The organism is Marinobacter xestospongiae (assembly GCF_023156385.1).
Lineage (GTDB): Bacteria > Pseudomonadota > Gammaproteobacteria > Pseudomonadales > Oleiphilaceae > Marinobacter > Marinobacter xestospongiae.
Window position 1 is genome coordinate 57,672 of record NZ_JAKZAK010000021.1, and the last position, 50,764, is coordinate 108,435.

37 protein-coding genes and 1 riboswitch (1 of these 38 running past the window's edge) are annotated in these 50,764 nt (G+C 61.6%); of the genes, 31 read left to right on the forward strand and 6 right to left on the reverse strand.

What is annotated here, in order from left to right; translation table 11 throughout:
* Both MLD24_RS15350 and MLD24_RS15355 read left to right on the forward strand, forming a co-directional pair.
* Nucleotides 1-480, forward strand: partial view of a substrate-binding periplasmic protein gene (locus tag MLD24_RS15350; RefSeq protein WP_248167722.1) — the 3' portion only. It extends 261 nt beyond the left edge of the window; the window shows 480 of its 741 coding nt (coding positions 262-741); the start codon falls outside the window, past its left edge; its stop codon occupies nucleotides 478-480.
* Between the two features lie 185 nt (nucleotides 481-665).
* Complete coding sequence (locus tag MLD24_RS15355) at nucleotides 666-1,412, forward strand: substrate-binding periplasmic protein (protein WP_248167725.1); 747 nt, start codon at nucleotides 666-668, stop codon at nucleotides 1,410-1,412.
* 49 nt (nucleotides 1,413-1,461) lie between these two features.
* Here MLD24_RS15355 and MLD24_RS15360 read toward each other — a convergent pair whose 3' ends face one another.
* Nucleotides 1,462-3,282, reverse strand: coding sequence for an acyl-CoA dehydrogenase C-terminal domain-containing protein (locus MLD24_RS15360; protein WP_248167728.1), 1,821 nt, complete (start codon nucleotides 3,280-3,282; stop codon nucleotides 1,462-1,464).
* Between the two features lie 233 nt (nucleotides 3,283-3,515).
* Between MLD24_RS15360 and MLD24_RS15365 the strand changes: the two genes are divergently transcribed.
* From MLD24_RS15365 to MLD24_RS15375, 3 genes are read left to right on the forward strand one after another with little or no spacing between them, the layout of a single operon-like run.
* Nucleotides 3,516-4,067, forward strand: coding sequence for a DUF3833 family protein (locus MLD24_RS15365; protein ID WP_248167731.1), 552 nt, complete (start codon nucleotides 3,516-3,518; stop codon nucleotides 4,065-4,067).
* Nucleotides 4,068-4,089: 22 nt separating this feature from the next.
* A complete protein-coding gene (locus tag MLD24_RS15370; protein ID WP_248167734.1) occupies nucleotides 4,090-5,190 on the forward strand; it encodes an efflux RND transporter periplasmic adaptor subunit in 1,101 nt (366 codons plus the stop codon).
* On the forward strand, nucleotides 5,187-8,333 hold the full coding sequence (locus MLD24_RS15375) for an efflux RND transporter permease subunit (protein ID WP_248167737.1): 3,147 nt from the start codon (nucleotides 5,187-5,189) through the stop codon (nucleotides 8,331-8,333). Before MLD24_RS15370 ends, MLD24_RS15375 begins: the two co-directional genes overlap by 4 nt.
* 42 nt (nucleotides 8,334-8,375) lie before the next feature.
* Here MLD24_RS15375 and MLD24_RS15380 read toward each other — a convergent pair whose 3' ends face one another.
* Nucleotides 8,376-9,656 (reverse strand): EAL domain-containing protein, encoded by a 1,281-nt coding sequence (locus MLD24_RS15380; protein ID WP_248167740.1) that lies wholly within the window; start codon nucleotides 9,654-9,656, stop codon nucleotides 8,376-8,378.
* Nucleotides 9,657-10,051: 395 nt separating this feature from the next.
* Here MLD24_RS15380 and MLD24_RS15385 point away from each other — a divergent pair, with 395 nt between their 5' ends.
* The 20 genes from MLD24_RS15385 to MLD24_RS15480 all read left to right on the forward strand — a co-directional run bounded on the left by MLD24_RS15385 (nucleotide 10,052) and on the right by MLD24_RS15480 (nucleotide 33,011).
* A complete protein-coding gene (locus MLD24_RS15385) occupies nucleotides 10,052-11,929 on the forward strand; it encodes an MFS transporter (RefSeq protein WP_248167743.1) in 1,878 nt (625 codons plus the stop codon).
* Between the two features lie 358 nt (nucleotides 11,930-12,287).
* Nucleotides 12,288-14,174 carry a tRNA uridine-5-carboxymethylaminomethyl(34) synthesis enzyme MnmG gene (gene mnmG / locus MLD24_RS15390; RefSeq protein ID WP_248167746.1) on the forward strand — a complete coding sequence of 629 codons (1,887 nt, stop codon included), beginning with the start codon at nucleotides 12,288-12,290 and terminating at the stop codon, nucleotides 14,172-14,174.
* Nucleotides 14,175-14,180: 6 nt separating this feature from the next.
* Nucleotides 14,181-14,816 (forward strand): 16S rRNA (guanine(527)-N(7))-methyltransferase RsmG, encoded by a 636-nt coding sequence (rsmG, locus tag MLD24_RS15395; RefSeq protein WP_227173030.1) that lies wholly within the window; start codon nucleotides 14,181-14,183, stop codon nucleotides 14,814-14,816.
* Between the two features lie 69 nt (nucleotides 14,817-14,885).
* On the forward strand, nucleotides 14,886-15,680 hold the full coding sequence (locus tag MLD24_RS15400; RefSeq protein ID WP_248167749.1) for a ParA family protein: 795 nt from the start codon (nucleotides 14,886-14,888) through the stop codon (nucleotides 15,678-15,680).
* A 39-nt stretch (nucleotides 15,681-15,719) separates the two neighbouring features.
* Nucleotides 15,720-16,595 carry a ParB/RepB/Spo0J family partition protein gene (locus MLD24_RS15405; protein ID WP_248167800.1) on the forward strand — a complete coding sequence of 292 codons (876 nt, stop codon included), beginning with the start codon at nucleotides 15,720-15,722 and terminating at the stop codon, nucleotides 16,593-16,595.
* A 289-nt stretch (nucleotides 16,596-16,884) separates the two neighbouring features.
* On the forward strand, nucleotides 16,885-17,283 hold the full coding sequence (locus MLD24_RS15410) for a F0F1 ATP synthase subunit I (protein ID WP_227173032.1): 399 nt from the start codon (nucleotides 16,885-16,887) through the stop codon (nucleotides 17,281-17,283).
* Between the two features lie 19 nt (nucleotides 17,284-17,302).
* Complete coding sequence (gene atpB / locus MLD24_RS15415) at nucleotides 17,303-18,175, forward strand: F0F1 ATP synthase subunit A (RefSeq protein WP_227173033.1); 873 nt, start codon at nucleotides 17,303-17,305, stop codon at nucleotides 18,173-18,175.
* Nucleotides 18,176-18,286: 111 nt separating this feature from the next.
* Nucleotides 18,287-18,538, forward strand: coding sequence for a F0F1 ATP synthase subunit C (atpE, locus tag MLD24_RS15420; protein ID WP_099614295.1), 252 nt, complete (start codon nucleotides 18,287-18,289; stop codon nucleotides 18,536-18,538).
* 72 nt (nucleotides 18,539-18,610) lie between these two features.
* Nucleotides 18,611-19,081, forward strand: coding sequence for a F0F1 ATP synthase subunit B (locus MLD24_RS15425; RefSeq protein WP_227173034.1), 471 nt, complete (start codon nucleotides 18,611-18,613; stop codon nucleotides 19,079-19,081).
* 15 nt (nucleotides 19,082-19,096) lie between these two features.
* A complete protein-coding gene (locus tag MLD24_RS15430; RefSeq protein WP_248167752.1) occupies nucleotides 19,097-19,633 on the forward strand; it encodes a F0F1 ATP synthase subunit delta in 537 nt (178 codons plus the stop codon).
* 28 nt (nucleotides 19,634-19,661) lie between these two features.
* Nucleotides 19,662-21,206 carry a F0F1 ATP synthase subunit alpha gene (gene atpA / locus MLD24_RS15435; protein WP_227173036.1) on the forward strand — a complete coding sequence of 515 codons (1,545 nt, stop codon included), beginning with the start codon at nucleotides 19,662-19,664 and terminating at the stop codon, nucleotides 21,204-21,206.
* 74 nt (nucleotides 21,207-21,280) lie between these two features.
* Nucleotides 21,281-22,147, forward strand: coding sequence for a F0F1 ATP synthase subunit gamma (gene atpG / locus MLD24_RS15440; protein ID WP_227173037.1), 867 nt, complete (start codon nucleotides 21,281-21,283; stop codon nucleotides 22,145-22,147).
* 53 nt (nucleotides 22,148-22,200) lie between these two features.
* Complete coding sequence (gene atpD, locus MLD24_RS15445) at nucleotides 22,201-23,592, forward strand: F0F1 ATP synthase subunit beta (RefSeq protein WP_227173038.1); 1,392 nt, start codon at nucleotides 22,201-22,203, stop codon at nucleotides 23,590-23,592.
* Nucleotides 23,593-23,632: 40 nt separating this feature from the next.
* Entirely contained in the window at nucleotides 23,633-24,055 is a 423-nt protein-coding gene (locus tag MLD24_RS15450) for a F0F1 ATP synthase subunit epsilon (protein WP_227173039.1), read from the forward strand.
* Between the two features lie 178 nt (nucleotides 24,056-24,233).
* The gene (gene glmU, locus MLD24_RS15455; RefSeq protein WP_248167755.1) at nucleotides 24,234-25,601 is read left to right on the forward strand and encodes a bifunctional UDP-N-acetylglucosamine diphosphorylase/glucosamine-1-phosphate N-acetyltransferase GlmU; all 1,368 of its coding nucleotides are present in this window, start codon (nucleotides 24,234-24,236) and stop codon (nucleotides 25,599-25,601) included.
* Nucleotides 25,602-25,640: 39 nt separating this feature from the next.
* A complete protein-coding gene (glmS, locus tag MLD24_RS15460) occupies nucleotides 25,641-27,473 on the forward strand; it encodes a glutamine--fructose-6-phosphate transaminase (isomerizing) (RefSeq protein WP_248167758.1) in 1,833 nt (610 codons plus the stop codon).
* A gap of 220 nt (nucleotides 27,474-27,693) precedes the next feature.
* The gene (locus MLD24_RS15465; RefSeq protein ID WP_227173042.1) at nucleotides 27,694-28,152 is read left to right on the forward strand and encodes a putative pterin-binding protein; all 459 of its coding nucleotides are present in this window, start codon (nucleotides 27,694-27,696) and stop codon (nucleotides 28,150-28,152) included.
* Nucleotides 28,153-28,158: 6 nt separating this feature from the next.
* On the forward strand, nucleotides 28,159-30,087 hold the full coding sequence (locus MLD24_RS15470) for an EAL domain-containing protein (RefSeq protein ID WP_248167761.1): 1,929 nt from the start codon (nucleotides 28,159-28,161) through the stop codon (nucleotides 30,085-30,087).
* Nucleotides 30,084-30,866 carry a hypothetical protein gene (locus tag MLD24_RS15475; RefSeq protein ID WP_248167764.1) on the forward strand — a complete coding sequence of 261 codons (783 nt, stop codon included), beginning with the start codon at nucleotides 30,084-30,086 and terminating at the stop codon, nucleotides 30,864-30,866. Before MLD24_RS15470 ends, MLD24_RS15475 begins: the two co-directional genes overlap by 4 nt.
* Before the next feature lie 177 nt (nucleotides 30,867-31,043).
* On the forward strand, nucleotides 31,044-33,011 hold the full coding sequence (locus tag MLD24_RS15480; RefSeq protein ID WP_248167766.1) for a methyl-accepting chemotaxis protein: 1,968 nt from the start codon (nucleotides 31,044-31,046) through the stop codon (nucleotides 33,009-33,011).
* Between the two features lie 18 nt (nucleotides 33,012-33,029).
* On the opposite strand, the gene MLD24_RS15485 is transcribed toward MLD24_RS15480, so the two are convergent.
* Both MLD24_RS15485 and MLD24_RS15490 read right to left on the reverse strand, forming a co-directional pair.
* The gene (locus MLD24_RS15485; protein ID WP_248167769.1) at nucleotides 33,030-35,216 is read right to left on the reverse strand and encodes a GGDEF/EAL domain-containing response regulator; all 2,187 of its coding nucleotides are present in this window, start codon (nucleotides 35,214-35,216) and stop codon (nucleotides 33,030-33,032) included.
* Nucleotides 35,217-35,364: 148 nt separating this feature from the next.
* Nucleotides 35,365-39,105, reverse strand: a complete 3,741-nt coding sequence (locus tag MLD24_RS15490; RefSeq protein ID WP_248167771.1) for a response regulator — start codon at nucleotides 39,103-39,105, stop codon at nucleotides 35,365-35,367.
* Between the two features lie 313 nt (nucleotides 39,106-39,418).
* Between MLD24_RS15490 and nhaB the strand changes: the two genes are divergently transcribed.
* The 4 genes from nhaB (at nucleotide 39,419) to MLD24_RS15510 (ending at nucleotide 44,327) form a co-directional block, all read left to right on the forward strand.
* The gene (gene nhaB, locus MLD24_RS15495; RefSeq protein WP_248167774.1) at nucleotides 39,419-40,924 is read left to right on the forward strand and encodes a sodium/proton antiporter NhaB; all 1,506 of its coding nucleotides are present in this window, start codon (nucleotides 39,419-39,421) and stop codon (nucleotides 40,922-40,924) included.
* Between the two features lie 89 nt (nucleotides 40,925-41,013).
* Nucleotides 41,014-42,501 carry a SulP family inorganic anion transporter gene (locus MLD24_RS15500; protein WP_248167776.1) on the forward strand — a complete coding sequence of 496 codons (1,488 nt, stop codon included), beginning with the start codon at nucleotides 41,014-41,016 and terminating at the stop codon, nucleotides 42,499-42,501.
* 43 nt (nucleotides 42,502-42,544) lie between these two features.
* Nucleotides 42,545-43,396 carry a universal stress protein gene (locus tag MLD24_RS15505; protein WP_248167779.1) on the forward strand — a complete coding sequence of 284 codons (852 nt, stop codon included), beginning with the start codon at nucleotides 42,545-42,547 and terminating at the stop codon, nucleotides 43,394-43,396.
* A 136-nt stretch (nucleotides 43,397-43,532) separates the two neighbouring features.
* Nucleotides 43,533-44,327 (forward strand): substrate-binding periplasmic protein, encoded by a 795-nt coding sequence (locus tag MLD24_RS15510; protein ID WP_248167782.1) that lies wholly within the window; start codon nucleotides 43,533-43,535, stop codon nucleotides 44,325-44,327.
* Nucleotides 44,328-44,351: 24 nt separating this feature from the next.
* Here MLD24_RS15510 and MLD24_RS15515 read toward each other — a convergent pair whose 3' ends face one another.
* A complete protein-coding gene (locus MLD24_RS15515; protein ID WP_248167785.1) occupies nucleotides 44,352-45,071 on the reverse strand; it encodes a DUF3047 domain-containing protein in 720 nt (239 codons plus the stop codon).
* A gap of 172 nt (nucleotides 45,072-45,243) precedes the next feature.
* Nucleotides 45,244-45,393, forward strand: a riboswitch (cobalamin riboswitch).
* Between the two features lie 271 nt (nucleotides 45,394-45,664).
* Between MLD24_RS15515 and MLD24_RS15520 the strand changes: the two genes are divergently transcribed.
* Together MLD24_RS15520 and MLD24_RS15525 are read left to right on the forward strand one after the other, a co-directional pair.
* A complete protein-coding gene (locus tag MLD24_RS15520; RefSeq protein ID WP_248167787.1) occupies nucleotides 45,665-48,421 on the forward strand; it encodes a ribonucleoside-diphosphate reductase subunit alpha in 2,757 nt (918 codons plus the stop codon).
* A gap of 203 nt (nucleotides 48,422-48,624) precedes the next feature.
* A complete protein-coding gene (locus tag MLD24_RS15525; protein ID WP_227173054.1) occupies nucleotides 48,625-49,686 on the forward strand; it encodes a ribonucleotide-diphosphate reductase subunit beta in 1,062 nt (353 codons plus the stop codon).
* Between the two features lie 14 nt (nucleotides 49,687-49,700).
* Here MLD24_RS15525 and MLD24_RS15530 read toward each other — a convergent pair whose 3' ends face one another.
* Entirely contained in the window at nucleotides 49,701-50,660 is a 960-nt protein-coding gene (locus MLD24_RS15530) for an integron integrase (RefSeq protein ID WP_248167790.1), read from the reverse strand.
* Between the last annotated feature and the right edge of the window lie 104 nt (nucleotides 50,661-50,764).

Genomic DNA, 50,764 nt, shown 5'->3' on the forward strand with positions numbered 1-50,764 from the left:
AAGCCGAACCACGGTATTTTCTGCACCCACTACACCGAGGAACGGGCACCGCTGTTCAAATGGGTGGGGCCGCTGGCGACCAACCAGCGCACGCTGTTTGCCGCCTCCGGCAGTGATATCCGGGTTAACCGCCTGTCTGACGCCCGTGGCCTGACCATCGGTGGCTATCGCAATGACGTCATGGCGCAGTACCTCAAGGACCAGGGGCTGTCCGTGTCGGAACTGGACAGCGATGATCTGAACCCGAAGCGGCTGGAACTGGGCCAGATCGATCTGTGGATTGCTGACCGTCTGGCCGGCCCCTACATCGCCTCCCAGCAGAACGTTGAGGGCCTGAAGCCGGTGTACGCCTTCGAGGAAGGGGAGATTTTCCTGGCCCTGAATCCCCAGACACCGGACGCCGTGGTACAGACGCTGGAAGCGGCGCTGGAGCGTATTCGCCAGTCCGGCATTTACCAAGCGATTCAGGACAAGTACTGAGCAGCCGGCAGCGACGATCCTTAATACTTAAATGATTCGTAATTGCAATTGTTACAAAAAGACACGGCTAGAATGACGGCCTAATCCGACAACGTAGCTACAGTGTACGTGTCCCGGCTCGTGATGGGGAAAGCCCCGGAAGCAGTACGAGCGGTTAGATCCCGATCATTGTTGAGGAATCGTCGATGCGTCTGCTCGCAGTACCGATGCTGCTGGCCATGCTGATGGGCACCGGGGTGCCCGCCATGGCCAGTGAAAAGCTCTATTTCTATACCGAGAATTACCCGCCCTACAACATGAGCGCCACCGGGCGCGCTTTCGAACACAGTGCCGATCAGATTGACGGTCTGTGTACCGATCTGGTGGAGGCCATCATGGCCAACACCAGCCTGGACTTTGTGATCAAGCTGAGGAACTGGGATTACGGTTATCAGCGGGCCCTGAACAAACCCAACCATGGGGTGTTCTGCACCGCCTACAACGACGAGCGGGCAGGGCAGTTCAAGTGGGTGGGGCCATTGACCACCGTTGCCTGGACGGTCTTCGGCAAGGCCGGCACCGACATTACCCTCAGCAGCCTGGATGACGCCAAGGGTTACAGTTTCGGTGGCTACCGCAACGACATCATGACCGATTTCCTCAAGGAGCGGGGATTCAAGATGTCCGAGCTGGACAGCAACGACCTCAACCCGCGGCGACTGGCCCTGGGGCAGATCGACCTGTGGCTGGTGGATCGTCTGACCGGCTACTATCTGGCCTCCCAGCAGGACGTCGAAGACATTGAAGAGCTGTACTCGTTCAACGAGACCGAGCTCTACCTGGCACTGAATCCGGACACCCCGGATGAAGTGGTACAGACCCTGGAGATGGCCCTGGAGCAGGTGCACCAGTCCGGCATGTTCTCCGCCATCAGCGACCGCTACGGCCTATAGTAACCCCCTGTCGGGATACCAGCCGCAGCGGCACTGATAGACCGGGTTCCTAGCCCAGAAACGCCATATGCTCGGCGTCCAGCTGCATCAGGTTTTTGGTGGGGCTGAGCATGCTGGTGGCGTGGCTCTGGGCCCGTGGCAGCAGTCGCTCGTAATAGAATTCGGCGGTGGCCAGCTTGGCGCGGTAGAACTCCGCCGCGTCGGCGCCGCCGTGCTCCAGTTTGTCTGCCGCTACCGCCGCCTGACGGGCCCACAGGTAGGCCATGGTGACGTAGCCGCTGTACATCAGGAAGTCGTGGGCCGCAGCGCTGACTACGTCGCGGTCCTTACGGGCCGCCAGCATCAGCCGCACAGTCAGCACGTTCCACTGCGCCGTCAGTTTCAGCAGTTCCACTGCGAACGGCCGTAACCGCTTGTCGGTCAACTGCTTGCGGGCGAAGTTGGCGATCTTCAGGGTGAATTCCCGCACCGCACCGCCCTGGGTCATCATCAGTACCTTGCGGCCCAGCAGGTCGAGGGCCTGGATGCCGGTGGTGCCTTCGTACAGGGTGGCGATCTTGGTGTCACGGATGATCTGCTCCATGCCATGCTCGCGGATGTAGCCGTGGCCACCGAAGACCTGCACGCCCTGGTTGGCGGCCTCGTAGCCGAGCTCGGTGAGGAAGCCCTTGAGGATCGGCGTCAGGAAGCCGAGTTTGTCGTCGTAGGCCTCGGCCTTCTTGCTGTCGCCCTGTTCATGGCCTTCCACCATGTGGTCGGCAAGCCGCGCGGCGTAATACAGCATGGCGCGACCGCCTTCGGCGATGGCCTTCTGGGTCAGCAGCATACGCCGTACGTCGGCGTGATGGATCAGGCTGTCGGCGACCTGATCCGGCTCCTTCTTGCCGGACAGCGCCCGCATGGAGCGGCGATCCCTGGCGTAGTCCAGCGCCCATTGGTAGGACAGTTCCGCCGGCCCCACGCCCTGGATGGCAGTGCCGATGCGGGCGGTGTTCATAAACGTGAACATGCATTCCAGGCCCTGGTTCTCCGGGCCGATCAGGTAGCCGGTGGCGTCGTCGAAGTTCATCACGCAGGTGGCTGAGGCCTTGATGCCCATTTTCTTTTCCAGACTGCCACAGGTGACGCCGTTGCGCTGGCCGACATCGCCGTTATCATCCGGCAGGAACTTGGGCACGATGAACAGGGAAATGCCGCGGGTGCCCTTGGGCGCGTCCGGCAGACGGGCCAGCACCACATGGACGATGTTGTCGGTGAGGTCGTGCTCGCCGGAGGAAATGAAGATCTTGGTGCCGGTGACCCGGTAGCTGCCATCGGCCTGGGGCTCGGCCTTGGTCTTGACCTGGCCCAGGTCGGTGCCACATTGGGGTTCGGTCAGGCACATGGTGCCGCCCCAGCGGCCCTCGGTCAGTGGCGGCAGATAGGTCTGTTTCTGTTCGTCACTGCCGTGGAGGAAGATGGTGTTCATGGCGCCAATGGACAGGCCCGGGTACATCGAGAAGGACCAGTTGGCGGTGCCCATCATTTCCTGCTTGAACAGCCCCAGCGAGGCCGGCAGGCCCTGGCCACCGAACTCCTCGGGCGCCGACAGGCCCTGCCAGCCACCAGCGACGTACTGGGCGTAGGCCTCCTTGAAGCCTTTGGGGGTGGTGACCTCGCCGTTTTCCAGTTTGCAGCCTTCCTCGTCGCCGCTCTGGTACAGCGGGCTCAGCACGTCCTCACAGAAACGGCCGCACTCGCTGAGAATGGCGTCAACAATGTCCGGCGTGGCGTTCTCGCCGCTGGCCAGGGAGGCGTAGTGGCGGGGGTAGTCAAAGACCTCGTTGAGCAGGAATTTCATGTCCCGCAGGGGAGCCTTGTAGGTCGGCATACCGGTACCTCTGTGATGCGATTGTCAGGGGAAAGGCCCAGGCCGGGCCGTGTCTGTTTTTTGTTGTACGGCATTCAAACGGGCGTTCCATTGACGAAAACCGCCTGCCCCCCTGTCAGCAAGGACAATTGGCCGAAATGACGAAAGCCCGCTCCTGACGACCCGTGCCGGTCGGTCCAATCCGCCCCGGGAGCCGTAAAGCCCTGTGGATAACTCAAGCGGAGGTAAATAACATGCAAAAATGGTCCCGGAAGTATGGCGCCGGCGCCCGGCTGTGGGTATGTTGGCTGGCAGTCGCACTGGCCGGCTGTGCCGGACCGTCGCTGGACGACTACCAGGGGCGGACGCCGGTGCTGGAGCCGACCCGCTTCTTCGAGGGTGAACTTTCCGCGCGCGGGGTGGTCAAGGACTTCTCCGGCGAAGTGATCCGCACCTTTGATGCCGACATCGTTGCCCACTGGGACGACCGCGGGGTGGGGACCCTGGATGAGGTGTTCCGCTTTGACGACGGCGAACGCCAGACCCGCATCTGGACCCTGACACCCAACGCCGACGGCTACCTGGCCGAGGCCGGTGATGTGGTGTCCCCAGGCCAGATGCGCTGGGCAGGCAACAGCCTGCATATGAATTACGTGCTTCGGGTGGCCACCGATGATGGCGCCATCGACGTGCACATGGACGACTGGATGCACCTGGTGACCCCCGATACGTTGATCAACCAGACCACCATGACCAAGTGGGGCGTGGAGGTTGGCGAGGTGGTGCTGGTGATCCAGAAACGATGATCACGAAAGGTGAGACGGGAGTATGCTGAAACAAGGGATGATCGCCCTGGCCATCCTGCTGGTGGCGGTGGTGGCGGGGGCTGGCTACCAGATGCTGGCGGAACAACAGACCGCCGGCGAACAGGAGCAACGGCCGCCCCGCATCGTCAACACCGCCCAGCCCAGGCTGCAGCAGGTTCAGGACGCGCTGTCGGCGGTGGGCACCCTGAAGTCCCGGGAAGCGGTGTCGCTGACGGCCGAAGTCAGCGGCCGGGTGGTGGCGATGGAGTTCGAGTCCGGTGGTCGGGTACGGCAGGGCCAGCGTCTGGTGCAGCTGGACGATCGCCAGGCCCGCGCCGATCTGGAGGTGGCGGAGGCCCAGCTGGCTGAGGCCCAGCGCCAGTTTGACCGCGCCCGCCGGCTGGTCACCAACAACAGCATTTCCCAGTCCCGTCTCGACGAGCTGCGCACCGCTCTGGATGTGGCCAGAGCCCAGCGTGTGGCGGCCCAGACCCGCCTTGACAACCATCGCATCGAAGCGCCGTTCAGCGGCGTGGTCGGGCTCACTGACCTCAGCCTGGGCAGCTACCTCAGCGTGGGCGATGTCATCGCCACCCTGGACGACACCAGCCGGATGGAGCTCGGCTTCTCGGTTCCCGAGCGCTTCCTGGGCCAGCTCCATCGTGGCCAGCGGGTGGAAGGCACCACCCCGGCCTACAGTGACGAGCGTTTTGCCGGCACCCTGATCGAGCTGGGCTCGCGGGTCATCGAACTGAGCCGGACCCTGCCGGTGCGGGCGCAGGTGCACAATCCGGACGGTCGCCTGCGGCCGGGCCAGTTCATGTCGGTGCGGTTGACCCTGGCGGAGCGCGAGGCGCTGGTGATTCCCGAGCAGGCGATGCTGATTCGTGGTGGCGCCAGCTACGTGTTCACCGTGGTGGACGGACAGGCCCGGCGCACCACGGTGTCCGTGGGTCAGCGCCAGCCCGGCTGGGTAGAGATCCTCGAAGGTCTGGCACTGGATGACCAGGTGGTGATCACCGGCCAGGACCGCCTCAGCAGCGGAGACCCGGTCAAGGTGGTGGACGACGCCAGTGCCATTCCTCCCAGCCACCTGGCCAGGGCGCCGGGAGCGGCATCGTGATCCTGTCGGATGTCTCCATCAAGCGGCCGGTGTTCGCCACCGTGCTCAGCCTGCTGGTGCTGGTGTTCGGCCTGGCGGCCTTGCTGGGTCTGCCGGTGCGGGAGTACCCGGACATTGATCCACCCTATGTCTCCATCTCCACCGATTACACCGGCGCCGCCGCCGAGGTGGTGGACACCCAGATTACCCAGGTAATCGAGGGCGCGGTGAGCGGGATCGAAGGCATCCGCTCGGTGACCTCCAGTACCGAGCAGGCGGAATCCCGCACCTCCATTGAATTCAACAGCGATGTCGATGTCGACGTTGCCGCCAACGACGTCCGCGATGCGGTGTCGCGGGTGGCCAACCAGCTGCCGGATGAGGCGGACGCCCCGGTGGTCAGCAAGGCCGACTCCGATGCCAACCCGATGATGTGGGTCACCCTGCGCAGTGATGTCTGGAGTCGCGCTGAGCTCAGTGACTACGCCGACCGGGTACTGGTGGACCGGCTGTCGGTGCTGGAGGGCGTTGCTCGGGTGCGGATCGGTGGTGAGCGCCGTTACGCCATCCGGGTGTGGCTGGACCAGCAGCGGCTGGCGGCCCGGGACATCACCGTGGCAGAAGTGGAGCGGGCGCTACGGGCCAACAACGCCGAGTTCCCCGCCGGCTCACTGGAATCGGAAACCCGGGACTTCACCGTGCGGGCGGAAGGCCGGTTATCGTCGGTGGAGGCCTTCCGTGAGCTGGTGATCCGCCGTGACGGCAACAACCTGCTGCGGCTGGGGGAAGTGGCCCGGGTGGAAATGGGCGTGGAGTCCGACGTCGGACGGCTGCGGGCCAACGGCAAGAATGCGGTTGGCCTGGGTATTATCCGGCAGTCCAAGGCCAACACCGTGGCGGTGTCGGACCGGGTCCAGGCTGAACTGGACAACATCCGCCAAACCCTGCCGCCGGAAGTGTCGATAGCCGAAAGCTACGACGAATCGCTGTTTATCCGTGCCTCGATCCGCGAGGTGATCACCACCCTGGCCATTGCGGTGGCGCTGGTGATCCTGGTGATTTTCGTGTTCCTGCGGTCCTGGCGGGCGACCCTGATTCCCGCCGTTACCATCCCGGTGGCGGTGATTGGCGCGTTTATCGGCCTTGGGGCGCTGGGCTTCTCGGTCAACGTCCTGACCCTGCTGGCGGTGATCCTGGCCATCGGCCTGGTGGTGGACGACGCCATTGTGATGCTGGAGAACATCCAGCGCCGCATTGATGATGGCGAGCCGCCGTTGCTGGCTGCCTTCCGCGGTGCCAAGCAGGTGGCGTTTGCGGTGATTGCCACTACCCTGACTCTGGTGGCGGTGTTTGTGCCGATCTCGTTCATGCAGGGCAACGTCGGCCGGCTGTTTGCCGAGTTTGGCTTTACCCTGGCAGCGGCGGTGGTGGTATCGAGTCTGGTGGCACTGACGCTGGCGCCGATGCTGTGTTCCAAGTGGCTGCGGCACAGCCCTCAGCAGGCGGAGGGCCATCGCCTGTGGATGGCCAGCGAGCGGGTGCTGTCGGGGCTGACCCGGGGTTACGAGCGGCTGTTGCGGTTCTCCCTGCGCCAGCCCGGGCTGCTGCTTGGGCTGGGCCTGGCAGGGCTGGTTCTGGCTGCGGTGGTGTTTCCGCAACTGCCCCAGGAACTGGCGCCGACGGAGGACCGCAGTGTGGTGATTGTGCCCGCCAGTGCGCCGCGGGGATCGACGGTGGAATACACCGATCACCACGTCAGCAAGATTGAACGCCAGTTGATGCCCTACCTGGAGCAGGGTATTGCCGACCGGCTGCTGGCGATTGTCGGCTTCCGTGACGAACAGGACCGGGGGCTGATGATTGTCGGCCTGGTGCCGTGGGAAGAACGCACCATGCGCCAGCAGGAGCTGGCCGCCGAGCTGTGGCCAATTCTCGGCAGTGTGCCGGGGGTGCGCTCGGTGGCGATCAATCCCGGTGGGCTGGGGGGCGGCTTCAGCGAGCCCATCGAGCTGGTGATCGGCGGTCCGGACTACGACACCGTGCAGGCCTGGAGCGAGGAGCTGCTGGCGCTGGCGAAGGAAAATCCCAACCTGTACAACCTGGAAACCGACTTCGAGCTGACCCGGCCCGAGCTGGCGGTGACCATTGACCGGGAGCGGGCGGCGGACCTGGACATCACCATCGAGGACGTTGGCCTGACTCTGCAGACGCTGTTGGCTTCCCGCCAGGTCACCACCTTCCTTGATCGGGGCCGGGAGTACGACGTTATTGTTCAGGCCGAAGATGCCGATCGTGCCACTCCGGACGATCTGGGCCAGGTGTTCCTGCGCGCCCGCAGCGGCGGCGAGCTGATTCCATTGCAGGCGCTGGTGTCGATGGCGGAAGTGGGCGCCAACCCTGACCTGCGGCGGGTGGACCGGATGCCGGCGGTGGTGATCAGTGGCTCGCTGGCGGAGGGCTACGACCTGGGCACCGCGCTGGACTACCTCAACACCCTGGCCATGGACAACCTGCCGCCGGAAGCCCGCATCAGCTACCGTGGCCTGAGCCGGGAACTGGAAGAATCCACGGCGGCCATCTACCTGACCTTTGGACTGGCGTTCGTGATCGTGTTCCTGGTGCTGGCGGCCCAGTTTGAAAGCTGGATTCACCCGCTGATCATCATGCTGGCGGTGCCGCTGGCGGTCACCGGCGCGCTGCTGGCGTTGTGGTGGTCGGGCATCAGTCTCAACATCTACAGCCAGATCGGCATCATCATGCTGCTGGGGCTGATGGCGAAGAACGGCATCCTGATGGTCGAGTTTGCCAACCAGCTGCGGGACCGTGGTCACAGCGTTCAGGAAGCCATCCTCCAGGGCAGTATCCTGCGTTTCCGGCCGGTGCTGATGACCACCATTTCCACCGTGTTTGGTGCGGTACCGCTGGTGCTGGCGTCCGGCGCCGGGGCAGAAAGCCGGGCCTCCATCGGTGTGGTGATTCTGGGTGGACTGGTGTTTGCCACCACCCTGACGCTGTTCATCATCCCGGTGCTGTACAACCTGCTGGCACGGTTCGCCAAGTCCGCCAATGCGGTGGAGCAGGAGCTGGAGCGGCTCACCGCAGGACAGGCCGGCGGTGCCGGTGTCCAGGGAGCCCGTCAGGCGCCGCGACCGGAGGACTTCTAGCGCGCCTTGGATTCAAGCGGGATCTGCAAAAGCGAGCCCCGCCTACAGCGTCGGCGGAAAGCTCAGCTGGCCGTTGAACAGTTCGTCCGGGTGCAGGTCGACGCAGAAAATCATCGCCTGGTCCCCCAGTTGCAGTGTGGTGGACAGGGTAATGGTGCGGGTGGCGTCCGGCAGTGCGACGTAGGGCCGGCAGGCGTTGACCTGCTGGGGCTGCTCGATGGCCAGGCGGACGTATTCGCGATGGGCCCAGCAGGCACCGCTGGAGCCATACAGCGGATTGAAGGTACGACGCTGGTGGTCAGGGCTGGCGATGGCCAGGTTGCCCTGCTGCACGCCCTGGCGATCCAGCAGGAAGCAGCGTTTGACGCCAGCGATCGTTAGCAGGCCGCCACAGGCCTGGTCGAAGGCTTCCTGGCGCATGATGCGGTGACAGGCCTCCAGGGTCTCAAAGCGCAGTAACCGCAAGAATCCCTCCTGGGCCAGATGGTCCACCGACGCGAACTGCTGGTTGTTGGCCAACAGGCGCTGGAACCGTTGTTGCAGCGGTGCTGCCTCGTTGTCCGCCAGCGGCGCCGGGCGGCCGAAGTAGAAGCCCTGCAGCAAGTCGGCGTCGGTGGCTAGGGCAATGCGGGCCTGGGCGTCGGTCTCGATGCCTTCCAGCAGTACCAGGCTGCCGCTCTCCCGGATCATTCGTACCAGGCTGTCCAGCAGTTGACGGGCCCGCGGGTGACACTCGGCATTGACCAGTAGGCTGCGGTCCAGTTTGACGATCAGCGGTTCCAGCTGCCACATGCGCTCAAAGTTGGAATCGCCGACACCAAAGTCGTCGATGGCGATCTGGAAGCCCCTGGCCTTGGCCTGGGCAACGAAGTCCAGCAGCGCCTGGCGTTCCGCCACCTCGGTTTCCACCACCTCAAGCACCACCTGGGCCGGCTCGATGCCCAGATGCCGGCAGTGTTCGGTGAGGGTGGTCAGGCAGTTGTCCGGGTGCACGCAGGTGGTGGGGCTGATATTGAGGAACAGCCACACCGGCACCGGCGGCTGCTGATGGGCGAAGCTGTCCAGGTGCAGCTGCAGCAGGTGGCGGTCGAGCTGATCGGTGCAGTCCGCCCGCTGGGCGGCCTCGAACAGTTGCGGCGGCGGCACGGCCTGCTGCTGCCGCTGGACCCGGATCAGCGCCTCATAACCCACCAGACGCTGATGGCTGGGGCTGAAGATGGGCTGGGACACTGGCGTAAAGGCGAACTGATCCAGAAACTCACTGCCTTTGGGGGCAGGGGTCCAGAAGGTGGTGCGGGACCTGAGCGAAATCACACTGCTCATGATGTTGGTTGGCCTCGATGGCAATTGGCAGAACCGTTCCCTGGGGTAGCTGAGTTTTCCACAGGCCGTCGATCCGAGGACGTCCGGGACTGCGGGGTTATTCGTAGCAGGATCAGGATTGCGAAGTTCGTGCCAGCTGTGGATAACGGTCATTGATGGCCACGAGAGCAGGTTATCCACAGGTTTTCCCCGGAAGGCGCCCTGTTAAGGTGCGGTCACCACCGTGACTGCGCCGGTATGGCGCGTGCCGGTCAGCCGGGGCTTGCCCCCGGGATCGCTTTGCCGCATCGTTACAGGAATTTTTTCCACAGCCTGGCCGGGACGGCTTGTTACTGGCCGCCCGGGCGGTGGCTGGTGTGCCATCGGCGGTTGCCAACAAGGAGGAGTGTGTTTTCATGGCCGATCACAGTCAGTTCCGGCTGCTTGGAGAGCGACGGTTCCTGCCGTTCTTCCTGACCCAGTTTTCCGGTGCCTTCAACGACAACCTGTACAAGAACGCCCTGCTGTTGCTGGTGACCTACAGCGCCGCCGGCCTGATGGGGCTGTCGGTGGACATCGTGGTCAATCTGGCGGCGTTCCTGTTTATTCTGCCGTTCTTCCTGTTCTCTGCGATTGCCGGCCAGGTGGCGGACAAGTACGAGAAGTCGCTGGTGATTCGCCGGGTCAAGGCGCTGGAGATTGTCATCATGGCGCTGGCAGCGCTGGGGCTGTGGTTTGGCTGGTACGGCGCACTGTTGCTGCTGCTGTTCCTGATGGGCACCCAGTCAACCTTCTTCGGTCCGGTGAAGTACGCCATCCTGCCCCAGGTACTGCGGGACGACGAACTGGTGGGCGGTAACGCGCTGGTGGAAATGGGCACCTTCGTGGCGATCCTGCTGGGTACCCTGGCGGCGGGCCTGATCATGGGTTTTGATGCCCCCGAGCGGGTGGCGGCGGTGGCCGTCCTGATCATGGCGGTGGTCGGTTACCTGGTGGCGCGCCAGGTGCCCGCCACCGAGGCCGGCGCTGCCAACCTGACCATCCGCTACAACCCGCTGAAGGAAACCTGGAAGCTGATGGCGATGGCGCGGGAGAAGCACTCGGTGCTGCTCAGCATCATGGCGATCTCCTGGTTCTGGTTCCTTGGCGCGGCCTATCTGACCCAGTTCCCTAACTTCGCCAAGTCCGAGCTGTTGGGGGACGAGACCGTGGTGACGCTGCTGCTGGCCATCTTCACCATTGGCATCGCCCTGGGCTCGGTACTGTGCGAGCGGCTGTCCGGCCATCGAGTGGAACTGGGCATTGTCCCCATCGGTTCGTTGGGGCTGAGTCTGTTCGGGGCCGATATCTACTTCAACATGCCCACGGCCACCACCACGGTGGATTGGTGGACCGTGATCAGTGACGGTGACTACCGCCGGATTGCCATTGACCTGCTGGGCATCGGGGTATTTGGCGGGCTGTTCATTGTGCCGCTGTACGCCTTCGTCCAGCACGAAACCCCGGCCGACAAACGTGCCCGGATCATCGCCGCGCTCAACGTCTTCAACGCCCTGTTCATGGTGGTGAGTGCGTTGATGGGAATGGTCATGCTGGGGCTGATCGGGTTGTCGATTCCGGAATTCTTCCTGGTGCTGTCGATCATGAACCTGGTGGTGGCGGGGTTCGTTTACCAGCAGGTGCCGGAGTTTGCCCTGCGGTTTGTGATCTGGGTGTTGTCCCACACCTTCTACCGGGTCCGTCACCAGGGTCTGCAACGCATTCCCGAGGACGGGCCGGTACTGCTGGTGTGCAACCATGTTTCCTACATGGATGCCCTGGTAATCGCCGGCGCGGTGCGTCGTCCGGTACGCTTCGTGATGGACTACCGCATCTTCAAGACCCCGGTACTGGGGGCATTCTTCCGCCTGGCCAAGACCATTCCCATCGGCTCCCGCAACCGGGTGCCGGAGATCTACCAGCGTGCCTTTGAGCGCATCGATGAGGAACTGGATGCCGGCAACGTGGTGTGCATCTTCCCGGAAGGCAAGCTGACCAAGGACGGCGAGATCGATACCTTCCGCGGCGGCGTGGAACTGATCCTGGAGCGCCGGCCGGTACCGGTGGTCCCAATGGCCCTGCGGGGATTGTGGGGCAGTTTCTTCAGTCACTGCGGTGGTCCGGCCCTGAAACACTGGCCGCGGCGCTTCTGGTCACGGATCGAGTTGCGGGCCGGGGATGTGGTGGCGCCAGAGGCGGCGTCCGCCGGCCAGTTGCAGCAGCAGGTGACGGAACTGCGGGGGGAAACCTCCTGAGGAAAACCCGCATGGTGTGTGGATAAAAACAGGGATAAAGTCCGGACAAGCCGTGGGTTTCTTTATTTATGGCTTTTGCTTTCAGTAGCTTATGTTGTTTTCGTCGACTTTGCAGGGACCGTATTTCTGTGGATAACTTTCTTGAAAATTTTTTTCAACAAGGTCAGGCAAACCGCTGATAAATCTGGCTGTTTTCTGCGCAGATCGATGAAAAACTGAACGCCCGCGCTGGCCTGCAATGACAGATTATTGCAACGGCGATGACTCTGGTTAAAATTTGCACATTCCAACTGCATTTCGGGCGGGGAGGCGTTATACTCCCCGCCCCGAATTTTTCTCCCTGTATCCGAGGTGACGAGTGGACTTTCCGACCCGTTTCGATGTGATTGTCATTGGTGGTGGCCATGCCGGTACCGAAGCCGCGTTGGCGGCAGCCCGCATGGGCTCGGCCACACTGCTGCTGACCCACAACATTGAGACCCTCGGCCAGATGTCCTGCAACCCCGCCATTGGCGGTATTGGCAAGAGTCACCTGGTGAAGGAAATCGATGCCCTGGGTGGCGCCATGGCCCGGGCCACCGATCGTGGCGGTATCCAGTTCCGGGTACTCAACAGCCGCAAGGGGCCGGCGGTGCGGGCGACCCGTGCCCAGGCCGACCGGGTGCTGTACAAGGCGGCGATCCGCGAGATGCTGGAGAACCAGCCCAATCTGACGCTGTTCCAGCAGGCCGCAGACGATCTGCTTGTGGATAACGATCGGGTCACCGGGGTAGTGACCCAGACCGGCATTCGCTTTCACGCCGACACCGTGGTGCTGACCACCGGAACCTTCCTGGGCGGGGTTATCCACATCGGTATGCAGAACCACGCCGGCGGCCGTGCCGGCGATGCGCCGGCCAACGCCCTGGCCAAGCGGCTGCGGGAGCTGCCATTCAACATTGGCCGGCTGAAGACTGGCACGCCACCGCGGATTGATGCCCGCAGTGTCGATTTTTCAGTGATGCAGGAGCAGTGGGGCGATGCCCCCACCCCGGTGATGTCGTTCATCGGTTCCCGCGATGAGCACCCCGAACAGGTGTGCTGTTACGTTACCCGCACCACCGAGCAGACCCACGACATCATCCGCAGCGGCTTTGACCGTTCACCGATGTTTGCCGGTGCCATTGAAGGGGTGGGCCCACGCTATTGCCCGTCCATCGAAGACAAGGTCAGCCGCTTTGCCGACAAGGATTCCCACCAGATCTTTGTGGAGCCGGAAGGGCTGACCACCCACGAGCTCTACCCCAACGGGATTTCCACCAGTCTGCCGTTCGATATCCAGCTGGCGGCGGTACGGTCGATCCCCGGCTTTGAGAATGCCCACATCACCCGGCCTGGCTATGCCATCGAGTACGATTACCTGAACCCCCAGGACCTGCGCCACACTCTGGAAACCAAGTTCATCCGGGGTTTGTACTTTGCCGGCCAGATCAACGGCACCACCGGTTACGAAGAGGCGGGTGCCCAGGGCCTGCTGGCTGGCCTTAACGCAGCGTTGCAGGCCCAGGGCAAAGACGCCTGGTACCCGCGCCGGGATGAAGCCTACCTCGGTGTGCTGGTGGACGACCTGATTACCATGGGCACCTCCGAGCCCTACCGCATGTTCACCAGCCGTGCCGAGTACCGGCTGATCCTGCGGGAGGACAACGCCGACCTGCGCCTCACCGAAACCGGCCGCAAGCTGGGACTGGTGGACGACAACCGCTGGGACCGCTTCAATCGCAAGCGCGATGCCATTGCCATTGAGCGTCAGCGCCTGGAAAGCACCCGTATTCATCCCGGCACCGCCCAGGGTGAGACCGCCGACGGCCACCTCAACCAGCCGATGACCCGCGACCAGTCCCTGGCGGAGCTGCTGCGCCGTCCGGAGATGGCGTACCCGCAGATTGCCGACATTGGCGGCGAGCGTGCGGACGATCCGGCGGTGGCCGAGCAGGTGGAGATCGAGATCAAGTACGAGGGCTACATTTCCCGGCAGGCCGATGAGATCGAACGGTTGCGGCGAAATGAGAATACCCGTCTGCCGGTGGATCTGGACTACGAGCAGGTCGGTGGCCTGTCCAACGAGATCAAACAGAAGCTGCTGGCGGTCCGGCCGGAGACCATTGCCCAGGCGTCACGGATTCAGGGCGTGACACCGGCAGCCGTGTCCCAGTTGCTGGTGCACCTGAAAAAACGCGATCTGCTCAACAAGCGCTCGGCCTGATTTCCGATGTCCGACGCACTCTGGCAGAAGCAACTGCAGCGTGGCCTGGTGGCCATGGATCTCAATCTCTCCAGTGGCCAGCAGCAACAGCTGCTGGCCTTTCTCGCCCTGCTCAACAAGTGGAACCGGGCCTACAATCTCACCGCGGTCCGTGAACCGGCGGCGATGGTGTCGCGGCAGTTGCTGGACAGCCTCAGCCTGCGGCCGTTCGTGACCGCAGAGCGACTGTTGGATGTGGGTGCCGGCGGCGGCCTGCCGGGGATTCCCCTGGCCATCACCTGTCCCGAGCGTCACTTCACCCTGCTGGACAGCAACATCAAGAAAACCCGGTTCCTGACCCAGTGCAAGCTGGAGCTTGGCCTGGATAACCTGGACGTTATTCACGGTCGTGCCGAGGCCTGTCCGCCGGATACCCGCTATCATCAGATCAGCAGCCGGGCCTTCACCGCCCTGGCCAACCTGGTGGACTGGTGTGGTCACCTGCTGGCGGACGGTGGCGAGTTCCTTGCCATGAAAGGTCAGTTTCCGGATGATGAAGTGGCGGCGCTGCCGGCGCCGTGGCAGGTCCGCGAGCAGCATGCCCTGGTGGTACCGGAGTGCAGTGGGGAACGTCACCTGCTGATTCTGGACCGGTCCCACTGAACCATCGGCCGGTGTCCCGGCCAACCAAAAGAAACCAATGAATCCGGAAGCGAGGACAGGAGACTTGTCATGGCACGCGTAATTGCGGTGACCAACCAGAAAGGCGGTGTGGGCAAGACCACCACCTGCGTCAACCTGGCGGCTTCCCTGGCGGCCACCAAGCGTCGCGTGCTGCTGGTGGACATGGACCCGCAGGGCAATGCCACCATGGGCAGTGGTGTGGATAAAAATGCCCTGGAGCGGTCCGGTTACGACGTTCTCACCAAAAAAGCCGACATCAGTGAGGTGGTGGTTCAGGTCGAGGCGGCCGGGTTTGACCTGCTCGGCGCCAATGGCGATCTCACCGCGGCGGAAGTCGAGCTGATGAACGAGATCGGCCGTGAACACCGGTTGCGACTGGCGGTCAACTCGGTGCGTGAGCAGTACGACTACATCCTCATCGACTGTCCGCCGTCGCTCAGCCTGCTGACGGTGAATGCGCTGTCGGCCTCGGACTCGGTGCTGATTCCGATGCAGTGTGAGTATTACGCCCTGGAAGGGCTGGCGGCGCTGATGAACACCGTGCAGCAGATCCAGGAGACGGTGAACCCGAATCTGGAGATCGAAGGCATCCTGCGGACCATGTACGATCCGCGCAACAGCCTGACCCTGGACGTGTCCGGTCAGCTCAACGAATACTTCGGCGACAAGGTCTACCGGGCGGTGGTGCCGCGCAACGTGCGACTGGCGGAGGCGCCCAGTTACGGCCTGCCGGCACTGAAGTACGACCGTGCCTCCAAGGGTGCCATTGCCTACCTGGCCCTGGCCGGGGAGATGGTGCGCCGGCACGGCACCTCAAAGACATCCGCGGCAGTCGCCGTGTAAGATAGCAACCGACAATCAGCGGGAAGAATGACAGACACCATGGCGGCGAAGAAACGGGGATTGGGCGAACGCGGACTGGGCGCCCTGTTGGCGGGTTCCAAGGTCAGTCTTGACCAGCAGGCCCAGGATCATGACGGCGAACTGCGGGAACTGCCGATCGACCTGGTCCAGCGCGGACGCTATCAGCCCCGGCGTGACATGGACCCGGCAGCGTTGCAGGAGCTGGCGGACTCCATTCGCCAGCAGGGGGTAATGCAGCCGGTGGTGGTCAGGCCGATTGCTGAAGGCCGGTACGAGCTGATTGCCGGGGAGCGACGCTGGCGTGCCTGTCAGCTGGCGGAGCTGGACCGGATTCCCGCGATCATCCGCGAGGTGCCCGACGAAGCCGCCATCGCCATGGCGCTGATCGAGAACATCCAGCGGGAAAACCTCAACCCGATCGAAGAAGCCTTTGCCCTGCAGCGGCTGCAGGAAGAGTTTGGACTCACCCAGGCCCAGGTGGCCGAGGCGGTGGGTAAATCCCGCACTACCATCACCAACCTGTTGCGACTGATTGGCCTGACCGAGGATGTGCGGCTGATGCTGGAGCATGGCGACCTGGAGATGGGCCACGGCCGGGCGATGCTGACCCTGCCCCCGGAACAGCAGCTGCAGGTGGCGCGTACGGTGGTGTCAAAGTCGTTGTCGGTCCGTCAGACCGAGGCTCTGGTGCGCCGGGTTCAGCAGGAAAGCGACAAACCGGCCAAGGCCGGCAGCAAGGAACTCGATCCCAACATCCGCGCCCTCCAGGACGATCTGTCGGAACGACTCGGGGCCCGGGTGTCCATCGCCCATGGTCAGCGTGGCAAGGGCAAACTGGTGATCGAATACAGCTCGCTGGACGAGCTGGATGGCATTCTGGGCCACATTCAGTGACCCGGCCCCGCCCTCTTTTGGTGCCAGATTGCTTCAACCTCGGGACTGCCACCTAGGTCCCGTTTTCCCTCCCGACCACTATATCTAGTGGTCAAAAAAGAAACACGCACCCATTTGTGTCCGATTGCCGTCGAAGCCAGAAATTTCGGGCTGTTACGGCTTTCCCGGGGTTTGCAGATTTGTTGATTCGTGCAAGTCGAACACATATAATCTGCCGCGCTTGTACGCGGTGTATTTGGACCCGATACGACCAGAACACCGACGCAAGGCGGACTTTTTTGGGGCAGTCATGACAAAGGCACATTCGAACGGCATCGGCCGTCCGCCCATTGGTCGCTGGTTTCTGATCCAGGGCGTGGTGCTGGTAATCGTCGGTCTGGCATTTTTACTCAAGAGCCCCGTTGCCTGTTATTCCGCCTTTCTGGGGGGCCTCATTTTTATCGTCCCCCACGGTTATTTCGCGTTCAAGGCATTCCGCTACTCCGGCGCGCGGGCTGCCAAGAAGATCATGAGTTCTTTTTATCAGGGTGAGGCCGGCAAGCTCATCCTCTGCGCCATCCTGTTCACGTTGGCGTTTAAATGGATTCAACCGCTCGACGTAGCGGCACTTTTTCTAACATTTGCGGTCATGCTGGTCACCAATCTGGTGGCCCCGTTCCTGGCGAACGGCAGAACGCAGCGAAATTAACTGGACCTGAGAGAACGTTATGGCAGGCAGTGCATCTGAATATATCCAGCATCACCTCCAGAACTTAACCTATGGCAAGCTGCCGGCTGGCTACGAGCGGGCCGATGGCACCGTCACCAGCGAAGCCGGCTGGACCCTGGCGCAATCCGGCCAGGAAGCCTCCGACATGGGCTTCTGGGCCCTGCACGTTGATTCCCTGGGCTGGGCTGTTGGCCTCGGCGTGCTGTTCCTGTTCCTGTTCCGCATGGCGGCCAAACGCGCCACCAGCGACACCCCGGGTGGCCTGCAGAACTTTGTTGAAGTGATGATTGAGTTCGTTGACAACAGCGTCAAGGAAACCTTCCACGGCCGCAACAAGGTCATTGCCCCGCTGGCGCTGACCATCTTCTGCTGGGTCTTCCTGATGAACCTGATGGACCTGGTGCCGGTAGACTTCCTGCCGCAACTGTTCCACCTGGCGGGTCTCGATTACATGAAAGTGGTGCCGACCACCGACGTCAACGTCACCCTCGGCATGTCCCTGTCCGTATTCGCTCTGATCATCTACTACAGCCTGAAAGTCAAAGGCGTGGGTGGCTTCCTGGGCGAGCTGACCCTGCACCCGTTCTCCTCTGACAACCTGTTCCTGAAAATTCTGCTGGTTCCGGTCAACCTGCTGCTGGAAGGCGTGAGCCTGATCGCCAAGCCGATCTCCCTGGCACTGCGTCTGTTCGGTAACCTCTACGCCGGTGAGCTGATCTTCATCCTGATTGCGCTGCTGCCGCTGTGGGCACAGTGGACGCTGTCAGTACCCTGGGCGATTTTCCACATTCTGGTCATCACCCTGCAGGCCTTCATCTTTATGATGTTGACCATCGTGTACCTGAGCATGGCGCATGAGGACAGTCACTGACCGGTTCGCCGGTCACCAGACTGTCGTGAAAACCGGTTTGTATAGCGCAAGCGAATTCTCTTAAACCCTAAACCATTAAACTGAAAACCAAACTGAAAACTGGGAGTTAACATGGAAACTGTAGTTGGAATGACCGCGATTGCCGTTGCACTGCTGATCGGCCTGGGTGCCCTGGGTACTGCGATTGGCTTTGGTATCCTCGGTGGTAAGTTCCTGGAAGGCGCTGCCCGTCAGCCGGAAATGACCCCGATGCTGCAGGTTAAAATGTTCATCGTTGCCGGTCTGCTTGACGCCGTAACCATGATCGGTGTTGGTATCGCCCTGTTCTTCACCTTCGCCAACCCGTTTGTAGGCCAGCTTTAATCGAGTCGCATATCCGGGGGTAATCAGCCCCCGGTTTGTTGATTCACTACACAACAGGCGAGAGGTGAAGACGTGAACATTAATTTGACGATGATCGGTCAAGCCATCGCGTTCTTTATCTTCGTTGTCTTCTGCATGAAGTACGTGTGGCCGCCGATTATGGCTGCCCTGCAGGAGCGTCAGAAGAAGATCGCGGATGGACTGGCTGCCTCGGATCGTGCCGCGCGTGACCTGGAACTGGCTCAGGAAAAGTCAGCCCAGGAACTGCGTGAAGCGAAGCAGCAGGCGGCGACCCTGATCGAGCAGGCCAACAAGCGCGCCAACCAGATTGTGGAAGCCTCCAAAGCGGATGCCCGCAAGGAAGGCGAGAAGCTGATCGAGCAGGCCAAGGCTGAAATTGAACAGGAGCGCAACCAGGCGCGTGATGCCCTGCGTGCAGAAATTGCCGCGATCGCGATTGCCGGTGCCGAGAAGATCCTGGAAACCTCTGTCGATGCCAACAAACACAGCGAGATGCTGGACAAGCTGGCAGCAGAACTCTAAACGACGAGGTTCATCATGGCAGAACTGAGAACGCTGGCTCGTCCATACGCCAAGGCAGCCTTCAAGGCTGCCCAGGAACAGCAGCAGCTGGCCGATTGGGCCAACGTGCTGACCATGGCTGGGCACATCGCAGCGAACGACGTAATCCGACAGCTTCTCGCAAATCCGGGCGTCGACGAATCAAAGAAGGCGGAACTGATCCTGGGGGCGACCGAAACCGACGCCTCCGAAGCGGTCCGCAACTTCTTCCTGATCCTGGCCGAAAACCGTCGGCTGGCCCTGCTTCCGGAAATTGCGACGCTCTTCAATACGTACCGGGCTGAACTCGAGCGCACTGTTGATATTGAGGTTACCGCAGCCTTTGAGCTGACGGACGACCAGCAACAGAAGCTCGCCCAGGCACTGTCGACCAAGCTCGACCGCAAAGTGTCACTCGCAGCATCACAGGACAAGTCTCTGATCGGCGGCGTCATCGTGCGTACCGGCGATCTGGTCATCGATGCATCTGTCCGCGGAAAGCTGAACAAAATGGCCGACGCTCTGGGCTCCTGATTTCAGCACAAGGTTTGAGGATAAAGGCATGCAGCAACTGAATCCATCCGAGATCAGTGACATCATCAAGCAGAGAATCGAAAAGCTCGATATCTCTTCCGAAGCAAAGAACGAAGGTACGATCCTGTCCGTTTCTGACGGCATCGTACTGATCCACGGTCTCGCCGACGTTATGTACGGTGAGATGGTGGAATTCGCCAACGGTACCTACGGCATGGCTCTGAACCTGGAGCGTGATTCCGTGGGCGCGGTGGTACTGGGCGACTACGACGACCTGGCCGAAGGCCAGAAAGTCCGTTGCACCGGCCGCATCCTGGAAGTACCGGTTGGTAACGAACTGCTGGGCCGTGTTGTTGACGGTCTGGGTAACGCCATCGATGGCAAGGGTGACCTGGGCACCGAGCTGACCTCTCCGGTTGAGAAGGTTGCGCCTGGTGTTATCGCCCGTCAATCCGTTGATGAGCCGGTTCAGACCGGTCTCAAAGCGATCGATACCATGGTTCCCATCGGTCGTGGCCAGCGTGAGCTGATCATCGGTGACCGCCAGATCGGTAAGACCGCGGTTGCGATCGACGCGATCATCAACCAGAAGAACACCGGCATCAAGTGTATCTACGTTGCCGTTGGTCAGAAGCAGTCTTCCATCGCCGCCGTTGTGCGCAAGCTGGAAGAGCACGGCGCCATGGACCACACCATCGTGGTTGCCGCCGGTGCTGCCGATCCTGCTGCGATGCAGTTCCTGGCACCGTACGCCGGTACTGCCATGGGTGAGTACTTCCGTGACCGTGGTGAAGACGCACTGATCGTTTATGACGATCTGTCCAAGCAGGCGGTTGCCTATCGTCAGATCTCCCTGCTGCTGCGTCGTCCGCCGGGCCGTGAAGCCTACCCGGGTGACGTTTTCTACCTGCACTCGCGTCTGCTGGAGCGCGCTTCCCGCGTGAACGCCGACTACGTTGAGCAGTTCACCAACGGTGAAGTGAAAGGCAAGACCGGTTCTTTGACCGCACTGCCGATCATCGAGACCCAGGCCGGTGACGTTTCCGCGTTCGTACCGACCAACGTGATCTCGATCACCGACGGTCAGATCTTCCTGGAAACTAACCTGTTCAACTCCGGTATCCGTCCGGCGATGAACGCCGGTATCTCGGTATCCCGGGTTGGTGGTGCCGCCCAGACCAAGATCATGAAGAAGCTCGGCGGTAACATCCGTCTGGCCCTGGCCCAGTACCGGGAACTGGCGGCATTCGCCCAGTTCGCTTCCGACCTTGACGAAGCGACCCGTAAGCAGCTGGAGCACGGTCAGCGCGTTACCGAACTGATGAAGCAGAACCAGTACAGCCCGCTGTCCGTGGCGGAAATGGGTACCGTTCTGTTTGCAGCCAACGAAGGCTTCCTGGACGACGTTGATGTGGAAAAAGTTGTGGCTTTTGAAGCCCAGCTGCTGGACTGGATGCGTGCGGAGCAATCCGAGCTTCTGGCCAAGATCAACGAGAAGGGCGATTTCAACGACGACATCGCTGCCGGCCTGAAAGCTGCACTTGAAAAATTCAAGACCACTCAGAGCTGGTAAACGATCCACGGCCTGCGAGTTATCGCGGGCCGGTTTTGTCACAGCGAGTGTCTAATTTGAGAAGGCAGTGAGTTATGGCCGTCGGAAAAGAAATACGTAACCAGATTTCCAGCATCAAGAGCACGCAGAAGATCACCAGCGCCATGGAAATGGTTGCGGCGAGCAAGATGCGGAAGGCTCAGGAGCGCATGCAGGCCACTCGCCCATACGCTCAGAAGATGCTTCAGGTTATCGGACACATTGCGAAGGCGAATGCTCAGTATCGTCACCCGTTTATGGTCGAGCGCGAGGTCAAGCGCGTGGGCTACATCGTGGTGTCGACCGATCGCGGCCTTTGCGGTGGTCTGAACGTCAACCTGTTCAAAGCGCTTGTCCGTGAAATGCGAGCGTGGAAAGAAAAAGGCGTGGAAGCTGATCTGTGCGCAATCGGCCAGAAAGGCAACTCCTTTTTCCAGAACTACGGCGGCAATGTCGTCGCGGCGCTGACCCATCTGGGGGACAGCCCGAGTTCTGACAAACTCATCGGCAACGTCAAGGTCATGCTGGACGCCTACAACGAAGGCAAGATCGACCGTTTGTACGTGGTACACAACGAGTTCGTGAACACCATGACCCAGAGCCCGAAGGTGGAGCAGCTGCTGCCGCTGCCGGAAGGCGAGGACGAAGAAGAGATCAAGAACCAGTGGGACTATCTCTACGAGCCCGATGCCAAGCAAATCCTTGAAGGTCTTCTGCCACGTTACATCGAATCCCAGGTTTACCAGGGTGTGGTAGAGAATCTGGCTTGTGAGCAGGCAGCCCGAATGATTGCCATGAAGAGCGCGACAGATAACGCCGGTGGCATCATTGACGAGCTTCAGCTGGCTTACAACAAGGCGCGCCAGGCAGCCATCACGCAAGAAATTTCGGAGATTGTGAGCGGCGCAGCATCGGTTGGTTAACGCTCACAGACCTACTGGTTTTATTGACTATTTAAGATAACGAGGAACCGAGCATGAGTAGCGGACAAATCGTTCAGATCATCGGCGCGGTTATCGACGTGGAATTCCCACGTGACTCCGTACCCAAAGTGTATGACGCACTGCTGCTTGAAGGTGGCGACACAACTCTGGAAGTCCAGCAGCAGCTGGGCGACGGCGTTGTACGTACCATCGCCATGGGCAGCACTGAAGGCCTCAAGCGGGGCCTGACCGCAACCAACACCAACGCACCGATCTCCGTCCCGGTCGGCACCCAGACTCTGGGCCGTATCATGGACGTACTCGGCCGTCCCATCGATGAATGCGGTGAGATTGGCGAAGAAGAGCGTTGGGGTATTCACCGTAAAGCACCTGGCTACGCGGACCAGTCCGCCTCTGCCGACCTGCTGGAAACCGGCATCAAGGTTATCGACCTGATCTGCCCGTTCGCCAAGGGTGGTAAAGTTGGCCTGTTCGGTGGTGCCGGTGTTGGTAAAACCGTAAACATGATGGAACTGATCAACAACATCGCGAAAGAGCACTCCGGTCTCTCCGTATTCGCCGGTGTTGGTGAGCGGACCCGGGAAGGTAACGACTTCTACTACGAAATGAAGGAGTCCAACGTTCTCGATAAGGTGGCCATGGTTTACGGCCAGATGAACGAGCCCCCCGGAAACCGTCTGCGTGTGGCCCTGACCGGTCTCACCATGGCTGAGAAGTTCCGTGACGAAGGTCGTGACGTACTGTTGTTCGTCGACAACATCTACCGTTACACCCTGGCCGGTACTGAGGTATCTGCACTGCTGGGCCGTATGCCGTCTGCGGTAGGTTACCAGCCGACACTGGCCCAGGAGATGGGTGAGCTGCAGGAGCGTATTACCTCCACCAAGAACGGTTCCATCACGTCCATCCAGGCGGTTTACGTACCGGCGGATGACTTGACTGACCCGTCCCCGGCCACCACCTTCTCGCACCTGGATGCGACCGTGGTACTGAGCCGTGACATCGCCTCCAAGGGTATCTACCCGGCGATCGATCCGCTGGACTCCACCTCCCGTCAGCTGGACCCGCTGATCATTGGTGAAGAGCACTACAGCGTGGCTCGTGGCGTGCAGACAAACCTGCAGCGCTACAAGGAACTGAAGGACATCATCGCGATCCTCGGTATGGACGAGCTGTCAGAAGAAGACAAACTGACCGTAGCCCGTGCCCGTAAGATCGAGCGTTTCCTGTCCCAGCCGTTCCACGTTGCTGAGGTCTTCACCGGTGCGCCTGGTAAGTACGTGCCCCTGAAGGAAACCATCAGCAGCTTCAAGGGCATCCTTGACGGTGACTACGATGACATGCCGGAACAGGCGTTCTACATGGTAGGCTCCATTGAGGAAGCGGTCGAGAAAGCGAAGGAAATGAAGGCCAAGGGCAACTAAGAGGCCATCCATTTCCTGATCGACCAAAGAGGCAACAGACATGGGTATGACCGTGCATTGTGACGTGGTGAGTGCCGAAGAGAAGATCTATTCCGGACTGATCGAGATGCTGATCGCGGCCGGCTCCGAGGGTGACCTGGGTATTGCCCCAGGCCACACCCCGCTGCTGACAGCGCTGAAGCCCGGTCCGATTCGGGTGATCAAGCAGGGCGGAGAGGAAGAAATCCTCTACGTCTCCGGCGGTTACCTCGAGGTTCAGCCGAACCTCGTCACGCTGCTGGCTGATACCGCGGTTCGTGCAAAGGATGTGGACGAAGCCGCGGCGATGGAAGCCCAGCGTGAAGCCGAGAAGGCACTTGCCAGCAAGACCGGTGAATTCGAGTACTCCCGTGCCGCTGCGGAATTGGCGGAAGCTGTGGCCCAGCTTCGCACCATTCAGCAGCTGCGCCGTAAGATGAAGTAACCTATCCTACGGTCAGGGATTGCTGATCACCCAAGCCGCATCCTGAAGCGACCGGAGCCATGATTCATGGCCCCGATCATCCAGGGATGCGGCTTTTTTTGTTTCAGGACACTGACCCCGCAGTCGGCCACCCGGGCTGGAGGATGTCCGCAAGGTATCACTAGGAGAGAACCCCGTAATGACTCCACTGCACGTAGTGATCCTGGCCGCTGGCCAGGGCACCCGAATGAAATCGGCCCTGCCCAAGGTTATGCACGCCGTGGCCGGCAAGCCGATGCTGCACCACGTCATCGACACCGCCCGCACCCTGGGGGCGGCCGGCATTCATGTGGTGGTTGGCCACGGTGCCGACCAGGTCAAGGACCAGACCCCCGCCAGTGATATCCACTGGGTCACCCAGGCCGAGCAGCTTGGCACCGGTCACGCCGTGGCCCAGGCGCTGCCGGGCATTCCTGATGATGCCCGGGTACTGGTGCTGTACGGTGATGTTCCTTTGACCCGTCAGCACACCCTGCAACAGCTGGTGGCGGAGGTCAGCAACGACTGGCTGGCGCTGTTGACGGTGACCCTGGCCCAGCCTGACGGGTATGGCCGCATCATCCGCAATGACGACGGCGCGGTGCAGGCCATTGTTGAGCAGAAGGATGCCAGCGCCGAACAGCGTCGGGTGAACGAGGTCAACACCGGCATCCTGGCCGCCAGCAGTGCCCGCCTGAAGGACTGGCTGCCGCGATTGTCCAACGGCAATGCCCAGGGCGAATACTACCTCACCGACATCATTGCCATGGCGGTGGCCGATGGCGTCGGCGTACATGCCGCCCAGCCGGAAACCGAAGTAGAGGTCCAGGGGGTCAACAACCGGCGTCAGCTGGCGACGCTGGAGCGCTGGTTCCAGCGCCGGCAGGCGGATCGATTGATGGATGAAGGCGCGACCCTGGCGGATCCGGCGCGACTGGACGTTCGGGGTGAGCTCACCATCGGCACCGACCTGTGGATCGACGCCAATGTGGTGTTTGAGGGCCAGGTCCGTCTCGGCAGCCGCGTCAGCATTGGTCCGGGCTGTGTCATCCGCGATGCCGAGATCGGCGACGATGCGGTGATCCACGCCCAGTCGGTGATTGACGGAGCCCACATTGGCGCCGCCGCCCAGATCGGCCCCTTTGCCCGTCTGCGTCCGGGCACCCGCCTGGCGGCCCGTACCAAGGTTGGCAACTTTGTCGAAACCAAGAAGGCCGAGGTCGGCGAGGGCAGCAAGATCAACCACCTCAGCTACGTCGGCGATGCCATCCTGGGCCAGGATGTGAACGTGGGTGCAGGTACCATTACTTGCAACTATGATGGGGTCAACAAGCACCGTACCGAGATTGGTGACCGGGTCTTTGTGGGTTCCAACACCTCCCTGGTGGCGCCGGTTACCGTGGCCGCGGATGCCACCATTGGCGCCGGCTCCACCATTACCCGGGCGGTGGACAGCGAGGAACTGGCGGTGGCGCGTGGCCGTCAGCGCAACATCCAGAATTGGCAGCGGCCGGAAAAGAAGGCCTGACTGGCCCCGGCTCTATCCAGACAGAACAGGTAACAGATCATGTGTGGCATCGTAGGCGCAGTATCGGAACGGGACGTTCAGGGCATCCTGCTGGAGGGGCTGAGACGGTTGGAATACCGTGGCTACGACTCCGCGGGTATGGCGGTGCGTCAGGATCAGGGCGATATCCAGCGCGCCCGGGAAGTGGGCAAGGTCGCGGCTCTGGCAGAGGCCATTGAACAGCAGCCCTGCAATGGCAGCGTGGGCATTGCCCACACCCGCTGGGCCACCCATGGCGAACCCAGTCAGATCAATGCCCACCCCCACATGTCGGGCGAGCGCCTGGCGATCGTCCACAACGGCATCATCGAGAACTACCAGGGCCTGCGGGATCAGCTCAAGGCTGACGGTTACACCTTCAGCTCCCAGACCGACACCGAGGTGGTCGCGCACCTGATCGAGCGGGAATACCGTCAGCAGGGTGACCTGGTGGCGGCGGTGCGCGCGGCCATCGGCCAGCTGCGGGGCGCCTATGCCCTGGCGGTGTTGCACGCCGATGAGCCGGATCATCTGGTGGTGTGCCGGGCGGGGAGTCCGCTGGTTGTGGGTGTGGGGATTGGCGAGAACTTCATTGCTTCCGACCAGTTGGCACTGCTGCCGGTCACTGACCGCTTCATGTTCCTGGAGGAAGGCGATCTGGCCGAGATCCGCCGTGATGGCGTGACCGTGCTGGATCGTGACGGGGCCGCGGTGGAGCGGCCGGTGTCGCGCTTTGAGCATGGTATGGACTCGGCAGACAAGGGTGAGTACCGCCACTTCATGCTCAAGGAAATCCACGAACAGCCCCGCGTCATCCAGGCCACCATGGAAGGCCGGATCACCGACAGCCGGGTGTTGGAGCAGGCCCTGGGCACCGAGGCGGGTAGCCTGCTGGACGACGTTCGCCACGTTCAGATCATCGCCTGTGGCACCAGTTACCACGCCGGCATGGTGGCGCGGTACTGGATTGAAGAACTGGCCGGCATCCCCTGCTCGGTGGAAGTGGCGTCGGAGTTCCGTTACCGCCACCACGTGATCCAGCCGGATACCCTGTTCCTGTGTATCTCCCAGTCCGGTGAGACCGCCGATACCCTGGCCGCCCTGCGCCAGGCTAAGGACGCTGGTTTCCGCGCCGCACTGGCAATCTGCAACGTACCTGGCAGCTCCCTGGTGCGGGAATCGGATCTGGTGATCATGACCCAGGCCGGTCCGGAGATTGGTGTCGCGTCCACCAAGGCGTTCACCACCCAGCTGGTGGCACTGTTGCTGTTTACCCTGGCGCTGGGGCGTCACAACGGCCTGAGTGAGCAGCGTGAGGCGGACATTGTGGCGGCGCTGCACCGGCTGCCGGGTCAGGTTGCCGATGCCCTGGCGCTGGATGGCAAGATCGCCGAGTTGAGCAAGGCGTTCATGGACAAGAATCACAGCCTGTTCCTGGGCCGTGGCGCGATGTTCCCGGTGGCGCTGGAAGGCGCACTCAAACTGAAGGAAATCTCCTACATCCACGCCGAGGCCTACCCTGCCGGTGAGCTCAAGCATGGCCCGCTGGCGCTGGTGGACAGCGAGATGCCGGTGGTCACCGTCGCCCCCAACGACGAACTGCTGGAGAAGCTCAAGTCGAACCTGGAAGAGGTCCGTGCCCGCGGTGGCGAGCTGTTTGTGTTTGCCGATGGCGGTGCCGAACTGCAGGACCAGCCCGACATTCACGTGCTGCAGATTCCCGAGGTGCACCCGATCACCGCTCCCATCGTCTACACCCTGCCACTGCAGCTGCTGTCGTACCACGTTGCCGTGCTCAAGGGCACCGACGTCGACCAGCCGCGGAACCTGGCGAAGAGCGTGACGGTGGAATAAACCAGCGCCATCGATGTGCCGCCATGCCGGGCTCACGGATGTCTGACCCGGCATGGCCTTAAAATCAAATAATTAGAAAAGCTACCTTCCTGTCTCTCGAATCCCTTTTAACATCTTTGACAAACTCGTTGCGGACCGTAACACAGCCGTTGTGGCGTAATGGCTGGCAACTGCCGTAGCATCCTGGCTGTTCAAAAAATGACCAGCTCAAGGGTGTGCCATGACACGTGTGTTGCTGCTCCTGTTTTTCGTAATCCTGACGGGCCAGGCCCAGGCCGAACCCGCCATTACCCTCTCCGATGCCTCGGGTAGCCTGACGCTGGTGCGTTCCGAACTGGAGGCATTTCCCCAGACCGTCATCGAAACCGAAACGCCGTACTATGAGGGCAAGGTGACCTTTAGTGGTCCGTCCCTGCGTCGGGTGCTGGAAGCCCTTGGGGTTGAGGGGCATCAGGAGGTGACGTTCCGTGCCCTGAATGATTACAGCGTGAGCGGGTCAGTGAATTCTGTTCTGGATCTCGATGCGATCGTTGCCACCCGCCGTAATGGCGCAGCCATGTCAGTGCGCCAGCGTGGACCGTTCTGGATCATGCTGCCTCTGACAGAACGTCCGGAGCTGGACGATCCCCAGTACCACCGTTATATGGTCTGGCAGCTTGCTGCCATCGAACTGAAGTAAGCGGCCATGGGATCCCGATCCGCTGCCCAGCGGGTATTCTCCCGGCCGGTGGTCGTCACCCTGTTTGTGGCTCTGGTGTTGCTGCTGGGGGCCAGTTTCCACACCTATCGCCAGGATCAGGAACTGCAGTCGGTGTCCCTGGCAGAGCTGCGCATGGCGTCCTGGAACCTGGCCCAGCTGGGCCATGAGGCGGATGAGTTTGGCCACGAGCTGAGATCCATGACCACCGTTGCCGCCGATCAGGATCAGCTGCTGCTGCAGTACGACATTCTCTGGAGCCGGTACGACTATCTGCTCCAGAGCCGGGAATCGGCACCGACCCGCAACCACAGCGACAACGAATCCAGGCTGCGTTCGCTGTTTAGCCAGTTGCGCGCCATGGAAACGCCGCTGATGGCCCTGGTCAGTGGCCAGCGTTCCGACTGGGACACGCTGACCATGCAATGGCAGCCGCAGCGTCTGGCGTTGCAACAGTTGGTGGTGGATAACTTCGTTGGCGATGAAACCGGCTTGCTGATGGATCAGGTGCAGGCATCGCGGGAGCGGCTGTCGCTGCTGTCAGTGCTGACCCTGGTTGTGGTGGCGGTGATCCTTTGCTATCTGGCGTTTGCGTTGATCTACATTCGCCGACAGTCCCGCATCGATCAGCAGACCGGGTTGCCAAACGCCAACTACCTCCAGGTGCTGCCGTCGGTGGACGTGGGGCAGGCGATTATTGCCTGCGAAATCCGCGACTATCGGGTGGTGCTCAGTGAATACGGCACCGACTACGCCGCCGATCTGACCCATACCTTTATCGACCGACTGAAGGTGGGCCTGGAGCTGTACTCGTTTCAACTGGTCCAGCTGTCGCCATCGGAGTTCGTGATCTTTGTACACACGGGAGACACCGGACAGCTGGTGCGTCAGTTACTTGCCAGTGTGCATTTTGACTGGATGGTGCACGATGCTGTGCTTCCGGTGCGTGGCATCTTCGGTATCGATCCCGCTGGCGCGGGTCCAACCCTGGACTGGCAGGATCGTTATCAGCAGGCCCAGCGGTGTCTGGCCCAGGCGGAGCGTCAGGGTCTGGATCACTGCATCAACAACCAGGACCTGCGCAAGCAGCTGATGGAAGAACGGTTGGTGCATGCCGGCCTGGTTCGCTTCCTGGCGGACGAACCGTCATCGCTGTCGCTGTCGTTGGTGTATCAGCCCATTGTCAGCACCGGTAATATCAAGGACATCCGCGGCGCGGAAGTGCTGCTGCGGGCATGGCAGGAGGAACTGGGTCCGGTACCGCCCAACCGGGTGGTGGAACTGTGTGAGCGCTTCGGGCTCGGTCGCCAGCTGGGACGATGGCTGTTCCGTCAGGTCGCGATGGAAACCCGGCAGCTCTACACCGACCTTGGGTTTCAGGGCACCCTGTCGATCAACCTCAACCCCGCGATGCTGGCCGACGAGCTGGAGACCGACGTGCGTTCGCTGCTGCTGGATGCGGGCATACCGGCGTCCTGCCTGTGCATGGAGATTACCGAAGACAATGCCGCGCTGAATTTCGGCCGGATCAATGAGCTGATCCAGCACCTCTCACAGGCGGGGGTAGGCTTTGCACTGGACGATTTTGGGACCGGGCATTCCTCTCTGGAGTATGTGCGGGAGTTGAAGATTGACCGGTTGAAGATTGATCGCTGCTTCGTTCAGGGCATTGAGCACAGTGCGGCCAAGGCCCGGTTCCTGGGCTCCATCATTGCCATGGCGGAGCAGGGCTTCCTGAAGAGTGTGGTGGAAGGTGTGGAGAATGAGGCCCAGTGGAATCTGGTCCGGGCCATGGGTGGGTCGCTGGTGCAGGGATTCTTTGCCTACAAGCCCATGCTGTTCAGCGATTTCCTGGCTGAGATCCTGACACACTGGAGCACGGTTTCGACCGATCACACGCTGGAGGTTAGCTCATGAAGTGGCGTCATTCCCTGGGCTATAAAGCCGTGCTGGGTATTGGGCTGGTCGAGCTGACGATGCTGGCAGTGATGCTGTGGTCCATCTTCCAGTTCATCGAAACGTCGTTCTCCGGTGAAATCGACCGGCATGCCCGCTCCATCGTTGAAGTGTTTGCCGCCGTGGCCAGTGATGATGTGGTCGCTCGCAATGTGCCGGCGTTACGGCAGTACGCCGAGCAGATTGCTTCTACGCCGGGCACGGCCTTTGTGCGTATCACCGATTACCAGGGGGTATTGCTGGCTCAGGCCGGGGATTCCCAGGCGCTGTTACAGCCATTCCGGTCCTGGCAGCCTGGCGAGGCATTGCCGGATGTGTTCATGACCCGTCAGGACATCGGCAGGGCAGGCCTGGATTTTGGCGTCATTGAGGTGGGGCTGGACCTCACGGGTCAGAACGCGGCCCTGCTCGAGTTACGCCACAAGAGCCTGATGCTGGGACTGATCGAAATGACGCTGGCGGCGTTTATCTCCCTGTTATTGGGCTATTTCGTCGTCACCCGAATCGCGCGGATGGTCTCCCGGGTACGCGGAATGACCGCCGCGGGCGAATCCATTGACCCGATTTCAGGCGATGAGCTCAATACCCTGGAAGCGGAGCTCGAACGGCTGGAACAGATGCTGCAGTGGCAGCGCCGACAGCAGCGGGAACGCATCCATCAGCTGGAGACCATCAATGGCCATTGCCAGCGCAAACTGGCCAGCCAGAACCCATCCATCCTGCAGTCCCATGGCGGGTAGTCTGTCATCGAAATGTCATATTGATTCCTGATGCTTGCGCAATGAACGAATGCCGGCGAATCCACGGGCAAGTTGGAAATCCTCGTATATCCTTCATACAAACACACACTTAGTCTTCGCACGCCAGCGTACCTCCGTTGTGCCAAGCCACGGCGATCTCTACAGGAGACTCCCTGAATGAAGATAAAGACCAAGCTGCTGTCGGCCTTTCTGGCCACCACCCTGTTGCCGGTGCTGATCGTTTCGCTGATCACCATCAATAACGTGATTGAGCAGGCCGAAGCCGACTTCCTCAACACCAGCACCACTGATATTTCCATCGTTGACCAATCGTTCGAGAACTTCTTCGATGTGATTGGCTACAACGTGTCGTTCATGGCCGAAGCCAGTGCGGTGACCGACACCAATGCCGGACCGCTCACCAAATATTTTGGTGAGGGCCGTAAACCGTCCCAGGTGGCCCGCCAGAATGGCGGCCGTGAAGAGGCCATCTTCGACCTGTTCAGCGCCATCGGCGACAACAACCCGATGCTGGGTTACGTCTACATGGGCGAGAAGGACGGCGGTTACCTGGAATGGCCCGGAACGGCTGATTACGGTGACTGGGACCCGCGCACCGAACCCTGGTTCGATATCGGCAAGCAGGCCAACTACCAGATCGCCCGCCGGGATGGCTACTACTGGGAGCCGGACGATGCCGTCTATGTGTCGGTGCTCAAGGGCTACCGCAACAGCCAGGGAGATTTCGGTGGCGTGGTGGCGATCGACGTGTCGCTGAAATCCCTGACCGACATGGTGCAGCAGATACGTCTGGGCGACAGTGGCTACCTGATCATCGTTGAGGGTAGCGGCAACATCCTGGTGGATGGCGGCAATCCGGAAAACAACTTCCAGTCGCTGACCGAACTGGAGGAAGACTACTTCGGCCTGATCGACGCCACCGAGTCCGGGGTGATTGAGTTCAGCATCGACGGCGTCGACTACATGGCCAATGTCTATCATTCCGAGGCCCTGGGTTGGAAGTTCGTGGGCCTGATGGAGAAAGACGAGATCTTTGCCAGCGCCCGCGACGTGGGCATGACCACCGCCATCGTCAGCCTGGTGCTGGTGGTGCTGTTCGGGGTGTTGGGCCTGTACATCGCCAATCGCATTGTCACGCCGATCAACTCGGTGAAAGACAACCTCAAGACCATCGCCGAGGGCGAAGGCGATCTGACCACGCGGATTCCGGTGGCCAGCCGCGACGAGGCCGGCGAACTGGCGCAGTGGTTCAACCAGTTCATCGAGTCGACCCAGACCATGATTCAGGACATCAAGTCCACTGCCCACGACATGGATGCGGTGTCGGCGGACACCAGTGGCAAATCGGCGGACCTGTCCGACAACGCCAGCCAGCAGCTGGGTTCCATTGAGCAGATTGTCACCGCGGTGACGGAGATGGCGGCGGCGGCCAACGAAGTGGCGAAGAACTGCGTGGACACCGCTTCGGTGTCGGAGAACGGCATGGAGGCCACCAGTGCCGGCAAGGATGTGATCAACCGCAGTGCCGCCGGCGTGGAGGCCCTGGGGGAGAGCATCAAGTCGTCCAACTCGGTGATCCTGGAGCTGGAGAAGGAAACCGGCAACATCAACAACATCCTCTCCACCATTCAGGACATTGCCGAACAGACCAACCTGCTGGCGCTCAATGCCGCCATTGAGGCGGCCCGGGCCGGTGAACAGGGACGGGGATTCGCGGTGGTGGCCGACGAAGTCCGCAGCCTGGCCCAACGCACCCAAAGCTCGACCGAGGAGATCAACAAGATTCTCAGTCAGCTGGTGAACCGCACCAAGGACGTGTCCGCCAATATGGAGCGCAGTTCGCGCCAGTCCGAAGACGCGGTAGCGTTGACCGCCGAGGCGCTGCAGGCCTTTGACCGCATCGAAGAAGCGGTGGAGAAGATTCGCGACATGACCACCCAGACCGCCAGCGCGGCGGAAGAGCAGCACCTGGTGACGGAGGACATCAACCAGAACATCGTCAACATCAACGATTCCGCCAACCATGTCACCGGGGTGTCGCGGGAAGTGGCCGGGCTGAGTGCCCGCCAGGCCGAGCTCAATGCCCGCCTGACCCAGCTGGTGGCCCGCTTCAAGACCGAATAGGGAAACAGCTATGCGGGCTCAGGCCGAGTGCCGGGCCCGCGACTTGCCATTGAGGTTGGTCGCCAGCCAGACGTCCATGGGTTGGGGCTTGCTGAAGTAGTAGCCCTGCACCACGGTGTTGGGGTAGTGCTTGAGGTATTGCCACTGCTCCTCGGTTTCCACCCCTTCCACCACCGTGCGCAGGTTCAGTTCCGCCGCCATGTTGTGGATCATGGAGACGATGGCGCGTCCGCTCTGGTTACCGCCGATGTCCTGGGTGAAGGAACGGTCGATCTTGAGTTCCTGGATGGGCAGGTGCTGCAGGTAGCTGAGGCTGGAATAGCCGGTACCGAAGTCGTCAATGGACACCTCAATGCCCAGGCCCGCCAGCGCCCGTAGTTTGCTCACCAGCAACCGCAGCTCTTGCACCATCACGCTCTCGGTGAGTTCCAGGGTCAGGTGATGACCGCTGAGGCGGTGGTGGTGCAGGCCGGTGATCAGGTGGGAAACGAAATCCTCCCGCGCAAAGTGGTCGGCACTGATATTGATGGCGAAGCGCAGGTCCCCCAGTTCACCCTGGTGCTGGTGGATCATCTCCAGCATCTGGTCAATGACCCAGCGGTCCAGCGTAGTGATGAAACCGGTGGACTCCGCCAGTGGAATGAAGGTGGTGGGGGATACCAGCCCCCGATCCGGGTGTTCCCAGCGTAGCAGGGTTTCTGCGCCCACCAGCTTGCCGTCGGTGTCGCACTGCGATTGCAGGTAGATCCGCAATTCGCCGTTACCGACCGCATGGCGCAGGGCCTGGGCGGTGTAGAACCGCTCCATGGCATCCAGCCCCATGCGCTCGCTGAAGAACACGATGGAGCCGGCCTGTTCCAGTTTGGCCTTGTGGTGGGCGGTTTCGGCGTTGCGCAGGGCATCCGCCGCCCGCTCCGAGGTGGTGCCCGGCAGCAGGGTGATGCCGACCGTCACACTGAGGGAAATGTCCTGGTTTTCGATGGTCAGGGAGCGGGCCATGGCTTCCTGCAGTTCGGTGGCCACTTCCAGTGCCCGGTTGGCCTTCTGGGTCTTGCTGGCATGGCTCGGTGGCAGCAGCACCGCAAACTTGTCGCCGTCGATACGGGCAATGGTCTCACCATTGCACATCAACTGGCTGAGGCGGTCAGCAAAGGCACGGAGCACCCGATCGCCCACCTCCAGGCCCATGGATTCGTTGATGGCCTTGAAGCGGTCGATGTCGAGGATCATCACCGCGGAGGTCAACTGGCTGGTCTGGCACATCTGCATGGCGGTTTCCAGCCGCTCCAGCATCAGCAGGCGGTTGGGCAGGGCGGTCAGGGCGTCGTACCAGGTGAGGAAATCGATGGTGCTCTGTTTCTGCTTGGTGGCGGAAATGTCGCTGAACACCGAGACGTAATGGGTCACCCCTTCGGCGGGATTGGACACCGCGTGGATGGTGCGCAGCTCCGGATAGGTTTCGCCGTTGTGGCGACGGTTGATCAGCTCCCCCTGCCAGTGACCGGTCTTGCGCACCCGCTCCCACACCTCGGCGGAGAACTCCGAGCGCTTCAGCGATTGTCGCAGGGTATCCTGGTCCTTATCGACCACGTCTTCCGGGGCGTAACCGGTGATCCGGGTAAACGCCGGATTCACAGCACGAATACACCCCTCGCCATCGGTGACGGTGATGCCTTCCATCGCCTGATCGAACACCGCGTCCATCAGCAGCATCTGCGGATTGAGCGTTTTACTGGCAGTACTGACGTGCTCCATCTCCTGGGCGATGGAGGCGTCCAGCCGGGAGGCAGTATAGCTGAGACGGTCCATCATGCCGTGCACTGACAGGTGGGAGCGGATGCGGGCCAGCACCACGGCCCGATCAAAGGGTTTGTGAATGTAGTCAACCGCGCCCATCTCGAAGCCGCGCTGCTCCGACGCGCTGTCGGTAGCGGCGGTCACGAAGATGATGGGGATGCGGTTCCACTCCTGGTGCTGCTTCAGGGTCTGGCAGACTTCGTAACCGTCCATGCCGGGCATCATCACGTCCAGCAGGATCAGGTCGGGAAGGGTGTCGTTCTCAAGGAACTGCAGGGCGCCGGCGCCGCTGGTGGCGATGGCGATCTCATAATCAAAACGCAGGGCTTCGGCGAGTACACGAAGGTTGTTGGGCTCGTCATCAACCAACAGCAACAGCGGTTTTTGCAACAGCGTCTTCCGATCCATGGATGCACTCTCCTGAGAGACGTCCTGGTCCTTCCGTAGGGAGCCCCTGAACCGATCTGAAGAGGTATCGGGGGGTCAGAAGCTCATTGAATGTGACTCGTTTCAGTGTAGAACGCCTTAGACTAATTCCAAGCCAGTTGGCGAAAGTTCACACGATTTGACGTTCGATTTCCGACAGCGTCACCATCGCCGACTGGTAGCGGAATTCGTCCAGCTCCATCAGCAGGGTGCGGAAGCGCTCACCGAGGTCCGGGTGATTGACGTAGTTGCGCAGTCGGTCAATGTCCTCCTGGGACGGCAGCCGGGAGCGGGCAATGGTTTCCTGGATCGCCTGCAGCTCCTGCTGGATCGCGCCGGTTTCGGCCGCTTGGCCATCCTCTTTCGAATTGGCCTTGGTTGGTGGCTCCTGCTCTGCGAGCCAGTCGGCGATTTCGGTGACTGCCTGCTCCAGCGCCTGCCTCAGTGAGTCTAGCTCAACCTGCTCGCCCTCTTTGAACTGTTTCTCGGCGGATTCGGCCAACTGAGAGAGTTCGTACAGTCCAAGGGTGGCAGCGGACCCCTTGAGGGTGTGAAGGAACTGGTGCAGGGGCTTGCGGTCCTCACCCTCGGCCGGCAGCTGTGGACAGCCGGACCGGTACTGCCGCACAAAGCTCTGCAGCAGCCGCAATACCAGCTCCTGGTCGCCCTGGAAGCGGGTAAGGATTTCCTGCTCACTGAACTGCAGGGCACCGGGCAGACCAATGCGGGTATCCGGATCGATATCCGGCAGCATCGGGGTCACCGCGGTCTGGCCGTCGCGGTTGAGCCAATGGCACAGCACCGAGGTCACCACCTGGAAATCCAGCGGCTTGCCGATGTGGTCATTCATGCCGGCCGCCTTGGCCTGTTTGACGTCTTCCTCGAACACCGCGGCGGTCATCGCCACCACCGGCAGGTCGTAGTAGGCGTACTGCTCGCGGATCTTGCGGGTGGCTTCATAGCCGTCCATGTCCGGCATGTGGAGGTCCATCAGCACCAGGTCGTAGTGCTGGTGTTCAAGGTACTCCAGCGCCTCGATGCCGTTGCCAGCGGTGTCCGCGGAGAGCCCCAGCTTGGCGAGCATGGACAGCGCCACTTCCTGGTTCAGCTCGTTGTCCTCCACCAGCAGGATGCGGCTGCCGGCTACCAGCGACTGCAGGGTGCCCAGGTCGGGCACCACGATACCGGGGCGGCTGTCGTTGTGGTCGCTGCGGCCAAAAGTGTGCACGCCATTGAGGCTGTTGAACAGCGCAGACGGTGTCACGGGTTTGGTCAGAACCGAGGGGTGGTCGTCATCCTGGCGGACCTCTCGCTCCAGTGCCTGCAGCAGGTCTTCCTGTTTATGGGCAGTAACCATGATCACCATCGGGTGGATGTTGGAGCCGGTGGTGCGGGCGTACTCCTGCAGGCTGTTGTAGAGCCAGACTCCGTCCTTACCAGGTAGTATCCAGTCCACCAGCAGGGTGTCGTACTGTTCATGGGTATCCAGTGCGCGCAGGTAGCGGGCCAGACCATCCTCCGCGGTACGGGCGTGATCGCAATGCACCGACCAGGTATTGAGGTAGGACAACATCAACTGGGCGGTGGCGTCGTTGTCTTCCACCAGCAGCACCCGCCGTACCCGCAGCTGGTGGTTCTGCCAGGCCGGTTCGGTGGTTTCCACCTGCATTGGCAGGGTGAAATGGAACTCACTGCCCTCGTCCGGCTTGCTGGCCACCGAGATATCCCCCCCCATTAACCGCACCAGGCTCTTGCATATCGCCAGCCCCAGGCCGGAACCACCGTACTTGCGGGTGGTGGAGGTGTCGGCCTGGTCAAAGGCCTCAAAAAGATCGGCCTGTTTTCCCGGTGGAATGCCAATGCCGGTGTCCCTCACCGAAAAGCGGACATGGTTGACCTGGTTGCCCGGTTTTTCCAGGCGCACCGCCAGTTCCACGGTGCCACTCTCGGTGAATTTCAGGGCATTGCCGAGCAGATTGTTGAGCACCTGGCCCAGCCGGTGGTCGTCACCAATCACGGTGCGGGGCAGGGCCGGGTCAATCCACACCAGCAGTTCCAGCCCCTTCTTGGAGAAGCCCAGCTCGAACAGTTGCACCGATTTGCGGATCACCTGCTCGATGGAAAACGGCTCCTCCACCACGTTGAGTTTGCCGGCTTCCAGCTTGGACAGGTCGAGGATGTCGTTCAGCACCTGTAGCAGGGCGTTACCGGCGCCGGAGATCTTGTTGACGTAGTCCTGCTGCCGAGTATTGAGGCCGGAATCTGCTAACACCGTCAGCAGCCCTAGGATGGCGTTCATTGGGGTGCGGATTTCGTGACTCATGTTGGCCAGGAAGGCGCTCTTGACCCGGGCGGCGTTCTCGGCGCTTTCGGTACGGTGTTTGAGGGCGGTATTCAGGGCGCTGAGGGTTTCCCGCGCCTGGGCAGTCTCGGATATGTCGGTCACCAGGGAGATAAAGCCCTTGCACAGGCCCACCGGATTGAACAGCGGCAGCAGGTTAAGCAGCACCGTGCGGGAGCCCTGGCGGGTGGCCAGTACCAGCTCCACCGCCTGTTTATCCCCCTGCAGAACTGCATCCACCTGGGGCTGGCATTTGCGGTAGGTTTCGCCGCCAAGCACCCCGTGCAGGGTCATGCCCTTCATGGTCTCCGGGTCCAGGTCGAGCCACTTGCGGTGGGTACCATTGGCGTACTCGCAGCGTTCGCTGGTGTCCCAGAATGCCACCAGGCCGGGCAGGGCGTTGGTGAGGGCGGTGATGAACTGGTTGCTGTCGGTTAGCTCTTCCGCCTTTTGGGTAAGGCGGTTGCGGAGTTGGGTGGCCTGCTGCAGGCGGCGGTAGAACAAGACTGACAGCAGTGAGAACAGCGCCAGCAGGATGATGAACACAAGGGCGGCCTGCTGCAGGGCGTTCTGGTGGTAGCCGGCCAGTATGTCGACGGATTCCCGTAGTAACAGAGACAGGGTGGGCGCCTGTCGTACCGTGGTGCCCTTGCGACCCCGGGCATCGGGGGTGATGTGGCTCAGATACCAGTGACCGGAATCCAGCTCCAGATCGCTGTCGGTGCCTGCCGTCAGTGCCTGCCACAGCGCCGGGTTGGTCTGGGCGACGGTGTTGTCGTGGTTACGGAACGAGGCCCAGGTGACGCTGGGGTCCGGGTGCAGTATCCAGTCGCCCTGGGTGCTGGTGACCATCACTTCGAAACCGTTGAGCTGGCCAAGCTCAGCGACGCTGGCCAGCAGGTTGTTGGCCTCCACATTGATGATCAGGTAGCCGTTATCCCGGCCCTGGTGGCCCGGCAGTCGCAGGGCAACCCGCAGCACCGGTCGCAATGGCCGCTCCAGCCGACCCTGCTCGCGATTGAGATCGAGCTCCGAGACGTAAAGCTCGAAGGGCGCCAGCTTCATCGCGGCGCGGTGATAGTCACGCTGGCTTTTGTCCTGGAGTTGATCCTCGGGGGTGCGGAGGACGGTTTCCTCCCCCTGACCGATATCAATGCGTACGCCTTCGCGGCCGCTATCCTGTACCCAACGGACCTGAAAGTAGTTTGGATTCTGGTAAATCAGCGGATACAGCGCCTGGGCGAACAGGGTTTTCTGCTCAGCCAGGGTCGGTGCCTCCAGTGCCGAGCGGGCCAGCGGGGTCTGGGCGATGCCGGAGAGATCGCGGATCGGAATTGCCAGGGCATCCTTGAGCTGGGTGCGCAGCTCGGTCAGGGTGCGGTTGGCGGTGGCATCCGTTACCAGGTGAGCGTGTTGGTGACCCTGGTGGTAGGTCAGCCAGGTCAGCAGAAGGATCAGGCCGGCCAGCGGAACGCACAGCATCAGCAACTGCTGGCGGGCATTACGGTCCATCTCTGATAGGGCTGTCACGATTCTGCACTCCTTGCATCGCTGACGAGCGAAATTGCCACGGTCTTCTCAGCATGGTCGATTCTGGCGAATTTTCCAGCGCCCGAACGCCGCCGACCATCGCCCCGGGACTGGCTGCAACGTCCTGCCGATGGGTCACCGTGAGCCGGGGACCCGGTGGATGAACTACGACCTTTGGCCTGGCGTTCCGGACGCGTCCGAACCGACAACAGCGTCGTTCTTTTGTACTGATTTATAGCCAACTGGCCAGAAAGTGGCCAGGGGATCTGCTACCATGCCCACGCCCTTCGTCAGTTGTTCAAGTGAATTGATCATGCCATCCACCGTTATCGGCGGTTTTGCCGCCAACTTCCTGGGCAATGCGCCCACCTGGTACAAACAGGTGATCATTCTGTTTCTGATCGCCAATCCCCTGATCGTCTGGACCTTCGGTCCCGGTGTTGCCGGCTGGGTGTTGGTCGGCGAGTTCATCTTCACCCTCGCCATGGCGTTGAAGTGCTATCCGCTGCTGCCCGGAGGCCTGCTGGCGGTGGAATCCCTGCTGATCGGCATGACCACGCCGGAGGCGGTGTACCACGAGGTGCTCACCAACTTTCCGGTGATCCTGCTGCTGATGTTCATGGTGGCGGGCATCTACTTCATGAAAGACCTGCTGCTGGTGACGTTCACCCAGATCCTGGTGGGGGTACGCTCCAAGTCGGCGCTGTCGCTGCTGTTCTGTTGTGCTGCGGCACTGTTGTCGGCCTTCCTCGATGCGCTGACGGTCACCGCGGTGATCATCTCGGTGGCGGTGGGGTTCTACTCGGTCTACCACAAGGTGGCGTCCGGCAAGGGCTACCACCACAAGGACCACAACGCCCTCAGTGACGACGGTGTGATCGAGCTGCACCGGGAAGACCTGGAAAACTTCCGCGCCTTCCTGCGCAGCCTGCTGATGCACGGCGCCATCGGTACCGCCCTTGGCGGCGTGGCCACCATGGTCGGCGAGCCCCAGAACCTGCTGATTGCCAAGGTGGTGGGCTGGGACTTTGTCGAGTTCTTCCAGAGCATGGCACCGGTGAGCCTGCCGGTGTTGGTGGCGGGGCTGATCACCTGCTGGCTGCTGGAGAAGCTGCGCTGGTTCGGCTATGGCACCCGCCTGCCCAAGCCGGTACGCCAGGTGCTGGAGGAATTCGCCGACAACGAGCGTTCCAAGCGCACCAAGGCAGACCAGGCGGCCCTGTGGGTGCAGGCGCTGGCGGCGGTGGTGCTGGTGATCGGGCTGGCCTTCCACCTGGCCGAGGTGGGACTGATCGGGCTGCTGGTGATTATCCTGATCACCGCCTTTACCGGGGTCACCGATGAACATCAGATCGGCAAGGCGTTCCAGGAGTCGCTGCCATTCACCTCGCTGCTGGTGGTGTTCTTCGCCATCGTGGCGGTGATCCACGAGCAGCACCTGTTCAAGCCGATCATCGATTTGGTGCTGAGCCTGCCGGAAAGCAGCCAGCCGGCCTGGTTCTTTGTTGCCAACGGCGTGCTGTCGATGATCAGTGACAACGTCTTTGTGGCCACGGTGTACATCAGCGAGGTCAAGCAGGCGCTGGATGCCGGCACCATCACCACCGAGCACTTCCAGAACCTGGCGGTGGCGATCAACACCGGCACCAACCTGCCCAGCGTGGCCACCCCCAACGGCCAGGCGGCGTTCCTGTTCCTGCTGACCTCCGCCATTGCGCCGCTGGTGCGGCTGTCCTACGGTCGCATGGTGGTGATGGCGTTCCCGTATACGGTGGTGATGGGCACGGTTGGCCTGTTTAGTGTCATCCAGATGATTTAAAATCCCCGGTCCCAGTTGCCCGCCCTGGTTGTTTCGTGACCAGGCGCGGGCATTGTCGTCTCTAGCACACTGATTTTTCCGGATTCCTCATGATGAAAACCATCAAAACCGAGTGGTTGTCGAACATTCGCGGCGACCTGCTCTCCGGCATTGTTGTGGCCCTGGCCCTGATTCCCGAGGCCATTGCGTTCTCCACCATTGCCGGCGTCGACCCCAAAGTGGGGCTTTACGCATCGTTCTGTATCGCCGTGGTAATCGCCTTCGCCGGCGGCCGTCCCGGCATGATCTCCGCCGCCACCGCCGCCATGGCCCTGCTGATGGTGGACCTGGTGAAAGACCACGGCCTGCAGTATCTGCTGGCGGCCACCATCGTCACCGGGGTGCTGCAGATTCTTGCCGGCTACCTGCGGCTGGGGGAGCTGATGCGCTTCGTCTCGCGCTCGGTGGTGACCGGCTTCGTCAACGCCCTGGCGATCCTGATCTTCATGGCCCAGTTGCCGGAGCTGACCGGCGTCACCTGGCACGTCTACGCCATGACCGCCGCTGGCCTGGGCATCATCTACCTGTTCCCGTACGTACCGGTGGTGGGCAAGGTCCTGCCGTCGCCGTTGGTGTGCATCATCCTGCTGACCATCGTGGCGGTGTTCCTCAACCTCGATATCCGTACCGTCGGCGACCTCGGTGAGCTGCCGTCGACCCTGCCGATCTTCCTGTTTCCGGACGTTCCGCTGAACCTGGAGACGCTGTGGATCGTGCTGCCGTACTCCGCCTCGATGGCGGTGGTTGGGCTGCTGGAGTCGTTGATGACCGCCACCATCGTTGACGACCTCACCGACACCGAAAGCAACCGCAACCGCGAGTGTCGCGGCCAGGGCATCGCCAACATCGGCGCCGGCCTGCTCGGCGGCATGGCCGGCTGTGCGATGATCGGTCAGTCGATCATCAACGTGAAGTCCGGTGGCCGCACCCGGCTGTCCACCCTCACCGCCGGTATTGTGCTGCTGATCATGGTGGTGGTGCTTGATGACATCCTGGTACAGATCCCGATGGCGGCGCTGGTGGCGGTGATGATCATGGTGTCCATCGGTACCTTCAGCTGGGATTCTTTCCGCAACCTCAAACAACACCCGATATCCACCAACATCGTGATGATTGTCACGGTGATTGTGGTGGTGGCAACCCACAATCTGGCGTTCGGGGTGTTTGCCGGCGTACTGCTGGCGGCGATGTTTTTCGCCAACAAGGTGGGCCACTTCATGCTGGTCAAATCCGACCTGGACGAAGCCAGCCGCAGCCGCAGCTACACCGTGGTGGGCCAGGTGTTCTTCAGCTCGTCGGAGAAATTCCTGTCCTCCTTCGACTTTAAGGAAGGGGTGGATCGTGTTGTGATAGACCTCAGCCGGGCCCATTTCTGGGACATCACCGCCGTCGGCGCCCTCGACAAGGTGGTGCTCAAGTTCCGCCGTGAAGGGGCCGATGTCGAGGTGATTGGCCTGAACGAGGCCAGCGCCACCATCGTTGACCGCTTCGGGGTGCACGACAAGCCCGAAGGCGTTGACCAGCTGATGGGCCATTGAGCCTGCCGACACCGACAACAGGGATTGAGGTAGCGAGGTAACGATGAAGCAAGTAGTAGGCTGTATCGATGGTTCCCGGGCCGCGCCGGCGGTGTGTGACTACGCTGCCTGGGCCAGTGGGCGCCTGGACGCGCCGCTGACGCTGTTCCACGTACTGGACCAGGACCGCTACCCGGCGGAAACCGACCTGGCCGGCAGCATTGGCCTGGGTACCCGTGAGCATCTGCTGGAGGAGCTGGCGGAGCTGGACCAGCGCCGGGGCAAACTGGCGCTGGAACAGGGCCACCACATGCTGCAGGCGGCGGAACAGCGGGCGCAGGCGTTCGGTGTCAATGATATCCACCAACGCCAGCGCCACGGTGACCTGGCCGACTCCCTGCTGGCGATCGAGGACAGCACCCGTCTGCTGGTGATGGGGCTGCACGGTGAAAGCAGTACCGATCGGGATATCCACATCGGCAGCCAGCTGGAGACCGTGCTGCGTCAGGTCCACCGGCCGGTGTTGCTGGTGCCGGACGAGTACCGCGAACCCCGCAGCGCCATGCTGGCCTTTGACGGCAGCCCGACCACCCGCAAGGGGCTGGAGATGCTGGCCCAGAGCCCGCTGTTCCGCGGCTTTTCCCTGCACCTGGTGATGGTTGGGGCTGACACCAACGATCAGTGGGAGCAGCTCAAGCAGGCGGAGCAGGTGCTGGCACCGTTGCAGACCGAGATCCACCTGGCGATCCGCCCCGGCGACGTGGAACAGGCCCTGCACCAGTACCAGCAGGAGCACGACATCGAGCTGATGGTGATGGGGGCCTATGGCCACAGCCGCATTCGTCAGCTGTTCATGGGCAGCACCACCACCAACATGCTGAAAACCTCTACCACACCGCTGTTGGTGTTACGCTGAGGTGAGTGTAAAACTTGACGCATCGTGGTCACGGAAGTTTGACCCAGTCGGGGGTATTGTTGGCCTGATCTGATACCCTCCGGTTTCACAATGGCGCAGGCAGTACCAGCAGCAGGAGCGGACGGTGATCAGTGGCGTGGACAACAGGCAGACGGGCCGTTGGGGGTGGTTACCCCTGCTGCTGCTATGGTTCTGCCTGCCCGCCCAGGGACTGGCGAGCGAAGACCGGGTGCTGCGCATCGGCTATGTGGAGTTCCCGCCGCTGGAATACCAGAACAGCAACCGCCGCGCGGCGGGCAGCTTCATTGAGCTGACCCGCAAGGTGGCAGCCGAGGCCGGCTACCAGGTGGAGTTCGTCTACCTGCCCATCTCCCGCACCTATTTCTATCTCAAGAACGGCGTGATTGACCTGTGGCCTGGGCTGACGGAAGTCCCGGAACTGCAGGGCTATGTGCTGGAAAGCGCGGTGACGCCGATCCCGGTCAAGCTGTCGGCCTGGTCGCTCCGGGACACGCCGCCGGTCACCCGTTTCGAGACCTTCAACGAGCAGATCCTGATCCTCATCTCCGGCTACACCTACGGTGGTCTGGTGGATTACCTGGAGCAATCCGACAACATCCGGGTGTCTTACGCTCCCAATCACCTGGCGGCGCTGTACATGCTGGAGCGCAATCGCGGTCACTACCTGTTGGATTACCAGTTTCCGATTCGTGAAGTGATGGCGGATTACGACATTGAGGGCCTGCGCGAGCACCCGCTGCGCACCCGCTACACCGCCTGGCTGTTCTCCCGCCAGAGCCCGGGGGCAGAACGCATCCGGCGCCGGTTCGACGACGCCTACCGACGCCTGGCCGAGCGCAACGAGGTACCGCCACCGGTGACCCGGGGTCAAAGTTATCTGTTGCCCGGCTTCCCCGCTCTTAGCGAGTGAGTGGTTACTTTTTCTCTTGGCCTTCTAGGGTGTGATCAGTTCAATGTCGCCGTACCAGGCGGTGGCTGAGTCACCGGTGTTGTCGGCATCCGACATGATGCCGATACCGACGATCCGTGGCGGCGCCTTGCCGAAGGCCTGGCGGTAATCCGCCACCAGGTCCCGTTCCACCATGACCCACTGCCCCACCCGTTCCGAGCCGCTGGTCACCGCCACCATCATGGTCTGGTCGGTGTAGGGGTTGGCCACCATCCGGCCCTGCGGTAGCCGGTTGGCCCAGATGTAGTTGAGGGCATTGCCCGGCAGTTCCTCCCCGAACAGCGCCCTGACGGTGCCGCGCTTGAGGCGCTCGAAGAAGCCGGCGCGTTCTTCCTCGAACCGGAACGCCACGTAGAGCCGCGCGGGGTAGTCGTCGCCGTCTTTGCGGCGGGCGTCGCCGGCCTGGTAAACGTTGCTCACCTTCCAGCGCCAGCGCAGGAGCAGCCGCTCGCCGGGGTCAAGGTCCAGGCGGGCGATCAGGCCGGAGGCACCGCCATCGGTGCGGGCTTCCACCACCTGGGTGCCCTGGGAATCGCGCACCAGCCGATATTCGCTGTGGTGCTCGATGTTGGGGAACGTCAGTGGCATCCACTCCGGCGTCAGGGTATCGAGCCGGGAAAATGCCGCCGGCGCGGCCGTGGCCGACAGGCAAAAAATCAGGCTTATCATCATCGCCAGGGCCGCTAACACCTTGTTTCGATTCATGCCGATTCCCCCGTTTTGGGCACTGACCGGTGGATTGCCGAAAAGTGCCTTGTTGAAGTCATGATCGGTGTATATAGTGTTGTTGTTCTTGGTTTGATACCAGATATAGTGATTAAGGCGTAACCAAAGCGGTGAGGAAATCACCAGTCACAACGCCAGATCACGCTGTATCGGGAATCCGGTGAGACTCCGGAACTGACGCGCAGCGGTATTGGGGAACGAGCGAGGCACGGTGCCAGGCACCAGACACTGACCGCAACCGGTTGGGAAGTCGCCCCGCAAGGCGGTTCGATCACGAACCCTGCCCCTGAGTCCGAAGACCACCAGGAACAACGAGCTTATTGCTCAGTAACTGCACCTTCGCGTCACAGGTGAGCAGAGTCGAATTGAAGTGGGGGCATACCGCTGGGGAACAGATCTGAACTCTGTCCCCTGCCCGATGTCGCAGCCTGTCTGGGGAAAGCTTTGTCGTCGGGGGCAGATTTCAGATCTGTCCCCCTGCTCATGTCCCCACCACGGTTGCTCGCCCCATCTCTCGCTCTCCTGCCGACGTGAAGGTCACGGACTTTCAACGCGCACTCAGGAGACACAGCATGTCCGCCGCCACGGCCGATCCCCAGCTCAACACCGATTCCCTGCAGGTTATCAAACGTAACGGAACCCTGGTCAGCTTCGACGCCGCCAAGATCAGCGTCGCCGTTACCAAGGCATTCCTGGCGGTGGAAGGCGATCAGGCGGCCGGCTCTGCCCGCATCCACGACAGCGTTGCACGGGTGACCGAGCAGGTGATTCAGGCCATCAGCCGCCGTCTCAAGGCCGGCGGCAAGGTCCATATCGAAGACATCCAGGACCACGTTGAACTGGCGCTGATGCGTGCCGAAGAGCAGAAAGTGGCCCGTGCCTACGTACTCTACCGCGAAGCCCACGCCCAGGAGCGGGCCAGCCGCGAGGCCCCGGTGGAAGCGCACCCAAGCCTGACCGTGAAACAGACCAACGGCAAGGTGGCACCGCTGGACCTGGGGCTGATGAAGTACCAGGTGGAGCAGGCCTGTGAGGGCCTGGACGGCGTCGACGCCACCTCGGTGGTGGACGAGGCTCTCAAGGGCCTGTACGACGGCATTCCCGAGGCCGATGTGTTGTCCGCCCTGGTGATGACCGCCCGCAGTCGCATCGAGCAGGAGCCGGACTACTCCCAGGTCACCGCCCGCCTGCTGCTGGAACAGCTGCGAGTCGAGGCCGCCGTTGCCCTCGACCTGCCCCTGCAGGAATCCCTGAAGGCGGTCTATCCCCAGGCCCTGACCGCGTTTGTTCACGCCGGCATCCGCTACGAACTGCTGGACGAGGCGCTGGCGGCGTTCGACCTGGAGCGCCTGGGCGCGGCACTGATTCCGGAGCGCGACTACCAGTTCGGCTTCCTCGGCCTGCAGACCCTGTACGACCGTTACTTCCTGCACTGGAACGGCGACCGTCTGGAACTGCCCCAGGTGTTCTTCATGCGGGTGGCCATGGGCCTGGCGCTGCGGGAAGACGACCCCAACGCCCGCGCCATCGAGTTCTACAACCTGCTGTCGTCCTTCGACTACATGGCGTCCACGCCAACCCTGTTCAACAGCGGCACCCAGCACAGCCAGCTGTCGTCCTGCTACCTCACCACCGTCAGTGACGACCTGGAAGGCATCTACGGTGCCATCAAGGACAACGCCCTGCTGTCCAAGTGGGCCGGTGGTCTTGGCAACGACTGGACGCCGGTAAGGGCGCTGGGTTCCCACATCAAGGGCACCAACGGCAAGAGCCAGGGTGTGGTGCCGTTCCTGAAAGTGGTCAACGACACCGCGGTGGCAGTGAACCAGGGCGGCAAGCGCAAGGGCGCGGTGTGTGCCTACCTGGAAAGCTGGCACCTGGATATCGAGGAATTCCTCGAACTGCGCAAGAACACCGGTGACGAGCGCCGCCGCACCCACGACATGAACACCGCCAACTGGGTGCCGGATCTGCTGATCGAGCGCATGCGCCGGGACCAGGACTGGACCCTGTTCAGCCCCAGCGACGTGCCGGACCTGCACGACCTCTACGGCAACGCTTTCCGCAGCCGTTACGAGGAATACGAGGCCATGGCCGAGCGCGGCGAACTGCCGCTGCACAAAAAGATCCCGGCCAAGCAGCTGTGGCGCAAGATGCTCACTGTGCTGTTTGAGACCGGTCACCCGTGGATCACCTTCAAGGACCCCTGCAACCTGCGCTCACCGCAGCAACACCAGGGCGTGGTGCATTCCTCCAACCTCTGTACCGAGATCACCCTCAACACCAGCGCCGAGGAAATCGCCGTCTGTAACCTGGGCTCGGTGAACCTGGCCGCCCACATCAAGGATGGCGAGCTGGACGTGCAGCGTCTGGAGCAAACCGTGAACACCGCGGTGCGGATGCTCGATAACGTCATCGACATCAACTTCTACGCCGTGCCCCAGGCTCGCGAATCCAACCTGCGGCACCGTCCGGTGGGCATGGGCCTGATGGGCTTCCAGGACGCCCTGTATCAGCTCAAGCTGGCCTACTCCAGCCCGGAAGCGGTGGAATTCGCCGACCTCGCCATGGAGCAGATCAGTTACTTCGCCATCCGCGCCTCCGCCGAACTGGCGGCCGAGCGCGGCGCCTACCCGACCTACCAGGGCTCGCTGTGGGATCAGGGCATTCTGCCCATTGACTCGATCAACCTGCTGGCGGAATCCCGCCAGGACGGCGACCTCAGCGTTAACACCGAAGCGAAGCTGGACTGGGCGCCGGTGCGGGAGCTGGTGGCCAAGCACGGCATGCGTAACTCCAACGTCATGGCCATCGCGCCGACCGCGACCATTTCCAACATCGTCGGTGTGTCCCAGTCCATCGAGCCGGCGTACCAGAACCTGTTCGTGAAATCGAACCTGTCCGGCGAGTTCACCGTGGTGAATCCGTCCCTGGTCGCCGACCTCAAGGCCGAAGGCCTGTGGGACAACGTCATGGTCAACGACCTCAAGTACTTCGACGGCTCGGTGCAGCAGATCGAACGCATCCCGGCCGAGATCAAGGCCCGTTACGCCACCGCCTTCGAGATGGACGCCCGCTGGCTGGTGGAAGCCGCCGCCCGCCGCCAGAAATGGCTGGACCAGGCCCAGAGCCTCAACCTGTACATGGCCGAGCCGTCCGGCAAGAAGCTCGACGCCCTGTACCAGCTGGCCTGGGAACGCGGCCTGAAAACCACCTACTACCTGCGCTCCCTGGGCGCCACCGGCGCCGAGAAATCCGCCCCGGTGCAGGCTGCTCCGGCTCCGCAGGTGTGCTCCATCGACAACCCGGACTGTGAGGCCTGTCAGTAAGCCGTTTGTTTTCACTGAGGTAACTGAACAGTTCTGAGGAACGGGCTGGGAATCTTTTTCAGGACCGTCGCTGGCCATGGACGGCCAGCGTCGAGCCCTACAGGGACGTATTCACGGGCGTATCCTGAAAAAGGTTCGCAGACCGGTTCCGGCACCAAAACCAAATCGCCTACGCCGACACCAAGCTTCTGAGGACCACCACCATGCTCGATTGGGACGACGACTCCACCCCCAAGCAACCGCAAGCCGGCAACCCCGACGGCCCGCGCCCGGTCAACGTTGACGACAAGCGTGTGATCAACGGCGAGACCGACATCAACCAGCTGGCACCGTTCAAGTACCCCTGGGCCTGGGAGTACTTCATGAACGCCAACAAGAACCACTGGACCCCGCTGGACATCAACATGGCCCAGGACGTCCACGACTACCACCACCGCCTGAGCGCGCCGGAGAAGCACGTCTACGAGAACGTGCTGGCCTACCTCACTACCTCCGACATCCTCGCCATGCGCAACATCGGCCTGGCGGTGATGGAGAAGATGAGTGCCCCGGAACTGCAGATCTACCAGGCCCGCCAGGTCTACGAAGAGGCCCTGCACACCTGGACCTACCAGCACTGCATCGAGACCCTCAACCTCGACCAGAGCGAGATCTACAACCGCTATCGGGTGGTGCCGGAGATCAACCAGAAGATCCAGGTGGCCAACCGTCGCCTCGATGCCGCCATGCGGTCCGACATGAACCTGCGCAACCCGGACGACCTGCAGGACTTCATCATGTCCTACCTGTTCTTCGCCGCGGTATTCGAAGGCTGCTGGTTCTACAACGGCTTCAGCCCGATCTTTGCTCTGCAGCGTCGCGGCCTGATGCGCGGCACCGGCGAGCAGCTGCAGTACATCCTGCGGGACGAGGCCATGCACTTCTCCTTTGGCCTGAAAGTGGTGAACCAGATCCTGGAAGAAGAGAACATCACCCTCGACCCGAAGGCGGTACGGGAGATGTGGGACGAGTCCGAAGCCGCCGAGAAAGCCTACGCCGACTACATCCTCCGCGACCCGATCCTCGGCTACTCCGCCGAGTACCACAGCGAACAGTTCCGTTTCGTTGCCAACCGTCGCGCCCGCACCGTCGGCCTGGAAGAACCGTTCCCCGGCGCCAAGAACGTGTCGCCGTGGCTCGACGAACAAGCCAACATGCGCAAAGAGAAGAACTTCTTCGAGACCCGGGTGATCGAGTATCAGACCGGGGCCCAGTTGGAGTGGTAAGCCCTTACTGACCGTTAACCCAACGGACTGCGTACGCCTGCAAAGCCCTGGCCCAGCACATGGGTGTAAATCTGGGTGGTGCGCAGATCCGCGTGGCCGAGCAGATCCTGCACGGTACGGATGTCATTGCCACGTTTCAGCAGCTCAGTGGCAAAGGTGTGCCTGAAGGTATGGCAACCCGCCCGTTTGCCAATCCCTGCTTCACTTACCGCCCGACGAACTGCCCGTTGTACGGAAGAAATGTGGCGGTGGTGGCGGGCAACATTACCCAGGTTGTCGGTACTGAGTGAAGGCGATGGAAATAGCCATTGCCACTCCAAAGAGTTACCTGCGTTAGGGTATTTCCTGGCCAAAGCGTACGGCAAGCTGACCGGGTGCTGATACAACTCGTCTTTCTGCTTCCAGGCCCTCTGCAAGTCGCCAATATGGTTCTGCAGCGGCACAACAAGCGGTGTCGGTAGCAACGTCGTCCTGTCTTTCGCACCCTTGCCGTCACGCACTGTAATTACCTGGTGATTGAAGTCCAGGTCTTTGATCCTGAGACGACAGGCTTCGGTCACCCGTAGACCGGAGCCGTACATCAACGAGGCAATAAGGTGATCAGGATGATTTAGCCTCTCAATAATGCGCATGGCTTCGTCATGGGTAAGGACCACAGGCAATTTTCGAGGCTTTTTCGACCGAACCACATCACCAATATCGCCCAAAGGTCTGTCCAAAACCTTGTCATAAAGGAACACCAGCGAGTTCAAAGCCTGGTCTTGGGTAGCTGCTGCAACTTGCCGATGTACAGCAAGCCAGGTCAGGAATTCATTGATCTCTCTGGAGCCCATATCCAGTGGGTGCTTCATCTGATGGAAGCGAATGAAATACCGAATCCAGTACCAGTAGGACTTTTCAGTACGAATGCTGTAGTGATTGACGCGAATAACGTCGCGGAACTGATCACGCAAACGAAGTTGTTTCCCTTCCATGGGGCTATCTCCAGTATCTGTATATTCATGGCTCTTCACTTATCCGTGTGGGTTAGGAGCCATAGGCAGTCCGCCATAGTGAAACAGTATCGCCCGCTTGAACC

What these genes read in the sequence shown, in the direction of transcription:
- MLD24_RS15355 (WP_248167725.1), top strand. Translation starts at nt 666, where the DNA reads ATGCGTCTGCTCGCAGTACCGATGCTGCTGGCCATGCTGATGGGCACC.
- MLD24_RS15360 (WP_248167728.1), bottom strand. Translation starts at nt 3,282, where the DNA reads ATGCCGACCTACAAGGCTCCCCTGCGGGACATGAAATTCCTGCTCAAC.
- MLD24_RS15365 (WP_248167731.1), top strand. Translation starts at nt 3,516, where the DNA reads ATGCAAAAATGGTCCCGGAAGTATGGCGCCGGCGCCCGGCTGTGGGTA.
- MLD24_RS15370 (WP_248167734.1), top strand. Translation starts at nt 4,090, where the DNA reads ATGCTGAAACAAGGGATGATCGCCCTGGCCATCCTGCTGGTGGCGGTG.
- MLD24_RS15380 (WP_248167740.1), bottom strand. Translation starts at nt 9,656, where the DNA reads ATGAGCAGTGTGATTTCGCTCAGGTCCCGCACCACCTTCTGGACCCCT.
- MLD24_RS15385 (WP_248167743.1), top strand. Translation starts at nt 10,052, where the DNA reads ATGGCCGATCACAGTCAGTTCCGGCTGCTTGGAGAGCGACGGTTCCTG.
- rsmG (WP_227173030.1), top strand. Translation starts at nt 14,181, where the DNA reads ATGTCCGACGCACTCTGGCAGAAGCAACTGCAGCGTGGCCTGGTGGCC.
- MLD24_RS15400 (WP_248167749.1), top strand. Translation starts at nt 14,886, where the DNA reads ATGGCACGCGTAATTGCGGTGACCAACCAGAAAGGCGGTGTGGGCAAG.
- MLD24_RS15405 (WP_248167800.1), top strand. Translation starts at nt 15,720, where the DNA reads ATGGCGGCGAAGAAACGGGGATTGGGCGAACGCGGACTGGGCGCCCTG.
- MLD24_RS15410 (WP_227173032.1), top strand. Translation starts at nt 16,885, where the DNA reads ATGACAAAGGCACATTCGAACGGCATCGGCCGTCCGCCCATTGGTCGC.
- atpB (WP_227173033.1), top strand. Translation starts at nt 17,303, where the DNA reads ATGGCAGGCAGTGCATCTGAATATATCCAGCATCACCTCCAGAACTTA.
- atpE (WP_099614295.1), top strand. Translation starts at nt 18,287, where the DNA reads ATGGAAACTGTAGTTGGAATGACCGCGATTGCCGTTGCACTGCTGATC.
- MLD24_RS15430 (WP_248167752.1), top strand. Translation starts at nt 19,097, where the DNA reads ATGGCAGAACTGAGAACGCTGGCTCGTCCATACGCCAAGGCAGCCTTC.
- atpA (WP_227173036.1), top strand. Translation starts at nt 19,662, where the DNA reads ATGCAGCAACTGAATCCATCCGAGATCAGTGACATCATCAAGCAGAGA.
- atpG (WP_227173037.1), top strand. Translation starts at nt 21,281, where the DNA reads ATGGCCGTCGGAAAAGAAATACGTAACCAGATTTCCAGCATCAAGAGC.
- atpD (WP_227173038.1), top strand. Translation starts at nt 22,201, where the DNA reads ATGAGTAGCGGACAAATCGTTCAGATCATCGGCGCGGTTATCGACGTG.
- MLD24_RS15450 (WP_227173039.1), top strand. Translation starts at nt 23,633, where the DNA reads ATGGGTATGACCGTGCATTGTGACGTGGTGAGTGCCGAAGAGAAGATC.
- glmU (WP_248167755.1), top strand. Translation starts at nt 24,234, where the DNA reads ATGACTCCACTGCACGTAGTGATCCTGGCCGCTGGCCAGGGCACCCGA.
- glmS (WP_248167758.1), top strand. Translation starts at nt 25,641, where the DNA reads ATGTGTGGCATCGTAGGCGCAGTATCGGAACGGGACGTTCAGGGCATC.
- MLD24_RS15465 (WP_227173042.1), top strand. Translation starts at nt 27,694, where the DNA reads ATGACACGTGTGTTGCTGCTCCTGTTTTTCGTAATCCTGACGGGCCAG.
- MLD24_RS15470 (WP_248167761.1), top strand. Translation starts at nt 28,159, where the DNA reads ATGGGATCCCGATCCGCTGCCCAGCGGGTATTCTCCCGGCCGGTGGTC.
- MLD24_RS15475 (WP_248167764.1), top strand. Translation starts at nt 30,084, where the DNA reads ATGAAGTGGCGTCATTCCCTGGGCTATAAAGCCGTGCTGGGTATTGGG.
- MLD24_RS15480 (WP_248167766.1), top strand. Translation starts at nt 31,044, where the DNA reads ATGAAGATAAAGACCAAGCTGCTGTCGGCCTTTCTGGCCACCACCCTG.
- MLD24_RS15485 (WP_248167769.1), bottom strand. Translation starts at nt 35,216, where the DNA reads ATGGATCGGAAGACGCTGTTGCAAAAACCGCTGTTGCTGTTGGTTGAT.
- nhaB (WP_248167774.1), top strand. Translation starts at nt 39,419, where the DNA reads ATGCCATCCACCGTTATCGGCGGTTTTGCCGCCAACTTCCTGGGCAAT.
- MLD24_RS15500 (WP_248167776.1), top strand. Translation starts at nt 41,014, where the DNA reads ATGATGAAAACCATCAAAACCGAGTGGTTGTCGAACATTCGCGGCGAC.
- MLD24_RS15505 (WP_248167779.1), top strand. Translation starts at nt 42,545, where the DNA reads ATGAAGCAAGTAGTAGGCTGTATCGATGGTTCCCGGGCCGCGCCGGCG.
- MLD24_RS15515 (WP_248167785.1), bottom strand. Translation starts at nt 45,071, where the DNA reads ATGAATCGAAACAAGGTGTTAGCGGCCCTGGCGATGATGATAAGCCTG.
- MLD24_RS15520 (WP_248167787.1), top strand. Translation starts at nt 45,665, where the DNA reads ATGTCCGCCGCCACGGCCGATCCCCAGCTCAACACCGATTCCCTGCAG.
- MLD24_RS15525 (WP_227173054.1), top strand. Translation starts at nt 48,625, where the DNA reads ATGCTCGATTGGGACGACGACTCCACCCCCAAGCAACCGCAAGCCGGC.
- MLD24_RS15530 (WP_248167790.1), bottom strand. Translation starts at nt 50,660, where the DNA reads ATGGAAGGGAAACAACTTCGTTTGCGTGATCAGTTCCGCGACGTTATT.